Source organism: Mesorhizobium sp. WSM4840 (assembly GCF_055811755.1).
The window spans coordinates 150,837-207,025 of the sequence record NZ_JBVVQD010000002.1 but is presented as its reverse complement, the minus strand read 5'-3'; the positions used below and the strand labels follow the sequence as shown (position 1 = coordinate 207,025).

55 protein-coding genes, 1 other RNA gene and 1 pseudogene are annotated in these 56,189 nt (G+C 62.5%); 50 read left to right on the top strand and 7 right to left on the bottom strand.

Features of this window, described 5'->3' with window-relative positions; translation table 11 throughout:
• Positions 1–122 precede the first annotated feature (122 nt).
• The 10 genes from AC0L3I_RS04465 to AC0L3I_RS04420 all read left to right on the top strand — a co-directional run bounded on the left by AC0L3I_RS04465 (position 123) and on the right by AC0L3I_RS04420 (position 9,053).
• Positions 123–1,553: a site-specific integrase gene (locus AC0L3I_RS04465; protein WP_473526242.1), complete on the top strand. Its 1,431-nt coding sequence runs from the start codon at positions 123–125 to the stop codon at positions 1,551–1,553.
• Entirely contained in the window at positions 1,553–2,104 is a 552-nt protein-coding gene (locus AC0L3I_RS04460) for a hypothetical protein (RefSeq protein ID WP_473526106.1), read from the top strand. Before AC0L3I_RS04465 ends, AC0L3I_RS04460 begins: the two co-directional genes overlap by 1 nt.
• A gap of 89 nt (positions 2,105–2,193) precedes the next feature.
• Entirely contained in the window at positions 2,194–2,460 is a 267-nt protein-coding gene (locus AC0L3I_RS04455; protein WP_473526105.1) for a helix-turn-helix transcriptional regulator, read from the top strand.
• Positions 2,460–2,747 (top strand): hypothetical protein, encoded by a 288-nt coding sequence (locus AC0L3I_RS04450; RefSeq protein WP_473526104.1) that lies wholly within the window; start codon positions 2,460–2,462, stop codon positions 2,745–2,747. Before AC0L3I_RS04455 ends, AC0L3I_RS04450 begins: the two co-directional genes overlap by 1 nt.
• Before the next feature lie 479 nt (positions 2,748–3,226).
• Positions 3,227–3,889 (top strand): hypothetical protein, encoded by a 663-nt coding sequence (locus AC0L3I_RS04445; protein WP_473526103.1) that lies wholly within the window; start codon positions 3,227–3,229, stop codon positions 3,887–3,889.
• Positions 3,886–5,145, top strand: coding sequence for a virulence-associated E family protein (locus AC0L3I_RS04440; protein ID WP_473526102.1), 1,260 nt, complete (start codon positions 3,886–3,888; stop codon positions 5,143–5,145). Before AC0L3I_RS04445 ends, AC0L3I_RS04440 begins: the two co-directional genes overlap by 4 nt.
• Before the next feature lie 465 nt (positions 5,146–5,610).
• Positions 5,611–6,009, top strand: coding sequence for a hypothetical protein (locus tag AC0L3I_RS04435; protein WP_473526101.1), 399 nt, complete (start codon positions 5,611–5,613; stop codon positions 6,007–6,009).
• Positions 6,006–7,562, top strand: a complete 1,557-nt coding sequence (locus AC0L3I_RS04430; RefSeq protein WP_473526100.1) for a terminase — start codon at positions 6,006–6,008, stop codon at positions 7,560–7,562. The genes AC0L3I_RS04435 and AC0L3I_RS04430 overlap by 4 nt, the downstream gene beginning before the upstream one ends.
• Before the next feature lie 174 nt (positions 7,563–7,736).
• Positions 7,737–8,459, top strand: a complete 723-nt coding sequence (locus AC0L3I_RS04425; RefSeq protein ID WP_473526099.1) for a hypothetical protein — start codon at positions 7,737–7,739, stop codon at positions 8,457–8,459.
• 63 nt (positions 8,460–8,522) lie between these two features.
• Positions 8,523–9,053: a YfbU family protein gene (locus tag AC0L3I_RS04420; protein WP_473526098.1), complete on the top strand. Its 531-nt coding sequence runs from the start codon at positions 8,523–8,525 to the stop codon at positions 9,051–9,053.
• 1,100 nt (positions 9,054–10,153) lie between these two features.
• Here the strand turns inward: AC0L3I_RS04420 and AC0L3I_RS04415 are convergent.
• A complete protein-coding gene (locus AC0L3I_RS04415; RefSeq protein ID WP_473483945.1) occupies positions 10,154–10,819 on the bottom strand; it encodes a c-type cytochrome in 666 nt (221 codons plus the stop codon).
• Positions 10,820–11,012: 193 nt separating this feature from the next.
• On the opposite strand from AC0L3I_RS04415, the gene AC0L3I_RS04410 reads away from it, so the two are divergent.
• From AC0L3I_RS04410 to AC0L3I_RS04395, 4 genes are all read left to right on the top strand, one after another.
• A complete protein-coding gene (locus tag AC0L3I_RS04410) occupies positions 11,013–11,741 on the top strand; it encodes a 3-deoxy-manno-octulosonate cytidylyltransferase (protein ID WP_473526097.1) in 729 nt (242 codons plus the stop codon).
• Positions 11,742–11,769: 28 nt separating this feature from the next.
• Positions 11,770–12,633 (top strand): prephenate dehydratase, encoded by an 864-nt coding sequence (locus AC0L3I_RS04405; protein WP_473483939.1) that lies wholly within the window; start codon positions 11,770–11,772, stop codon positions 12,631–12,633.
• Between the two features lie 63 nt (positions 12,634–12,696).
• On the top strand, positions 12,697–13,497 hold the full coding sequence (locus AC0L3I_RS04400) for an alpha/beta hydrolase (protein WP_473526096.1): 801 nt from the start codon (positions 12,697–12,699) through the stop codon (positions 13,495–13,497).
• Between the two features lie 146 nt (positions 13,498–13,643).
• Entirely contained in the window at positions 13,644–14,297 is a 654-nt protein-coding gene (locus AC0L3I_RS04395; RefSeq protein WP_473526095.1) for a glutathione S-transferase family protein, read from the top strand.
• Positions 14,298–14,350: 53 nt separating this feature from the next.
• On the opposite strand, the gene AC0L3I_RS04390 is transcribed toward AC0L3I_RS04395, so the two are convergent.
• Genes AC0L3I_RS04390 through AC0L3I_RS04380 form a run of 3 tightly spaced genes read right to left on the bottom strand, consistent with a single transcriptional unit; the run spans position 14,351 to position 16,058 of the window.
• Complete coding sequence (locus tag AC0L3I_RS04390) at positions 14,351–14,644, bottom strand: Dabb family protein (RefSeq protein WP_473483933.1); 294 nt, start codon at positions 14,642–14,644, stop codon at positions 14,351–14,353.
• Positions 14,645–14,662: 18 nt separating this feature from the next.
• Positions 14,663–15,604 (bottom strand): NAD(+) diphosphatase, encoded by a 942-nt coding sequence (gene nudC, locus AC0L3I_RS04385; protein ID WP_473526094.1) that lies wholly within the window; start codon positions 15,602–15,604, stop codon positions 14,663–14,665.
• 34 nt (positions 15,605–15,638) lie between these two features.
• Positions 15,639–16,058: an HIT domain-containing protein gene (locus AC0L3I_RS04380; protein ID WP_123146493.1), complete on the bottom strand. Its 420-nt coding sequence runs from the start codon at positions 16,056–16,058 to the stop codon at positions 15,639–15,641.
• 250 nt (positions 16,059–16,308) lie between these two features.
• Here AC0L3I_RS04380 and ffs point away from each other — a divergent pair.
• The 12 genes from ffs to AC0L3I_RS04320 all read left to right on the top strand — a co-directional run bounded on the left by ffs (position 16,309) and on the right by AC0L3I_RS04320 (position 29,118).
• Positions 16,309–16,405, top strand: an RNA gene (gene ffs / locus AC0L3I_RS04375) — signal recognition particle sRNA small type.
• A gap of 105 nt (positions 16,406–16,510) precedes the next feature.
• Entirely contained in the window at positions 16,511–18,358 is a 1,848-nt protein-coding gene (locus AC0L3I_RS04370; RefSeq protein WP_473483928.1) for a DNA polymerase III subunit gamma/tau, read from the top strand.
• Between the two features lie 83 nt (positions 18,359–18,441).
• Positions 18,442–18,765 carry a YbaB/EbfC family nucleoid-associated protein gene (locus tag AC0L3I_RS04365; RefSeq protein ID WP_473526093.1) on the top strand — a complete coding sequence of 108 codons (324 nt, stop codon included), beginning with the start codon at positions 18,442–18,444 and terminating at the stop codon, positions 18,763–18,765.
• A gap of 261 nt (positions 18,766–19,026) precedes the next feature.
• The gene (locus AC0L3I_RS04360) at positions 19,027–19,917 is read left to right on the top strand and encodes a cell wall hydrolase (RefSeq protein ID WP_473526092.1); all 891 of its coding nucleotides are present in this window, start codon (positions 19,027–19,029) and stop codon (positions 19,915–19,917) included.
• An 83-nt stretch (positions 19,918–20,000) separates the two neighbouring features.
• On the top strand, positions 20,001–20,606 hold the full coding sequence (recR, locus tag AC0L3I_RS04355; RefSeq protein WP_473483924.1) for a recombination mediator RecR: 606 nt from the start codon (positions 20,001–20,003) through the stop codon (positions 20,604–20,606).
• 169 nt (positions 20,607–20,775) lie between these two features.
• Positions 20,776–22,053, top strand: a complete 1,278-nt coding sequence (locus AC0L3I_RS04350) for a lytic murein transglycosylase (protein WP_473483921.1) — start codon at positions 20,776–20,778, stop codon at positions 22,051–22,053.
• 224 nt (positions 22,054–22,277) lie between these two features.
• Positions 22,278–23,921: an ABC transporter substrate-binding protein gene (locus tag AC0L3I_RS04345; protein WP_473483918.1), complete on the top strand. Its 1,644-nt coding sequence runs from the start codon at positions 22,278–22,280 to the stop codon at positions 23,919–23,921.
• Between the two features lie 18 nt (positions 23,922–23,939).
• Positions 23,940–25,007, top strand: coding sequence for an ABC transporter permease (locus AC0L3I_RS04340; RefSeq protein WP_473526091.1), 1,068 nt, complete (start codon positions 23,940–23,942; stop codon positions 25,005–25,007).
• Complete coding sequence (nikC, locus tag AC0L3I_RS04335) at positions 25,004–25,924, top strand: nickel transporter permease (protein ID WP_473483912.1); 921 nt, start codon at positions 25,004–25,006, stop codon at positions 25,922–25,924. The genes AC0L3I_RS04340 and nikC overlap by 4 nt, the downstream gene beginning before the upstream one ends.
• The gene (locus AC0L3I_RS04330; RefSeq protein ID WP_473526090.1) at positions 25,921–26,769 is read left to right on the top strand and encodes an ABC transporter ATP-binding protein; all 849 of its coding nucleotides are present in this window, start codon (positions 25,921–25,923) and stop codon (positions 26,767–26,769) included. Before nikC ends, AC0L3I_RS04330 begins: the two co-directional genes overlap by 4 nt.
• Positions 26,766–27,512, top strand: a complete 747-nt coding sequence (locus tag AC0L3I_RS04325) for an ABC transporter ATP-binding protein (RefSeq protein ID WP_473526089.1) — start codon at positions 26,766–26,768, stop codon at positions 27,510–27,512. Before AC0L3I_RS04330 ends, AC0L3I_RS04325 begins: the two co-directional genes overlap by 4 nt.
• Before the next feature lie 328 nt (positions 27,513–27,840).
• Positions 27,841–29,118, top strand: a complete 1,278-nt coding sequence (locus tag AC0L3I_RS04320; protein ID WP_473483903.1) for a 4-aminobutyrate--2-oxoglutarate transaminase — start codon at positions 27,841–27,843, stop codon at positions 29,116–29,118.
• A gap of 158 nt (positions 29,119–29,276) precedes the next feature.
• On the opposite strand, the gene AC0L3I_RS04315 is transcribed toward AC0L3I_RS04320, so the two are convergent.
• On the bottom strand, positions 29,277–30,530 hold the full coding sequence (locus tag AC0L3I_RS04315) for an NAD(P)/FAD-dependent oxidoreductase (protein ID WP_123146503.1): 1,254 nt from the start codon (positions 30,528–30,530) through the stop codon (positions 29,277–29,279).
• Between the two features lie 455 nt (positions 30,531–30,985).
• On the opposite strand from AC0L3I_RS04315, the gene AC0L3I_RS04310 reads away from it, so the two are divergent.
• From AC0L3I_RS04310 to AC0L3I_RS04245, 14 genes are all read left to right on the top strand, one after another.
• The gene (locus AC0L3I_RS04310) at positions 30,986–32,275 is read left to right on the top strand and encodes an imelysin family protein (protein WP_473526241.1); all 1,290 of its coding nucleotides are present in this window, start codon (positions 30,986–30,988) and stop codon (positions 32,273–32,275) included.
• A gap of 132 nt (positions 32,276–32,407) precedes the next feature.
• The gene (locus tag AC0L3I_RS04305; protein ID WP_473483897.1) at positions 32,408–32,719 is read left to right on the top strand and encodes a (2Fe-2S)-binding protein; all 312 of its coding nucleotides are present in this window, start codon (positions 32,408–32,410) and stop codon (positions 32,717–32,719) included.
• Positions 32,685–33,170, top strand: coding sequence for a bacterioferritin (gene bfr / locus AC0L3I_RS04300; protein WP_077377191.1), 486 nt, complete (start codon positions 32,685–32,687; stop codon positions 33,168–33,170). The genes AC0L3I_RS04305 and bfr overlap by 35 nt, the downstream gene beginning before the upstream one ends.
• A 12-nt stretch (positions 33,171–33,182) precedes the next feature.
• Positions 33,183–34,790: a di-heme oxidoreductase family protein gene (locus AC0L3I_RS04295; RefSeq protein ID WP_473526088.1), complete on the top strand. Its 1,608-nt coding sequence runs from the start codon at positions 33,183–33,185 to the stop codon at positions 34,788–34,790.
• Positions 34,790–35,869 carry an imelysin family protein gene (locus AC0L3I_RS04290; protein WP_473526087.1) on the top strand — a complete coding sequence of 360 codons (1,080 nt, stop codon included), beginning with the start codon at positions 34,790–34,792 and terminating at the stop codon, positions 35,867–35,869. Before AC0L3I_RS04295 ends, AC0L3I_RS04290 begins: the two co-directional genes overlap by 1 nt.
• A gap of 443 nt (positions 35,870–36,312) precedes the next feature.
• On the top strand, positions 36,313–37,419 hold the full coding sequence (locus tag AC0L3I_RS04285; protein WP_473483888.1) for a DUF1513 domain-containing protein: 1,107 nt from the start codon (positions 36,313–36,315) through the stop codon (positions 37,417–37,419).
• A 181-nt stretch (positions 37,420–37,600) separates the two neighbouring features.
• The gene (gene tsaB / locus AC0L3I_RS04280) at positions 37,601–38,290 is read left to right on the top strand and encodes a tRNA (adenosine(37)-N6)-threonylcarbamoyltransferase complex dimerization subunit type 1 TsaB (RefSeq protein WP_473526086.1); all 690 of its coding nucleotides are present in this window, start codon (positions 37,601–37,603) and stop codon (positions 38,288–38,290) included.
• Positions 38,290–38,784: a ribosomal protein S18-alanine N-acetyltransferase gene (rimI, locus tag AC0L3I_RS04275; protein ID WP_095493615.1), complete on the top strand. Its 495-nt coding sequence runs from the start codon at positions 38,290–38,292 to the stop codon at positions 38,782–38,784. Before tsaB ends, rimI begins: the two co-directional genes overlap by 1 nt.
• Before the next feature lie 145 nt (positions 38,785–38,929).
• Complete coding sequence (olsA, locus tag AC0L3I_RS04270) at positions 38,930–39,730, top strand: lyso-ornithine lipid O-acyltransferase (RefSeq protein ID WP_473526085.1); 801 nt, start codon at positions 38,930–38,932, stop codon at positions 39,728–39,730.
• A gap of 227 nt (positions 39,731–39,957) precedes the next feature.
• Positions 39,958–41,379, top strand: coding sequence for a tRNA (N6-isopentenyl adenosine(37)-C2)-methylthiotransferase MiaB (miaB, locus tag AC0L3I_RS04265; RefSeq protein ID WP_473483878.1), 1,422 nt, complete (start codon positions 39,958–39,960; stop codon positions 41,377–41,379).
• 83 nt (positions 41,380–41,462) lie between these two features.
• On the top strand, positions 41,463–42,455 hold the full coding sequence (locus AC0L3I_RS04260; RefSeq protein ID WP_287305617.1) for a PhoH family protein: 993 nt from the start codon (positions 41,463–41,465) through the stop codon (positions 42,453–42,455).
• Positions 42,456–42,467: 12 nt separating this feature from the next.
• Positions 42,468–42,974 carry an rRNA maturation RNase YbeY gene (gene ybeY / locus AC0L3I_RS04255; protein ID WP_473526084.1) on the top strand — a complete coding sequence of 169 codons (507 nt, stop codon included), beginning with the start codon at positions 42,468–42,470 and terminating at the stop codon, positions 42,972–42,974.
• A gap of 27 nt (positions 42,975–43,001) precedes the next feature.
• Complete coding sequence (locus AC0L3I_RS04250) at positions 43,002–44,075, top strand: hemolysin family protein (protein ID WP_258120613.1); 1,074 nt, start codon at positions 43,002–43,004, stop codon at positions 44,073–44,075.
• 17 nt (positions 44,076–44,092) lie between these two features.
• A complete protein-coding gene (locus tag AC0L3I_RS04245; protein ID WP_473526240.1) occupies positions 44,093–44,554 on the top strand; it encodes a VOC family protein in 462 nt (153 codons plus the stop codon).
• 279 nt (positions 44,555–44,833) lie between these two features.
• Here AC0L3I_RS04245 and AC0L3I_RS04240 read toward each other — a convergent pair whose 3' ends face one another.
• Complete coding sequence (locus AC0L3I_RS04240; protein ID WP_473526083.1) at positions 44,834–46,252, bottom strand: FAD-binding oxidoreductase; 1,419 nt, start codon at positions 46,250–46,252, stop codon at positions 44,834–44,836.
• 174 nt (positions 46,253–46,426) lie between these two features.
• Here AC0L3I_RS04240 and AC0L3I_RS04235 point away from each other — a divergent pair, with 174 nt between their 5' ends.
• The 6 genes from AC0L3I_RS04235 (at position 46,427) to trmB (ending at position 51,980) form a co-directional block, all read left to right on the top strand.
• On the top strand, positions 46,427–47,125 hold the full coding sequence (locus tag AC0L3I_RS04235) for a winged helix-turn-helix transcriptional regulator (protein WP_473526082.1): 699 nt from the start codon (positions 46,427–46,429) through the stop codon (positions 47,123–47,125).
• 138 nt (positions 47,126–47,263) lie between these two features.
• On the top strand, positions 47,264–47,416 hold the full coding sequence (locus AC0L3I_RS04230) for a hypothetical protein (protein WP_473526081.1): 153 nt from the start codon (positions 47,264–47,266) through the stop codon (positions 47,414–47,416).
• 39 nt (positions 47,417–47,455) lie between these two features.
• The gene (lnt, locus tag AC0L3I_RS04225) at positions 47,456–49,048 is read left to right on the top strand and encodes an apolipoprotein N-acyltransferase (protein ID WP_473526080.1); all 1,593 of its coding nucleotides are present in this window, start codon (positions 47,456–47,458) and stop codon (positions 49,046–49,048) included.
• 137 nt (positions 49,049–49,185) lie between these two features.
• Positions 49,186–49,605: a helix-turn-helix domain-containing protein gene (locus AC0L3I_RS04220; protein ID WP_123146516.1), complete on the top strand. Its 420-nt coding sequence runs from the start codon at positions 49,186–49,188 to the stop codon at positions 49,603–49,605.
• A 372-nt stretch (positions 49,606–49,977) separates the two neighbouring features.
• Positions 49,978–51,267 (top strand): methionine adenosyltransferase, encoded by a 1,290-nt coding sequence (gene metK, locus AC0L3I_RS04215; protein WP_473526079.1) that lies wholly within the window; start codon positions 49,978–49,980, stop codon positions 51,265–51,267.
• A gap of 11 nt (positions 51,268–51,278) precedes the next feature.
• On the top strand, positions 51,279–51,980 hold the full coding sequence (gene trmB / locus AC0L3I_RS04210; protein ID WP_473483857.1) for a tRNA (guanine(46)-N(7))-methyltransferase TrmB: 702 nt from the start codon (positions 51,279–51,281) through the stop codon (positions 51,978–51,980).
• Between the two features lie 81 nt (positions 51,981–52,061).
• On the opposite strand, the gene AC0L3I_RS04205 is transcribed toward trmB, so the two are convergent.
• Positions 52,062–52,226 (bottom strand): hypothetical protein, encoded by a 165-nt coding sequence (locus tag AC0L3I_RS04205; protein WP_473483854.1) that lies wholly within the window; start codon positions 52,224–52,226, stop codon positions 52,062–52,064.
• A 286-nt stretch (positions 52,227–52,512) separates the two neighbouring features.
• Between AC0L3I_RS04205 and rimP the strand changes: the two genes are divergently transcribed.
• From rimP to AC0L3I_RS04185, 4 genes and pseudogenes are all read left to right on the top strand, one after another.
• Entirely contained in the window at positions 52,513–53,157 is a 645-nt protein-coding gene (gene rimP / locus AC0L3I_RS04200) for a ribosome maturation factor RimP (RefSeq protein ID WP_473483852.1), read from the top strand.
• 47 nt (positions 53,158–53,204) lie between these two features.
• Positions 53,205–54,800 carry a transcription termination factor NusA gene (nusA, locus tag AC0L3I_RS04195; RefSeq protein ID WP_473526078.1) on the top strand — a complete coding sequence of 532 codons (1,596 nt, stop codon included), beginning with the start codon at positions 53,205–53,207 and terminating at the stop codon, positions 54,798–54,800.
• A gap of 38 nt (positions 54,801–54,838) precedes the next feature.
• On the top strand, positions 54,839–55,489 hold the full coding sequence (locus tag AC0L3I_RS04190) for an RNA-binding protein (RefSeq protein ID WP_473483849.1): 651 nt from the start codon (positions 54,839–54,841) through the stop codon (positions 55,487–55,489).
• Positions 55,486–56,189 (top strand): annotated as a pseudogene (locus tag AC0L3I_RS04185) (IF-2-associated domain-containing protein); the annotation flags it as partial. The gene AC0L3I_RS04190 and the pseudogene AC0L3I_RS04185, both read left to right, overlap by 4 nt.

Genomic DNA, 56,189 nt, shown 5'->3' with positions numbered 1-56,189 from the left:
ATTCGCTGTGGCGGCTCTTCCTTTCCAACTCATGTTCACACTATATTGCTCGCTATCAGACGGTAACAGCCGATCGAAAACGGTGTCTGATTCGGTCCCTAGTTTTAGCGAGGTCTAATGTGATGAGTACTCGATTTAGCATCCCGAAAGCCAAAGATGGCCTGACAGTCAAATCGATCGCGGGCTTCAAGCCGCGTCCTGACGGCGGGTTCTATGAGGTCTCCGACAGTGGGGAGACCAAGGCTCTCCGCGTACGAGTGTCAGGGCGGGCGAAAGTCTTCTACATGAACGCGCGCTGGAAGAAGGGCGCCACGTCCGCGACCTCCCGCGCCATCGGGGAGTTTTCCGAAAGTGAGCGGCCTGGCTTCGTCTCCCTCGCCCAAGCCCGCGACAAGGTCCGCGAATGGGAAGCCCTCCGCCGCGCCGGCATAGACCCAGCGGAGAAGGCCGCTGAGGAGAAGGCAGCCCAAGAGCGTGCGGAAGCGAAGGCGGCGACGGACGCCATTGCCGCGCAAGCCGGAGTGTTCTCCGTCGTGGTCGAGGCCTACCTAGCCGATGCTGAGTTTCGGAAGCAGCGCCGGGCGATCGCGTCAGAGAGGGAAATTCGAACTGAATTGCTCGAACCGGAACGCAATCCATGGATGTCAAAACTAATGCCCGAAGTCGAAGATGAGGACGTGTTTGCGCTGGTCGCCGCGATCCGGGACCGCAAGCGCACCTATAGCTCCGGCCGGGAGAAGCTTGGTGCGCCTTACCAAGCCATCAACGTCTTCGACCATGTGAAGCGGATTTACGCTTGGGCGATGAATCCGGAGCGGCGGAAGAAGTTTGGTCTGAAATACAATCCGATCGTGCATTTGCAGAAGAAGGATTTCAAACTGAAGAAACATCCGCGTCAGAGGGTCCTTACCCCTGACGAAATCCGCGCTTTTTGGCTCGCGACTAAGGAGCTCGGATATCCTTATGGCCCGATGTACCGGCTCCTGCTCGCGACCGGCCAGCGGCTGAACGAGATCGCGCGATCATCTTGGCCGGAGTTTGATCTTCGGGAGAATGTCTTGGTTGTCCCTTCGGAGCGCTTCAAAAGCAAAGCCATCCACCGCGTTTCGCTGAGTGACCTCGCGTTGGAAGTCCTCGCGACCGTTCCACGCTTCGACAATGGTGGTCCCGGTTCCTTCCTCTTCTCCCTCAAGAAAGGCCGCATTCCAGCCCGCGCGTTCGGCACCACGAAAAAGAAGCTGGACGAATTGATGCTGGTGGAGCTGAAGAAGATTGCGGCCGAACGCGGCGATCCGGAACCGGCGTCCCTGACGCCATTCGTCAACCACGACCTGCGCCGAACGGTCCGCACCCAGCTAGCTGCCTTGAAAGTGCCGTCGGTCGTCGCGGAAATGGTGATTGGGCATGATGTGAAGGGGCTGGAGCGAGTGTACAATCAATATGAGTTTGAGAAGGAGAAGCGCGAGGCTCTCCAACTTTGGGCCGACCGGCTCCGGCTTATCGTTGATCCACCGTCCGCGCCGAACGTTGTGCCGATGAGGAGGGCATCTTAGTGGCACGAACTAAGGGGAAATGGATCGCTGGCAAGGAGCGTGTTAAGGCAGCAACCAAGCTCCTCGCTCCTGCCGACGACATGAAGGAGAAGTTTGAACTCGCCGTCTTGGACAGTAATCATGAGATTTGGTCCGAGGTTCAAGCGCGCCATGTCCACGCTATTCCGAAGGCAGCCGATCGGGAGAGGGCAGAGGACATCTCTGTCGCCACGAAGAGACTTTTAGACCTGCTCAACCCTGTTGATTTCGACTTCGGATCGCGGACCTTCAATTGGCTGGCGTCTCCGGTACCGGAATTGAAGGAGAAGTTGAAAGCTCTTCAGAAGCACGCCGATGCCATCGCCAAATCGACGCCCATACCCACTGGGAACGTCGACTCATCTCACAAGCTGCGTGCTGCAAAAGAAGCAATAAAGCTCATCGGCCGCTTTCCGCCTAAATGGCGCGTCACTGACGCCAAGCGCGCGGAACTCGCGGCCATCCTTATCGGAGAGCCGGAGGCGGATTTGCGACCATACATAACAAAAGCCAAGAAACAGGGGCAGAAATAGGGGGAGGTTCCTCGTTCCTTTTTCGACGATCCTCCGGATCAAAGCGATAGAGCGCGACTGCGCACGCTTTCGACCGAAGGAGAAACGACATGGAAGCAGCCACTTCGACCGACGCCATGGCGTCGGTTCAGCCTTCCGTCCCGAGCCTCGCGCCGGGACCGGGCGACGACATTCCCACCATTTCCCGCAGTGAACTTCCCGCATTGGGTTGTCGTTGGAAAGACACTCAACTTCGCGACCTCATCAAGGCCGGTAAATTCCCAGAACCGTATCGCCCATCGGAGCGGATGCGGCTCTGGTCGCCGCGCCAAATCCGCGAATTCCTCGAAAGCAAGAAGCCGGGGAACGCGGCCTGATGTCCGAGACTATCGCCAGCACCCCTGTGGGTCCCGACCATGTGACAGCAATCGCCGCTTGGCGCGCCACTTTTTGGGGTGCGCTATTCGCAGATGACATCGCCGCCGCGCAACGACGCTACCGGCTAACCGACGCCGACATGGCGGCCGCTCGCGAAAAGGCGTTGATCTTCCGCGAAGAGATGAAGGCCGGTCGCGAGCCGGCAGAAGTCACCGCCTTACAATTCACCCTAGCCGCGAGCCGAAGGCGCGCTGCGGCCGATGCACCACCGAGGGTCAAAAGATGAAGCCTGAGGAGGAAGGTTCGCGGCGTCTCGTCACGGCGGGATTCACAGTCGACGTCATATGGCCGTCTGACGGTGGGGAGCCGTCTTTTGTTTCGTCCGACGCAACCCTCTTTTTGAGGAGGCATCAGGGGCTCCGCAAGAAAATGGAGCTCGACCTCGCAAAGAAGTACGGTGTCCCATCAGTCTTCATAGAAAATATTCGAAAGCTACCGCCGTAAAAGAAAGACTGCCGGGACAGTGGATGCCACCCCGGCAGTGAATGGAATGTCTCTCTCGTTCCTGTGCGGTCTCACGCGGCTTGAATCTTATAGGGTCTACACAACCCCGTAAAGCTGCCGAGATCGTTAAACACAATTGAGGCCGCTGTATCAATTCATTCGTATCGAATCAAAGCACAGAGATTGGACCGCATCTCTTTAAACGGCCCCTGATAGATTTGAAAAGAAACTGAAGCCTCACTTTTCTCTTTGGAGACCAAAGTGAGCAGATACCCTGGAACTTCGTTCGGCTCTTATAACGTTGATGATGATGACGTCCCTAGATGGGGACCGAATACTGTATTTGAAGCTTCTTTCCCTTATACTGACGCTCTAGGGAACTTGGTTTTCTACAACGACAAAGGCGTCAATCCGGACGGCAGGAAGCCCTATCGGCCGCGCCGACCCAACCTGGTCCGTTTTGGTGATCGCATTGAACCGGAAGACCGGTTCGACAACTACTTCAACCTTCAAGGCGTTCCTCGCCCGCTGCCAATCTACAACCTCGTCCAGATCGCGGACCCGGCGCGATTGGCGGAGGTCGTATGGATCACCGAAGGCGAAAAGGATGTTGAGACGTTAAAGCGCCAAGGCCTTCTTGCTACCAGCAATTATGGCGGTGCCTTGAAGTGGAACGCCGCGTACTCGGAAAGCCTTGCCGGTCGGAATTGCATCATCTTGCCTGACAACGATCCACGCGGCCGCCAACATGCTATGCGCGTCATCAAGACCCTCCACAATAAAGCATCGCGGCTAAGGCTGCTATGCCTCCCTGGCTTGCCCCACAAAGGGGACGTCTCCGACTGGTTCGATGCCGGTAACACGGTCGATGAATTGTTGCGTCTCGCTGACGCCGTAGCGATCGAAATTAGGAGCGCATCATGACCAACGCTCCCACACTCGCGGTAAATGCGAACGGCAAACCCCTCCCAACGCAATCGAACATCCGCATCGCGCTGAACATGCTTGGTATCGAGGTCCGGCTAGATCGCAATGCTGGACGGATGCTTGTTGAAGGGCTTGACGGCTTTGGCCCGTACCTCGACGATATCGCCATGCGGCAGCTCTGGCTTCAAACCGAAGAGCAGCTGAATTTAAAAGTCTCGAAAGAGTATTTTTGGGACGTTGTTTCGAACATGGCGGTGGTCAATAGCTTCCACCCCATTCGAACCTACCTCGACGGCTTGCGGTGGGATGACAACGAGCGGATCGAAACCTGGCTGATCGACAATGCCGGAGCCCCAGACACTCCCTTCGTTCGCGCAGTGTCTAAGATCGTTCTTATTGCTGCCGTGCGCCGTATCCGGAAGCCAGGTGTTAAGTTCGACCAGATGCTGGTTCTCGAAAGCCCTCAGGGCAAAAATAAGTCATCGGCATTGGCCATTATGGCCGTCCGCGAAGATTGGTTCACCGATGATCTGCCACTAGGCGCTGATTCAAAGCAGGTGATCGAACGGCTCTCCGGTCATTGGATCGTCGAGGCGGCAGAATTGAAGGGCATGAAGCGAGGAGAAGTCGAACACATCAAGTCCTTCCTCTCCCGGCAACGCGACAAGGCGCGGCTCGCATATGGCCGGTTGACCACAGAGGTTCCCCGACAATCGATCATCATCGGCACGACGAACAACAAGAAGTACCTCCGCGACCAAACCGGCAACCGCCGCTTCTGGCCCGTGGAGGTCGCGACGTTCGATCTGGATGCGATGCGCCGGGATCGCGACCAGCTTTGGGCGGAGGCTGCTGAACGCGAGGCGAAGGGCGAGAGCATCGAGCTAGACCCAGTGCTGTGGGGCGATGCCGCGTTGGAACAGGAAGATCGGCAGATTGACGAGCCTTACATTGGCGTCATCGGAACTGTGCTTGGCGAGTTGGAAGGAAAGATCAAGTCCGAAGACGTTTGGACCATTCTCGGCATCCCCAACGGGCAGCGCCACCAAGAGCACAATGCGCGGCTTGGTGAGGCGATGCAGGTCTTGGGTTGGAAGCGGATGAAGGTCCGGTTTGGAGGTCGAAATCCCGAATGGGGATATGTGAAGGGCAATTCGGCTTGGGTGGGCCGAATATGGGTTCAACGCCATCCTGACGATGGTTCCGTGTCTGCGAGGCATGGTGGCGAGGGAGAAGACGAGGCTCCAATGTAGCGTTCCCGGCTGGGCCGGGACGGGACTAGGGGACAGGGACGGCTGAAACCCATGCAGGGCATGAGGTTGATGGTCGGCGTCCCCCTAGTCCTTCGTAAAAGTGTGTCCGCCTATACTACCCCGCGCGCTTACCTATATCTTTGAGAGAGAGAGAGGACGATAAGGGACGTAAAGGGAAGCCTTGTTTTGCTTGGGCTTCCGCGTTCCTTCCTGCGGGACGCTTGGACAGGACGGCCGGAGGGACGGCTGTTGCCTCGTCGCTGTGAAAACCAAGCCCCAAAGAAACGCCACTTCAGCCGAATTTTCCTGCGCCGGCCGTCTCCTGCCGCAATCCGCGCGGCTAACCGGTTAGGAACCGGTAGTTTTTGGGCCATCTTTCCCTTATAAATCAATGGCTTGCGGTGGCATAATTCCTGTCCACACAGGCTTTAGACAACGCTGCATACACCGAAAGGCTGGGAAAACTTGACCGGGACTAGAGCCGCGCCACATGATCCGAAGACTAAGGGACGATCCGGGGTCACCAACGGGAACAAGACATTCGTCGCGGCCGATGGTCGAACCGTATGGGCCAAGCGCTTCCGCGATCTTGTCTCCGATCACGCCTCCGATCTTGGCGGCTCCGAGAACCTGAGCCAATCCCAGAAGGCTCTCGTGCGTCGCGCCGCCGCTCTCGGCATCGAACTGGAGAGGATGGAGGGCGACCTAGCCGAAGGCCGCCCAGTGGACCTCGACCTCTTCGGCCGGCTCTCTGGGCACCAGCGCCGTATCCTCGAAACACTCGGCATCGAGCGCAAGACCAAGGATGTGACACCCGACCTCCGAACCTATCTCGCCAGCAGACGTAAGGCCGCCCGCACATGATGCTCGATGCCAACATAGACGAAGCCTTGAGCGACCGACATCTGCTCGGAGGCGCGCTTGGCGCGGACCTCTCCTCATGGGCGAATTGGCGTGTTGTTCTCAAGGCCTCCTTCGGCCTTCCTCTGTCCGAGCCCGAACTGGACACATTCGAACTCCTAGCCGGTCCCGGCCGCTCTCCTCCAACCTCCCGCGTCTCCGAATTGTGGTGTGTCGCGGGCAGGCGTTCGGGCAAGTCACGTGTTGCCGCCTTGATCGCTAGCTTCATCGCCGCGTTCGAAGATCACTCGGCCCGGCTCGCTCCCGGCGAGGTCGGATATGTCCTGATCCTCTCCCCAACCCGCGACCAGTCGAAGGTCATCGCCGGTTACGTCGCCGGCTTCTTCTCCTCCTCGCCGGTCCTGCGCCAGCTAGTCCTCAGCGCCAACACCGAGGAAATTGTACTGCACGGCAACATCGTCATTTCGGTTCATCCGAATTCCTTTCGGACGGTTCGCGGCCGAACGCTGTTGGCCTGCGTCTTCGACGAGAGCGCTTTTTGGCGTGACGAATCATCGGCTCTGCCGGACGTGGAAACATATCGCGCGGTTGTGCCGGCCTTGGCGACAACGAAAGGCCTCCTTGTCGGGATCAGCAGCCCATATCGAAAAATTGGCCTTCTCGCTCAAAAGCACCGCGATCACTACAATGTCGACGGCGACATTCTGGTCATTCAGGCACCGACTAAAGAACTGAATCCGACGATCGATCAGGGCATCATCGACCGGGCGAGGAAGGACGATCCGGAAGCGGCGCTGGCCGAATGGGATGGGCATTTTCGAACCGACATCTCCAGCCTTCTAGGCGACAAAGTCATTGACGATGCGATCGATCCCGCACGGCCGATCGAACTGCCGCCTCGCGCCGGCATCGAATATGTCGCATTCACGGATGCCAGCGCCGGCAAGCATGACGCATTTACGGTGGCGATCGGCCATGTTGAAGATGAGGTCTTCGTCCTCGATGTCCTCCGGGCGAAACAGCCCTCCCGCGAACGGTCTTTCGATCCGGCGATTGTTGCCGGCGAATACGCGCTGTTGGCGAAGTCATATGATTGCCTGCACATTACCGGCGACGCCTATGCGGGCCGATGGGTTTCCGACGCCTTCGAGAAGGCCGGGTTGCCCTATCGCCAGAGCGCCCTCAACAAGAGCCAGCTTTACCTAGAGATGGCGCCGGCGTTCGCTCGCGGCACACTGACCATTCCCGACGATCCGGCGCTGATCCGCGAATTGAGAATGCTCGAAAGGCGCACCTCTCGAAGCGGCAAGGATGCGGTCGACCATCCGCAGAATGGTAGCGACGATCGGGCGAACGCGCTGGCGGGGTGCCTGTTCGAAGCTACGCTTCAGCCGGAAGCTCCCATGATGGCGTTCGGAACATACGGTGGCGGCGGTTGCAACGCCGTCAACTTCGGCCCGCAGCACGAGCAAGCACCAGAAATCGGCTCCGATACGTTCTCCGGCATGGACTATGTCGCGGAGCAGCGCAGACTAGGAAGATGGATCCATGACTGATGATCGCATTCCCACTCGGCATCGCATCGGTCCTGACGCAAAACAGGGACTGATAGCGGAAGGTCGGACACTCTCCGGCGTCGAGCGGTATGAATCGCCGTATCCGATCGGGCGGAAAAACGCAGGGCAGGACGCCTATCTCAACATCCTTTTGAAACTCTCGGAGCCCAAGCCATGAGCAGGAAAACGCCACTTCGCCCGCCACTTTTGAATGCCGACATCGCACGCGGTAATGTGACCAATCCGGACATGCCGGAGCTCGTCGTAGTGTTCGCTGCCTTGGGTCAACTTTCCGGGCTCTGGGACGGGTTGGACGCCACGCGATCCGCCGTCGACCCGACGATGACCCGCGAAGCGGCGGCACTCAAATACAAAGCCGGCTTCGAGAAAGCCACGACCCTCGCCACCGCAGCCGTTCGCTCTGCTGGCATGAAACTTTTGGAGGCAAAGGAGAAGCTCCGACATGAAGCGCGCGGCAAGGCTGGCCTCCTCGCCACTTATCCCGACAGCCGGGAAATCAGGGATGTGCTTCGTGGCATGAGCCAAACCGACCGCGACGCCGCAATCACTGCTGCCCTGTCGAGGGGCGATCATGCGGTCATCGCTTCACTTCAGGCGCATGATCTTCTTGTCGGCGAAACTAGTCGGCCGCTCAAGTCGATCATTCATCAATTTGTCGAGGAGCGCGCGCCGGACGAAATGGCGAAAATCGAAGACCTCAACAATGTCGAGGAACACTTGCGCTTTGCGTATGAGCAGTTCGCAAAATCGGTCCAAGAGATGCGCGACATCCAAGGCGAGCGCGACGGCGAACAGGGTAACAAGGCCGCGCGCGAAGCCGAAGCTAAGTTAGGCCTCGCGCTACAAGCGGCCGCCGCGCCGGTGGCGACTTCATGACTTGAGTTGTCGCCATTCCAGTATATAGGTCTGGTCTGATTTAATCCTTCAGGGAGGCGACTTATGAAAATATCTGACGGTGAAAGACTGATTCTTTGGATGCTGTGCGACATCTACAAGCACAACAAGATCAACGGCGAGATCGACCCAGAATTGGTATCGAGCGCGCTCGCTGGAGGCCATCTCTGGTCGCTTGAAAGGAAGTATTCCGGCGTCTTCGATAAGCATGAGGACGATGAAGGGAACGTGCGAGAAGTGCTAAATGTTCTCGACATGTGGGACTTCATCGAAGGCGCGTATGACCGGCTGAGTGTTGAAGACAAGGGACGGGTTGAGACGGAAGCAGCACCATTCGGCAAGGACCCGAAATTCGCTGGATACGACGGTAACAACGAGAGCGAGCTTATGAGCATCGCGCGGGTATACGTCGAAGACCTAGGTTTGTTCCCTCGCTTCAAGGGCCGTGACTTCAACTCGCACATGCCGAAGGCGGGCAACTACGCCAGCATGTATCGGATTTTCGAACCGATGCGCAGGACCATCGAGATGGGCGTTATGTCAGCGGACCAAATCATCCAGCTTGTAAAGCGCTGAAACCCTCCCGCTCCCCAGCCTCCGCCTGCGTAGGACGCGCGCGGAGGCTTTTCCGCACCCGATATCCTGGCCGCGACCTCGCACACGTCCCTAGGGCTTCCCTGCAAAATGAAGAAGGCCGCCCCTCAAAGGCGGCCTTCGAAGTTATAGCGAGGCCACCAACAAAGTGACGACCGTTATGACGAACCGGGCGCTAACCCGAATTCTGATTCCCTTCCCATAGAGGATGATTATGTCCATGGGGGCTCCTCAAGAGAGCCGGACGCGCTCCAGCGTGTTACCGGGTCGCAGTTCGAATTGCAGGGAGGATTAATTTCTGAGCAACCTTTCTGCAAGCGTCACAGCGCGGATAGCAGCCTTAGCGGCTAACGGCGACTGTGTACGCGGCGACAACAGGCTCAGAACCGGCTTAATGTCTCATGATTCGAGAGTTTGTACAATCGACACAATTTTTTGGTAGTGTCTCAGTTTGAAATTTGCGGAAACGCCTAATTCGTTTGGCCGAGATGTGCAAACGCCTATCGCCGACGCTTTGGTCGATGGATGACCTTTGCGAGAAGATGGACGCCGTTGCACTGAAGCCCGGCCAGCGTGGTCCTTACAAAAAGGCCATTGCGGCCTAAAAGTCAGACGATGTTGGGCCTTCTGAGACTTTGACGAGCCGGCGGCTTGGGTTCGACGTTCAGCACTTCCACAGGGGCGGCTGAATTCTCATTCATGGGCGTTTCGTGCGGCCACGGCGACATGGTCAACAGCTTCGGTAACAGCCCATCGCCACGTTTCGCGGCATGGACATGAAGCGCGCGTAACAGGGAAAACATGGAGCGACCTCGTTTGTTAGGGTCACCCAATCTCACCTCAACCAACAGCCATCGCCACCCGTTTCCTGCTAACAGGCGCGCTGGGTATAAATTTCAAACTGAGACACTACCAATTTTTTTGAAGGTGTATTGATCGGTCCCTAACTCACCAGTCTTGGATGAGGTGCAAATCTCCGGTTCAAGGAATTCAACACCTTAGAGCGTTTTCGGAGCCGGTCGGCCATTAAAAAAGCCGGGCTGAACCCGGCTTTTTCAAGGAATGTTTCGATTACAATTGCGTTATTGCGCCGGAGCTGGTGCGGGAGCAGCAGGCGCCGCAGGGGCGGCCGGTGCTTCACCCTCTGCCGGCTTGGCCGGCGCCGCGCCTTCGGCCGGTGCGGCTGCTGAAGCGCCAGCCGTCGGCAGCGGCTTCGGACTGTCCGACAGCGTGCGCAGATAGGCGATGACGTTGGCGCGGTCCTCGTCCTTCGGCAGGCCGGCGAAGCCCATCGCCGTGCCCTTCACGAACTTCTTCGGCGAGAGGAGGAAGTGATTGATGTTGTCGTAGGTCCACTTCTCGGCGCCGCCCTTGGAAAACTCCTTCATGCCGGCCGAATAGGCGAAGCCCGCATGCTCGGCGACGGGACGGTCGATGAGATCCCAGAGGTCGGGGCCGACCTTGTTCGGTCCGCCCTTTTCGCCGGTGTGGCAGGCCTGGCACTTCTTGAACACGGCGGCGCCCGCCTCGACATTGGCGTTGGCCAGAAGGTCGGCGATCGGCTTGGCTTCTGCAGCGGGGGCTGCCGGGCCGCCCTCGGCAGGCTCCTCGGTCGCCTCGATGGCAAAGCCGGGTTTTTCCGGTGTGGGGGAGGCGAACAGCGCATCGGATATGATGCCGATCGAGAAGACGACGAACACGGTTCCGAGCAGGCCGCCGATCAGCTTGTTGATTTCGAAAGAGTCCATACGCCCCAGGCTCCCTTTTCCGGCGGACCGATCTGTCCACTCTGTCCGTCGGTAATCGTGAACCACCCCGCGGGGCGGTCAAATCGGGCGGAAACTAGGTCTTTTGCTCTGGCGTTGCAACACCTATAAGGGCGCTGCCAGTGAGACCTTTTGCCACTTTTCCCTTCCTCTTTTTCGGACGCTTCATCACCCGATGTCCACGCTCATTCTCATCCCGGCCCGCATGGCCTCGACCCGCCTGCCGGGCAAGCCGCTGGCCGACATCGCCGGCGTCCCGATGATTGTCCATGTCGCCCGCCGCGCCGCCGAAGCCGGGCTCGGCCGGGTGGTGGTCGCCACCGATACTGAAAGCGTGGCGGAGGCGGTGCGCGCGCACGGGTTCGAGGCGGTGATGACGCGGGTGGGCCACGAATCGGGCTCAGACCGCATCTTCGAGGCGCTGGCCACGCTGGATCCCGGGCGCAAGGTCGAAACGATCGTCAACGTGCAAGGCGACCTGCCCACCATCGATCCGGCCATCATCAATGCCGCGCTGAGGCCTTTTGAGGATGCGACAGTCGACATCGCCACGCTCGGCATCGAGATCGTCCGCGACGAGGAAAAAACCAATCCGAATGTCGTCAAGATCGTCGGCTCGCCGCTGTCTGAGACACGGCTGCGGGCGCTCTACTTCACCCGCGCCACCGCGCCCTGGGGCGAGGGGCCGCTCTATCACCACATCGGCCTCTATGCCTATCGTCGCTCAGCACTCGAACGCTTCGTCGCGCTGCAGCCGTCGCCGCTGGAACGGCGCGAGAAGCTCGAGCAGTTGCGGGCGCTCGAGGCCGGCATGCGCATCGATGCCGAGATCGTGCATTCGGCGCCGTTCGGCGTCGACACGCCGGACGATCTCGAACGCGCCAGAACCATCCTTTCAACCTGAGACATCTGGTCAACCTGAGACATTTGGCATGCCTGAAAAAACCAACAGAATAGCCTTCCAGGGCGAGCCGGGCGCCAATTCCGACACCGCCTGCCGCAACATGTTCCCTGATATGGAGCCGTTGCCGTGCCCGACCTTCGAGGATGCTTTCAATGCGGTCGAGACCGGCAAGGCCGACCTCGCCATGATCCCGATCGAGAACACGATTGCCGGGCGCGTCGCCGACATCCACCACCTCCTGCCGGAATCGAAGCTGCACATCGTCGGCGAATATTTCCTGCCGATCCATTTCCAGCTGATGGTTCTGCCCGGCGTCAGGCGCGACGAGGTCAGGACCGTGCACAGTCACATCCATGCGCTCGGCCAGTGCCGCAAATATATCCGCAAGAACGGCTGGAAGCCGGTGGTCGCCGGCGACACGGCGGGCGCCGCCAAGCTGGTCGCCGAGCTGAAGGACCGCACCATGGCGGCGCTGGCGCCGGCGCTGGCCTCGACGCTCTACGGGCTCGACATCATCGAGGAGAATGTCGAGGATACCGACAGCAACGTCACCCGCTTCGTCGTGCTGACCAGGAACAGGCAGTGGGCAGAACGCCCTTCCGCCGACGCCAGGATGATGACGACGTTCATCTTCCGCGTCCGCAACGTGCCGGCCGCGCTCTACAAGGCGATGGGCGGTTTTGCCACCAACGGCATCAACATGACCAAGCTGGAGAGCTATCAGCTCGGCGCATTCACGGCGACCCTGTTCTACGCCGATATCGAGGGCCATCCCGACGATCCGCTGGTAAAACTGGCGCTCGACGAGCTTGCCTTCTTCTCGCGCGAAATGCGGATTCTGGGCGTCTATCCGGCCAGCCAGTCGCGCGAGCAATGGAAGGTGGCGGACTAGCTCCCCTGCGGCGTCCGGTCCTAGCGCCTTGCCAGCTGACGAGCGTCGGGCGACATTCCTGCGATGTGGCTTCTGAAACTGACGCTCGCAATCGCTGGATTGTATGCGGTCTTTGTCGCCGTCGTGTATGTGCTTCAGTCCTGGCTGATCTTTCCGGCCGGCCTTGCGGCGTTCGGACCCGACCTGCCGGCCGGGGCACGCCATGTCGAGCTGGCGACGGAGGATGGCGAGCGCGTCGTTCTGGTACGCCTGCCGGCAAGACAGGCGGCCGAGCCACGCCCGCTCCTGCTGGGATTCGCCGGCAATGCCTGGAACGCCGACGCACTTGCCCTGATGCTGCACCAGCTATTCCCCGAACATGAGGTCGCTGCGCTGCATTATCGCGGCTATGCGCCGAGCGGCGGAAGCCCGTCGGCCTCCGCCCTGTTCGAGGACGCCCGACGCGCCCATGACCACTTGGCCACCGGTGCCAAAGCCGGCATCGTCGCCATCGGCCTTAGCGTCGGCGCTGCGGTCGCGGTCGATCTGGCGACGGCCCGGCCTCTGCGCGGCATCGTCATGGTTACGCCCTTCGATTCGCTGAAAGAACTCGCCGCTCACCACTATGCCTGGCTGCCGGTGCGCCTCTTGCTGCGGCACCGCATGGAGACGGCAGAAGCTCTGCGCGACCTCGACGTGCCCACGGCGGTCATCGTCGCCGAGAACGACAACATCGTTCCTGCGGCCCGTTCGGCACCTCTGCGCGAGGCTGCCCGTGATCTGCGCAGCCACATCGCCATAGCGGCTGGCCACAACGACCTCTATGGCCATCCCGACTTCGCCGGAGCGCTACGCGCCTCCGTTGCGGCGGTCACGCGCGATTGACGAGCAGTTCCCAGATGTCGGAATTCCGGATCGACATTCGTCCTTTGGTTGCCACGATCGAAGAAGGGAGACGACGAGATGAGGAAACCGATCTCAATCGACGACGCCACGCACGATGGCGTCATGCAATCATCCGGGGCCCTCCAATGACCCCCACCATCACCGCCTTTGAACGGTCGCCCGATCGTGGCAGGGGGCTGGCGCGTGACATGCGCGTTCGCTGGGCGCTTGAAGAAGTCGGCCAGCCCTACAACGTTCGTCTTGTTTCGTTCAAAGCGATGAACGAACCCGCGCATCTCGCGCTTCATCCTTTCGGGCAGATTCCGACCTATGACGAAGGCGATCTCGCCCTGTTCGAGTCGGGGGCGATCGTGTTCCATATCGCTGAGCGCCATGGTGGCCTGCTGCCAGACGATGCGAATGCCCGGGCGCGCGCAATCTCATGGATGTTTGCCGCGCTAAACACCGTGGAGCCGCCGATCCTTGAACGCCAAACCGCCGTGCTCCTGGAGCGCGACGAGACCTGGCACGAACAGCGCCTGCCTATGGTCGAGGATCGCATCCGTGACCGGCTGGGCGAACTTTCCGGTCGCCTTGGCGATGCCGACTGGCTCGATGGCGCGTTCAGCGCGGGGGACCTGATGATGGTGCACGTGCTGCTAAGGTTGAGCGGGTCGGGTATACTGGACGAATATCCGAACCTCTCCGCCTATGTCGCCCGCGGCGAAGCCCGGCCGGCCTACAAGCGTGCTTTCGCCGCTCAACTGGCGGTTTTCACTGGCAAGTCACCGACCGGCTGATAAAGGTCCGCAATGGGTCGAACTTGCTCGTTCAGAATGATTGAACTCTGATCCTAGCTCAGCGGCGCGTAGTCGATCTCGAGAAATGCCTCGACCTCCGGGATCCAGCGGTCGCGGACAAAGGCGACGTGGTCGGGATGGTCGTTATAGCCTGAATAGGCGGCCTGGTCGGCGAACTCCATCGAGAAGCCGAAACGAAAATCGTTCTTCGGGCTGACCTGACGCAGCTGCTCGAACTTTTCGACGCCCGGTATCGCCGCCAGTATTTTCGCGTCGACGAGGAATTTTGCCTCCTCGGCCGAGCTGTCTTTGTGCTTCAGTCTGAATACCACTGTGTGACGGATCATTTTGCTCCCCCGTAGGTTCTATGCGCTGTCTGCCCAGGCGCGGATGAGATTATAGGCGATCGCCCCTTTCGGCGGGGTGACCAGGCCGCCCGGATGCTCGCGGGCCAGCATCCACAGCACCTCGTCGCGAAAGAACCAGCGGCAGTCTTCCAGTTCGTTGATGTCGGCCTGGATGTCGTCGTTGAGCGGCTCGCCGAAACAGCCGATCATCAGCGAATAGGGAAACGGCCAGGGCTGGCTGGCGTGATAGACGACGCGGCCAAGCCTGATGCCTGCCTCCTCCAGCGTTTCGCGGCGCACCGCCGCCTCGATCGTCTCGCCCGGTTCGATGAAGCCGGCAAGCGCCGAATACATGCCCGGCGCGAAATGCCGGCCGCGGCCTAATAGGCATTTTTCACGCGTCGCCGTCAGCATGATCGCCACCGGGTCGGTGCGCGGAAAATGCTCGGTGGCGCAGGCCGCGCAAAGCCGCTTGTAGCCGCCGGCCCGCATTTCGGCTTCAGCGCCGCATTTGCTGCAGAAGCGGTGGCTGGCATGCCAGGCGAGCAATGCAGCACCTTGCGCCATCGCGCCGGCGGCCGCTTCGTCGATCAGCCCCTGCATATAGACCGAGCGATAGTCGATGGCCTTGATCGTCTCCGGCAGTTGTTCGGGATCGAGCCCGGCCGGCACCGCGAGCACCGGGCCGCTGTCGGAAAAACCGAGCAGGACGCCATGGTCGAGCGACGCCCGGAGCGGCCGGCTTTCCTCGGCGCCGAACCAGGGGTCGAAGTCACCATCGCTGAGCTTCAGGTAGAGCCGCCCGCCATGCATCAGCAAAAGCCTGGCCGAGGGATCGGCGAGCGCCTTTTCGACGGAATCGTCGGCGCGGTTTTCCGATTGCCGGTCGATCATGTTGCCGGCGAAGCCGACGAATTGGCTCGGCTCACGCAAGGGCGCGTCAAACAGGCGGAAGCTCATGGGGACTCAACTTCAGGATGGACACGGGACAGGCTTATAGCGCCGCCTTTATCTGTTGCGCAAACCGGCGAAGGTCCGACCGCTGGTAGGGCTCGCGCATGCCGTGCCCCCACACCGGGCCCGGCCAGCCGGGATCCCCCTCCGAGCGCGCGATGACATGGACATGCAACTGGCGGACGATGTTGCCAAGTGCGCCGCTGTTTATCTTGGTGCAGCCGGTCACGCTTTTCAGCGCCTGCGCCACCATGTTGGTCTCGAAGGTCAGCATCGCCTGGTCGAGCGGCGTCAAATCATGGATTTCCTCCGCGCCCGGCCGCTGCGGCACCAGGAGCAGCCACGGCCAGCGGCGGTCGTTCATCACCCGCAACTCGCACAAGCCGAGCCACATCAACTGCTCGCTGTCCGCCTCCAGACGAGCATCCAGCGTGAATCCGGCCTCGAGGCCCGGCGACATCGGCGTTTCCTTCACTTTTGTCGTGTTTTTTAGACTTTTGAACGCTAGAGCGGCTGCCGGTGGCCCGCAAGAGGCGGCAAGCGAATCGTTGCTTTGTGACGGCAGTTATGCTACTGGTTTGGGCATGGTGCTGATTTGCGCCAATAACCCGCCCCGAGGCGGGTTTTTTTGTTTCAGCTTTCGACGCCACTCCCGGCTGATTGATCCTGCGCCCTTGCATTTCATCGCCGAATTGCCGATATGGAAAGCGGGAGGTTGGTGGTGGACGGTCCACTCGCCAACCGGGTCAGGTCCGGAAGGAAGCAGCCCTAACGAGCCCGGAACGGGTCATTGTTCCAGCCTCCCACCTCTTCGCCTTTCTCCCGCGACATTGACGGCGCTAAGCCCTGCGGGCGAAACTATGCGCAGGAATCGGCCGCCTGCAGGCGCGGCCCTTGGAGCTTTACGGGCGAATGAGCGAAGCCGGAAATTCGGGAACGGAAAAGGCCGCCGCCTATCGCGTTCTGGCGCGCAAATACCGTCCTGCAAATTTCTCCGAACTGATCGGCCAGGAGCCGATGGTCCGCACCCTCACCAACGCCTTCGCCACCGGCCGGATAGCCCAGGCCTGGATGCTGACCGGCGTGCGCGGTGTCGGCAAGACGACGACGGCGCGCATCCTGGCGCGGGCGCTCAACTACAGGACCGCTGCCGTCGACCAGCCTTCGGTCGATCTTGCGGTGCTGGGCGAGCATTGCCAGGCGATCATGGAAGGCCGCCATGTCGATGTCATTGAGATGGACGCCGCCTCGCACACTGGCATCGACGACATCAGAGACATCATCGAGCGCGTGCGTTACGCGCCGGTATCTGCGCGCTACAAGGTCTACATCATCGACGAAGTGCACATGCTCTCGACCCAGGCCTTCAACGGCCTGCTGAAGACGCTGGAGGAGCCGCCGCCGCACGTCAAATTCATCTTCGCCACCACCGAAATCCGCAAAGTTCCGATCACCGTTTTGTCGCGCTGCCAGCGCTTCGACCTCAGGCGTATCGATGCCGGCACGCTGGTCGCGCATCTCTCCTCGATCGCCGCTAGGGAAGGCATTGCCGTCGACGACGACGCGCTGGCCATGATCGCCCGCGCGGCCGAAGGCTCTGCGCGCGATTCGCTGTCCATTCTCGACCAGGCGATCGCCCATGGCAGCGGCGCGGTCAGCGCCGAAGCGGTGCGCGCCATGCTCGGGCTCGCCGACCGCGCCCGCATCGTCGACCTGTTCGAATATGTGATGAAGGGCGACGTGGCGGCCGCACTGGCCGAATTCCGCAACCAGTACGACACCGGCGCCGATCCGGCCGCGGTGCTGACCGACCTTGCCGAGTTCAACCACCTCGTCACCCGGTTGCGCTTCGTGCCGACCGCGCTCGAGGACGCCTCGCTTTCCGAGGACGAGCGACGACGCGGCGCCGATTTCGCCAAGGCGCTGTCGGTCAGGGTGCTGTCGCGGACCTGGCAGATGCTGTTGAAAGGCATTCCCGAGGTGCAGTCCTCCAACCGGCCGGTCAGTGCCGCCGAAATGGTGCTGATCCGGCTGGCGCATGCCGCCGGCCTGCCGACACTGGACGAGGCGCTGAAATCGCTGGAGGGCGGAGCGTCGATGCCGGGTGGAGCGCCACGCTTGAATGGTGCGCCGGCAAGCTCTGGACCGGCAAGTCCCGGCCCAGCAAATTCTGGCCCCGCAAATCCCAGCAACGGCGGCGCCAGCGCCGTGGCGCAGACGCGGATGCCAGCGGCCAATGGCGGCGCGCAGACGATGCGGCTGGTCGAACCCGAGCCGATGCCTGCGGCTTTCGTTCCGGCGCCGGAGCCGGTCGCGGATGCGCCGGTGCCGGTGCCGGTGAAGTCGCTGGCTGACATCGTCGCCCTTGCCGACGCCCAGCGCGACATGGCCTTCAAGGTGCTGGTGAAGCGCTGCGTGCGCCTGGTGCGCATCGAGCCGGGCCGCATCGACGTCAGCTTGACCGATGACGCGCCGAAGATGCTGCTCAACGATCTGACCGCCAAATTGCGCGCCTGGACCGGCCGCAGCTGGCTGGTCTCGCTGTCAAAGGAAGAGGGCGGCCAGACGCTGGCCGAGATGGAATCGACCAAACGCGAAAACGCGCTCCTCGATGCCAGGAGCGACCCGACCGTCGCCGCCATCCTGGCGCGTTTTCCCGGCGCCAAGATCATCGACGTGCGCATTCCCGACGCACCGGAAGCCGATGCGGTGGAGGCCGAGGTTCCGATCGAGCCGGCCACAGACGACGACGAAACCTAAGCATGATCCCGAAAAGTGGGAGCCGGTTTTCGGAGAAGATTATGCTCAAACAAGAAACCAGATCAATCGTAGAGGACCACGCGATGAAAGATCTTCTCGGCCTGATGGGCAAGGCGAAAGAAATGCAGGCCAAGTTCCAGGCCATGCAGGACGAGATCGGCACGTTGGAAGCCACCGGACAGGCCGGCGGCGGCCTGGTCAGCGTGACGCTGACCGGCAAATTCGAGATGAAGTCCCTGAAAATCGACCCGTCGCTGTTCAAGGAGGACGAGGTCGAGATTCTGGAGGATCTGCTTCTCGCCGCCCACAATGACGCCAGGGCCAAGGTCGAGCAGATGATGCAGGAAAAGACCCAAGCATTGACCGCAGGACTGCCGATACCGCCGGGAATGAAGCTGCCGTTCTAAGGTGTGTTGATAGCTATGCCGGTCGACTGAGCCCATTGCTCCAGCCTTGGGGAAGCCCCTCCTGTGGAGATCCTAAGATAGGATCCATGCCGTTATAGTGGCCATGGAGTGCCATGCCGCGATCCGGCGGTCGCTTGCTCCACCGGTGTGTCCATTCGGCAACTCCGCACACTTAATAACGCTTTAGCCATCTTTTTGCCTGAAAGTGTCTCATTCTTGCCGCAACCAGGGGCGGGCTGGCGACAAAATGAGGGGATATCTTTGAGCGCGACCCGATGGAAGACGCCGTTGCTGCTCGGCGTCATCACCTCTCCGCTGTTTTTGGCCGCCTGCAGTCAGACCACGCACGGCCTGTCCGTGGCCAGCCTGACCGATGCCGTCAGGTCCCGGCCCTACAGCCACACAGCGAAGGACAAGGAGTGCCTCCAGCGCGCGATGTTCTTCGAATCCAACCGGTCGAGCCGTGACGGCATGATTGCTGTCGGCACGGTGGTCATGAACCGGCTGCGCTCCGGCAAGCACGGCAACACCATCTGTGAGGTAGTCGGCGAGCGTGGCCAGTTCGCGCCGGGCGTGATGACACGGCGGATGAATTCGAAGGCGATGCCCGATGTCGAGGAAGCCGCCGAGGCGGTGCTCAAGGGCGAGCGCAAGGCCAAGCTGAAGAACTCGATGTTCTTTCACACCGCCGGCCTGCGTTTCCCCTACAAGAACATGCACTACACCATGGTCGCCGGCGGCAACGCCTTCTACGAAAAGCGCGGCCGGAACTGGAAACCGTTGCCGGACGAGCCCACGGTCGCCATGGCACAGTCCGCACCGCGGAATTCGGCGCGCGCCGCACCGGTGACGCTCGTGGCCTCCGCGGCGCCGGCCGCCAAGGCAGAATTCGCCAAGGCAACCTACGTGACCGCAATCGCATCGCAACCGGCAAAGGCGACGCCAGAGAAGACGACGCCAGAGAAGACGACGCTTGTGGCGATGCAAGAGCCGGACGCGGCCCGTTTCGGCGGCACCGCCGGTGCGCGACCGGTCACGTCATTCCCGGCGGCGCCGGCCGAGCCGACGATGTCGTTTGAATCGACGCCCGAGAACACCGACGCCATCGGCGCGATGATCGCCGGCCAGGGCAGGCCGCTGGAAGCCTACTGACGGCAGCAGCATCCTTACGCGTTGAACAGGCCACTCGCCGCAGGAGTGTTCCAAAGCGTGCGGAAAAATCATAAACCGATGCGATGTCGAAGCGAATCGCCGGTCCCGAGATCGAACGCCTGATCCAGCTTCTGGCCAAGGTGCCGGGGCTCGGGCCCCGTTCGGCAAGGCGGGCAGCGCTTCACCTCATCAAGAAGAAGGAGCAGTTGCTGTCGCCGCTGGCCGCCGCCATGAGCGAGGCGGTCGACAAGGTGCGCATCTGCTCGACCTGCGGCAATGTCGATACGTCCGATCCCTGCATGATCTGCACCGATCCGCGCCGCGACGCCGGCACGCTCATCGTCGTCGAGGATGTGGCCGATCTGTGGGCGCTGGAGCGGGCGGCCGCCATGAATGTCCGCTATCACGTGCTCGGCGGCTCGCTGTCGCCGCTTGACGGCATCGGCCCCGAGCAGCTCAACATCCGCTCGCTGGTCGACCGCGTCGCCTGTGGCGAGGTCAAGGAGGTGATCCTTGCCGTCAACGCCACGGTCGAGGGCCAGACCACCGCGCATTATCTCACCGATCAATTGTCCGGCTTCGATATCAAAGTAACGCGGCTGGCGCATGGCGTCCCGGTCGGCGGCGAACTCGACTATCTCGACGAAGGCACGCTGGCCGCCGCGCTGCGCTCGCGAACGGCGTTTTGAGGAAGGGGGGCCTATTGAGATGATTGCATTCCGTCGCGCCCCCCTCTGTCCTGCCGGACATCTCTCCCACAAGGGGGGAGATCGGCTGTCATCGAAGGCTTCGCCTATCTCCAGCGTTGAAGAGAACGCGCTGTCATCAAAGCTGCCAATCTCCCCCCAAGTGGGGGAGATGTCCGGCAGGACAGAGGGGGGCGCGACGGAATGGCAACCTTTCAGATTGGTCCTGCTCTCGCTCTTTGCAGCCCTTGTTGGCCTCCTCTTCGCCACCCCCGCTTCCGCCGCAAAAATCGACGACCAGTTCCACGCCTGGCTCAGCAGCGATCTCTGGCCTGAAGCCAGCGCCAAAGGCATCTCCAGAAAAACCTTCGACGCCGCCTTCGACGGTGTCAAACCGAATCTCAAACTGCCCGGCCTGGTGATGCCGGGCAAAAAGGCGAAGACGCCGCAAAAACAGCATCAGGCAGAGTTCGGTTCGCCCGGCGCCTATTTCGCCGAAAAGACGGTTCGCGCCGTGACCGCCGGTGGCCGCACGCGCAAGGCGGCCAATGCCAGGACGATCGCCGCGATCGAGAAGCGCTACAGCGTGCCGGGCGAGGTTCTGCTGGCGATCTGGGGTCGCGAGACCGGCTTTGGCGCGGCGAAGATGCCTTACGACGCTTTCGAAGTGCTGGGCACCAAGGCGTTCATGGCGACTAGGAAGGATTTCTTCCGCACCGAGCTTATGGCGGCGCTCGAAATCATCGAGCGTGGGCTGGCACCGGTCGGCGCGATGAAGTCGTCATGGGCAGGCGCGCTCGGCCAGCCGCAGTTCATGCCAAGTTCGTTCCTCAGACATGCCGTCGACTTCGATGGCGACGGCCGGGCCGACATCTGGAACTCGGTGCCGGATACGCTGGCCTCGATCGCCAATTATCTTGTCAACTATGGCTGGGTGAAGGGCCGCGGCTGGGGCTTCGAGGTGACGGTCCCGGAAGCGGTCTCCTGTTCGCTCGAAGGGCCGGATCAGGGCAAGAGGATTTCCGAGTGGGCTGATATGGGCATCGAACGTGCCACGGCAAAGCCGTTTCCGGCGCGCGAGTTGAAGGCCGAAGGCTTTCTTTTGATGCCGGCCGGGCGCAGCGGTCCGGCCTTCATCGTCACGCCCAATTTCTACGTGCTTAAGCAATACAACACCAGCGATCTCTACGCCCTGTTCATCGGCCACGGCGCTGACCGCATCGTGAATGGCGACAGCAATTTTTCGGGGCGCTGGGGCGCGGTTGGCGGGCTCCACAGGTCGGATATCGCCGCCCTGCAGCGGGCGCTGGAGGCCGAGGGCTACGACGTCGGCAGCGCCGACGGCCTGCCCGGTTTCAAGACACGCCGGTCGATCGGCAAATGGCAGGCCAGGAAAGGTCGCGCCGCCACCTGTTTTCCCGACGCCGACCTGATCACCGCGTTGAAATAGCTGCGCTCCGGGTTGTTGCTTCCGGCGGTGGTGGCTGCCTGATCTGGTCCAACAAACAGCTTTGCAAATGCTCGTTGCCGCGCCTGAAACCGCCGGATATGGTGAGGCCGAACTGGATAAAAATCACCAAGACGACCGGTTCAGGGTCACCGTTCGATTTGGCAAGTAAATGCCAAAACCCTGAGCCGGGAACTCAGGTCAACAAAAACAGGGAACAGTTACAAATGATGATGGAAAAGTTTGCTCTACGCTCCCGCATCTTGCTCGCCGGCGCAGCCATGTCCGCGTTGCTTCTGGCCGGTGCGCCTGCCCTTGCCGTCACGCCGGCCGACACGCTGGTCGAGGGTTTCGCGATCGACGACATCATCTCGATGGATCCGGGCGAGGCGTTCGAGCTGTCGACCGCAGAGGTCACTGGCAACACTTACGATCTTCTTGTCCGCCTCGATCTCAGCGATACGTCCAAGGTCAAGGGCGATCTCGCCGAAAGCTGGACTGTCTCCGACGACGGCCTGACCTACACCTTCAAGCTCAAGCCCGGCCTGAAATTTGCCTCGGGCAACCCGATCACCGCGGCGGACGTCGCCTATTCGTTCGAGCGCGCCATCAAGCTCGACAAGAGCCCAGCCTTCATCATCGGCCAGTTCGGCATCAATGGCGACAACGTCACCGAGAAGGCCAAGGCTGTCGATGACACGACGTTCCAGTTCACCGTCGACAAGACCTATGCGCCGAGCTTCGTCCTGAACTGTCTGTCGGCAACCGTCGCCTCGGTCGTCGACGCCAAGCTGGTCAAGGAACATGTCGCCGCGGTGACGCCGAGTGCCGACTACAAATACGACAATGACTTCGGCAATGCCTGGCTGAAGACCGGCTATGCCGGCTCCGGCGCCTTCAAGCTGCGCGAATGGCGGGCCAACGAGGTCGTCGTGATGGAGCGCAACGACAATTATCACGGCGAAAAGGCCAAGCTTGCCCGCGTCATCTACCGCAACATGAAGGAAAGCTCGGGCCAGCGCCTGGCGCTGGAGGCCGGCGACATCGACGTTGCCCGCAATCTCGAGCCGAACGACCTCGACGCCATCGCCAAGAATGCCGATCTCACCACCACCAGCGCGCCGAAGGGCACGGTCTTTTACATCAGCCTCAACCAGAAGAATCCGAACCTCGCCAAGCCCGAGGTTCGCCAGGCCTTCAAATATCTTGTCGACTATGATGCCTTGAGCTCGACTATCCTCAAGGGCATCGGCGAGATCCACCAGACCTTCCTGCCGAAAGGCGTGCTTGGCGAGCTAGACGAGAATCCGTTCACCTTCGATCTCGCCAAGGCCAAGGAACTGCTTGCCAAGGCCGGCTTGGCCGACGGCTTCAGCGTCACCATGGACGTACGCAACACCCAGCCGGTGACCGGCATGGCGGAATCGTTCCAGCAGACGCTGGGACAGGCCGGCATCAAGCTGGAGATCATTCCCGGCGACGGCAAGCAGACGCTGACCAAATACCGCGCCCGCAACCACGACATCTATATCGGCCAGTGGGGTCAGGACTACTTCGATCCGAACTCCAATGCCCAGACCTTCGCCAGCAACTCCGACAATTCGGATGAAGGCAAGACCAAGACGCTGGCCTGGCGCAACGCCTGGGATATTCCGGAGTTGACCAAGCAGACGGAAGCGGCGTTGCTCGAGAAGGATGCTGCCAAGCGCGCCGCAATGTACCAGGACCTGCAGAAGAAGGTCCTCGAAACCAGTCCTTTCATCATCATCCACCAGCAGCTGGAAGTGGCCGGCCTGCGCAAGAACCTCAAGGGCTTTGAGCTCGGCCCGAGCTTCGACACCAACTTCGTCGGCCAGATCTCCAAGGAGTGATGCCGGCGGACGCGCCGCATGAGCACGGTTGATAGCGAAGCGATGGCAGGGCGCGACAGCGCCCGTGCCGTCGCTGTCGCGTCGGCGATCGCCCGCTTCCTGGTCATCGCGATAACCACCTATCTCGGTCTTCTCGCGGTGACCTTCTTCATCGGCCGGGTGATCCCCATCGATCCGGTGCTGGCGGTGCTCGGCGACCGAGCGCCGGCCAACGTCGTCGAGCGGACGCGCCGCGAGATGGGTCTCGACCTGCCGCTGATCGAGCAGTTCTACATCTATGTGAAGAATGCCCTGAACGGCAATTTCGGCACCTCGGTGCTGACCACCAACCCGGTGATGACCGACATTCGCCGCGCCTTTCCGGCGACGATCGAGCTGGCGACGCTGGGAACGCTGATCGGTGCATTGCTTGGCGTGCCGCTCGGCGTGCTGGCTGCGGTGCGGCGCGGCAGCATCATCGACCAGATCGTGCGGATCATCGGCCTGGTCGGCTATTCCGTGCCGATCTTTTGGCTGGGACTGCTGGCGCTCGTGCTGTTCTATGCCAGGCTGCAATGGGTGGCTTTTCCCGGCCGTCTCGACATCGTCTACGAATATACCTTCACGCCGATCACCGGCTTTTATCTCTTGGATGCGCTGTGGCAGCGGCAGTGGGATGTGTTTCGCGATGCCTTCCGCCACATCATCCTGCCGGCCTCGCTGCTTGGCTATTTCTCGCTCGCCTACATCAGCCGGATGACGCGATCGTTCATGCTGAACGAGCTTGCCCAGGAATATATCGTGGCGGCGCGCGCCAAGGGCCTGTCGGAAACACGCATCATCTGGGGCCACGCGCTGCGCAACGCGGCGGTGCCGATGGTCACCGTGATTGCGCTCTCCTATGCCGGCCTGCTCGAAGGCTCGGTGCTGACCGAGACCGTGTTTTCATGGCCGGGCATCGGCCTCTACATCACCAATTCCCTGCAGAACGCCGACATGAACGCGGTGCTCGGCGGCACCATCATCATCGGCTCGGTTTTCATCGGCATCAATCTCCTGTCCGACCTGCTCTACCGGGTGCTCGACCCAAGGACCAAGGTACGATGAGCGCAGAAGCGATACAAAGCCGTCGCGACTGGCTGCTCAGCGAGCGGCCGGCTTCGCGCATGCAGGCAAGGCTCGGCCGTGCCTATGTGGCGTGGCGGCGCTTTTCCGCCAACCGGCTGGCGTTTCTCGGCCTGCTCATCATCATCGCTTTGCTGGTGGTCGCCGCCTTTGCCGATGTGCTGGCGCCCTATTCGCCAACATTCGGCGACCTCAAGGGCTCGCGGCTGCTGGCGCCAAGTGCCGAGCACTGGTTCGGCACCGACGACCTCGGCCGCGACATCCTTTCGCGCGTCATCTTCGGCTCGCGCTGGACGCTTTACGTCGTCATTCTCGTCGCCATCATCGCCGCCCCTATCGGCCTGCTGGTCGGCACCGTCGCCGGCTATGCCGGCGGCTGGATCGATGCGATCCTGATGCGCATCACCGACATCTTTCTGGCGTTTCCGAAGCTGATCCTGGCGCTGGCATTCGTCGCGGCACTCGGCCCCGGCATCGAGAATGCGGTGCTCGCCATCGCCGTCACCTCCTGGCCGCCTTACGCGCGAATTGCCCGTGCCGAAACGCTCACCGTGCGCAATTCGGATTACATCAAGGCGGTGCAATTGATGGGTGCTTCGCCGTTCCGCATCGTGCTGCGCCACATCATGCCGCTCTGCATCTCGTCGCTGATCGTCAGGGTGACGCTCGACATGGCCGGTATCATCCTGACCGCCGCCGGTCTCGGCTTCCTCGGCCTCGGCGCGCAACCGCCACTGCCGGAATGGGGCGCGATGATCGCTTCGGGCCGCCGCTTCGTGCTCGACCAATGGTGGGTGGCCGGTGCACCGGGCTTTGCCATCCTCATCGTCAGCCTGGGCTTCAACCTGCTCGGCGACGGCCTGCGCGACGCGCTCGACCCCCGAAGCGGCGACCAATGAACGGCGACCCAACGAGCACCCTGCTGGAGGTCGACGATCTGCGCGTCACCTTCCCGACGCGCACCGGCCGGATCGAGGCGGTGCGCGGCGTTTCCTTTTCGCTCGGCCGCGAACGGCTCGGCATCGTCGGCGAGAGCGGTTCCGGCAAGTCGCAGACCGGCCGCGCCATCATGGGCCTGACCCCGCCGCAGGCCGAGGTCACCGCCAGGAAACTTGCTTTCGACGGCATCGACCTGCTCGCGGCCTCGCCCCGCGACCGCCGGGCGCTGCGCGGCAAGCGCATCGCCATGATCCTGCAGGATCCGAAATATTCGCTCGACCCGGTGATGAGCATCGGCCGACAGATCGTCGAGACGCTGCGCACGCATGAGAAGGTCGGCCAGGCGGAGGCCCGCGACCGCGCGCTCGCCATGCTGGAGGCGGTGCAGATCCGCGATCCGGCCCGTGTCTTCGACCTGCATCCGCATGAGGTGTCGGGCGGCATGGGCCAGCGCGCCATGATCGCCATGATGCTGATCGCCGGGCCTGAAATGATGATCGCCGACGAGCCGACCTCGGCGCTCGATGTCACCGTGCAGCTCGACGTGCTCGGCATCCTCGACCGGCTGGTCAGCGAGCGCGGCATGGGGCTGATCTTCATCTCGCACGATCTGCGCCTGGTCTCGTCCTTCTGCGACCGGGTGATCGTCATGTATGCCGGCAAGGTGGTCGAGCAGCTCAAGGCATCGGAACTCGGCCGCGCCCAGCATCCGTATACGCGCGGCCTGCTCAACTGCATGCCCAAGATCGGCGCCGACCGTCACCCGCTGCCGGTGCTCGACCGCAGGCCGGAGTGGGCGGCATGACATCAGCGCTTTCCGTCGACAGGCTGGAGGTGATCTTCGACCGGTTTCGCGCGCTGAAGGGCGTCAGCCTCGAAGTGCAATCCGGCGAAACCTTCGGCCTGGTCGGCGAATCCGGCTCCGGCAAATCCACGCTGCTGCGGGCGATCGCCGGTCTCGCGCCGGCCGCTTCGGGCAGCATCACCGTCAACGGCAAAAAACTCGGTGCGCGCCGCGACAAGGCCTTTTATCGCGAAGTGCAGATGGTCTTCCAGGACCCTTACGGCTCGCTGCATCCGCGCCAGACCGTCGACCGCCTGCTGCAGGAGCCGCTCGCCATCCACGGCTTTGCCGATAGTGAGAAGCGCATCCAGCGGGCGCTGGATGAGGTTGGCCTTGGAACCGGCTTCCGCTTCCGTTATTCGCATCAATTGTCGGGCGGCCAGCGCCAGCGCGTGGCGATTGCGCGTGCCCTGATCCTCGAACCGTCGATCCTGCTGCTCGACGAGCCGACCTCGGCACTCGACGCCTCCGTGCAGGCCGAGGTGCTCAACCTGCTGGAGGAGATCCGGCGGCGGCGCAAGCTGACCTTCCTGATGGTCAGCCACGACCTCGCCATCATCACCCATATGTGCGAGCGGCTGATGGTGATGCAGAACGGCGAGGCGGTCGAGCACCTCACCGCGAACGACCTCGTCGAGCGCCGCGTCAGCAAGGATTATACGCGCAATTTGCTCAGGGCCAGCGAGGGGTTTGTCAGGGCTTAGAGTATCTTTTATTCCATATGTCGCATTCCTTCGCGCCCCCCTCTGGCCTGCCGGCCATCTCCCCCACGGGTGGGGAGATTGGCCGCCACCACTGATTTCGCCAATCGCGAACGTTGTAGAAGGAGCGCCGTCGACGAAGCTGCCGATCTCCCCCCTTGTGGGGGAGATGGCCGGCAGGCCAGAGGGGGGCGCGAAGGAACACGACCTTAACGGCGGCAGGCCCAACGAGCCGGCGACGGTGCCAACTTGAGGAAAACGTGAAATAAGGTCAGAACAATTCCCGGCAGTCATCCAAACGAGAACGGGCGCCGGCCCGGCGAGGGACATCATGAAGAATTCAGCCATTTCCGAACGCAAGAACCAGTCGATTTCACGCGGCGTCGGCGTGACCACGCAAATCTATGCCGACCGCGCCGAAAATTCGGAAATCTGGGATGTCGAAGGCCGCCGCTACATCGATTTCTCCTCGGGCATCGCCGTCGTCAACACCGGCCACCGCCACCCCAAGGTGATCGAGGCGGTCAAGGCGCAGCTCGACCGCTTCACCCACACCTGCCACCAGGTGGTGCCTTATGAGAGCTATGTCAGGCTGGCCGAACGGCTGAACGGCATGCTGCCGGGCAAATTCGACAAGAAGACGATCTTCGTCACCACCGGCGCCGAGGCGGTGGAGAACGCCGTCAAGATCGCCCGCAATGCCACCGGCCGGCCGGCGGTCATCGCCTTCGCCGGCGGCTTCCATGGCCGCACCTTCATGGGCATGGCGCTGACCGGCAAGGTCGTGCCCTACAAGGTCGGCTTCGGCGCCATGCCGGCCGATGTCTTCCACGCGCCGTTCCCGGTGGCGCTGCACGGGATCTCGGTCGCCGATTCGCTGGCCGCGCTCGACCGGCTGTTCAAGGCCGATGTCGATCCGGCCCGCGTCGCCGCCATCATCGTCGAGCCGGTGCAGGGCGAGGGCGGATTTTACGAGGCGCCGCGTGAGTTTATGACGGCGCTGCGCAAGATCTGCGACCAGCATGGCATGCTGTTGATCGCCGACGAGGTGCAGACCGGCTTTGCCCGCACCGGAAAGATGTTCGCCATGGATCACCACGAAGTGGCGCCCGACATCACCACAATGGCCAAGAGCCTGGCCGGCGGCTTCCCGCTGGCGGCGGTCACCGGCCGCGCCGAGATCATGGATGCGCCGAACCCAGGCGGGCTCGGCGGCACCTATGGCGGTAGCCCGATCGGCGTCGCCGCGGCGCATGCCGTGCTCGACGTGATCGAAGAGGAAAAGCTCTGCGACCGCGCCAACACGCTGGGCAACAGGCTAAAGCAGCGTTTGCAATCGATCCGCGACGACACGCCCGAGATCGTCGATATCAGAGGCCCCGGCTTCATGAACGCTGTCGAGTTCAACGACGTGAAGAAGGGCTTGCCGTCGGCCGAGACCGCCAATGCAGTCCGGCTGAAGGCGCTCGACAAGGGCCTGATCCTGCTCACCTGCGGCGTCTATGGCAACGTCATCCGTTTCCTGGCGCCGATCACCATCCAGGACGAAGTCATGAACGAAGCGCTCGACATCCTGGAAAGCTCGATCCGCGAGGTCCGCGCCGCCTGACCCTCGTCTGCTCCGGGATGTGATGAGATTCAGGTCAGGCCGCGCCGAGAATGGTGGGTTCCGAGAACCGGAACGGAGCGTACTTTCGGGTACGTGAGTACCGGAAGCGCAGGAAACCGCCGTTCGCAGGCCGGCATCACCTGAATATCAACATATCCTTATTCAGCGGCGCGGACGGGCTCTTCCTGCTGGAAGGCGGCGAGCGCCGCCTTCAGTCCGTCCGGCCCCGTCGCAACTGTCTGCGGCATCGGCGAGAAGCCGGCGCCGAGCATCTTGCGGCCAAGCATATGGTCGCCCGGCCGATTGACCGATTCGATGCCGAGCAGACGATTTCCAGCATAGTGATAGATGGAGAATCTGTTCTCGTTGACATCGCCCAGCACGACATGGCTGTCGCCGCCCGAAATCAGGCCGACCATCTGCAGCTTCATGTCGCCGATGTCGGACCAGAACCATGGCACCGCCGCAAAGGCGTCCGCATGGCCGACGATGGTGCGGGCGGCAAGACGTGCCTGGTCGGTGGCATTCTGCACCGATTCCAGCCGCACATCGCCGCCGGTGAGCCAGTGCCGGTAGGAGGCGGCGTCGCCGATGGCGAGGATTTCGGGCACCGACGTGCGCATCTGCTGGTCGACGCTGATGCCGTTGGCGATAGCGATGCCTGCGGCTTGCGCCAGTTCGACATTCGGAACGACGCCGATGCCGACGATGACCATCTGCGCCGGCAGGCGCTCGCCGCTTGAGGTGACCGCGGCCGCGACACGGCCGCTCTCACCTTCGAGCCGCGCAATCGTGGTGCCGGTAAGGATGCGGACACCGGTCGCTTCCAGCCGCTGTCGTACATGGCGCGCGATGACCGGCGCCACTGCCCGGCCGAGCAGTCGGTCGACCGCCTCGACTACCGTGACCTTGCGGCCGGCCGCTTTGAGCGTTGCGGCGATCTCCAGTCCGATGAAGCCGCCGCCGAGGATGACGACATCCTCGCTCCGTGCGCTCAATTCACGGATCAGCCGCGCGTCGGCGAGCGAGCGCAGCGACACAACGCCTGAAAAATCCGAACCCGGCAGCGGCAGGATGCGCGGCCGCGAACCGGTCGCCAGGATGAGCCGGTCGAACGGCAGCACGCCACCCCCTGATATCTCCAGCCTGCGGCCGCCGGCATCGATGCGCTCGATTCGAATGCCCGGCCGGTAGTCGATCGCGCTGCCGGTATAAAACGCCTCACCGCGCAGCGGCTGCGGTTTGGCCTCTTGATCCTTGATGAAGGTCTTCGACAGCGGCGGCTTGTGGTAGGGCAGTTCGTGCTCGTCACTGACGAGGATCACGGGTCCGTCGTACCCGTCCTCGCGCAGGCTGGCGGCCGCTTGCACGCCCGCATGACCCGCACCGACAATGACCACACCGTTTTTCATCGCAGCCCCAATTCCTTAATCCAAGTCTAGGACGTCTCGCCAAGTGGCGATTGTCTGGCGCCGCCGCAAGACCGCCTTTGCGGGTCGCACCCGGAATGGCGGTCCGTCAATAGTGCCGTTTAACGACGACACGGTAAAATACGGCTAAAGTTGACACTTGCAGTTTAGAATAATTCTAAACTGTTGTTTCGATTGGCTTTTCTCTCTGAAATTGGTTGACTTCCGGTGCCTTCATCGCTTTATGGAAGCTTGCGCGTCAAGCGCATCCCTTTGATGTCTGGGCCTTGAACCCTTTCGATTGGAGGCATTTCGATGTCTTTCTTCCGCAAACCGCGCTATGCCGCGGCCTGTTTCTCGCCCAATGGCAGGGACCTGCCTTGGCGCCGATTGCCTGCCGACGCGCCTTTGGCGCCGGCATTTCACTGAATTCCGAGGAGATGACAATCATGAGAGCGATGATCACGGCACAATATGGCAGGCTCGCCGCGATCGGCGCTACGGCGGCATTGACGGCGGCGATATTCGTGTTGCCGGCCAAGGCTGGAACCGATGCCAAGGCGGTCATCAAGACGTATTCCGACATTGCGCTCGCCAAGTATCAGGATTCGCTGACCGCGGCGCAGGCGCTCGACAAGGCCGTTGAGGCGCTGCTCGCCAAGCCTTCGGCGGAAACGCTGACTGCCGCCCGCGAGGCCTGGAAGGCGTCGCGCGTTCCCTATCAGCAGACCGAAGTGTACCGCTTCGGCAATGCCATCGTCGACGACTGGGAAGGCAAGGTGAATGCCTGGCCGCTGGACGAGGGGCTGATCGACTATGTCGCCGAGAACTACGGCACCGAGTCGGACGCGAATGCGCTCTACACCGCCAATGTGATCGCCAACAAGTCGATCGAGGTCGACGGCAAGAAGATCGACGCCACCAATCTGACGCCGGAGTTCCTCTCCGGCACTCTGCAGGAGGCCGGCGGCATCGAGGCCAATGTGGCGACCGGCTATCACGCCATCGAATTCCTGCTGTGGGGCCAGGACCTGCACGGCACCGGCCCGGGCGCCGGCGAGCGGCCCTATACGGACTACGATCTCGCCAACTGCACCGGCGGCAATTGCGATCGTCGCGCGCAGTACCTGAAGTCGGCGAGCGACCTTCTGGTTTCCGATCTGCAGGATATGGTCAACGATTGGAAGGAGGGCGGCGGCGCCCGCAAGAACCTTGTCGATGGCGAGTTGAAAGCCGGCATCTCGACCATCCTTACCGGCATGGGCTCGCTGTCCTATGGCGAACTCGCCGGCGAGCGCATGAAACTCGGCCTGCTGCTGCACGATCCGGAAGAGGAGCATGACTGCTTCTCCGACAACACCTACGATTCCCATCTCTATGATGCCGTTGGCATTCGCGCCGCCTATCGTGGCAGCTACACGCGCCTTGACGGTACCGTCGTCGAAGGCCCTTCGGTATCCGACATGGTCAAGGAGGCCGATCCGGCGATCGACAAGGAACTGTCGGACAAGCTGGACGTCACCGTTGCCAAGATGGAGGCCATCAAGGCGCGGGCGGTTGCCGGCGAGGCCTATGACCAGCAGATCGGCGAAGGCAATACGGAAGGCAACGCCACCGTGCAGGCGGCGATCGATGCGCTGGTCGACCAGACCAAATCGATCGAACGCGCGGCTGGCACCCTGAAACTCAATGCCATCGCGTTCGAGGGCTCCGACAGCCTCGATGCGCCAGACAAAGTGTTCCAGTAAGGCGTCAAGGGCCTTGAGTACGATCCCGAACCGAAGGTCCGTATAAAGAAAATTGGAAATCGGTTTTCGGTTCGATTGAGAAGATAAGCCACACGGCGCCGAGCAAGTGCCGTCAGCCATACAGAGCAAATAATGCTGATCTGCCATTGCAACATCATCACCGAAAAGGAGATTGAGCTGACGATCGTCGGGCTGCTGGATCAGGATCCCTGGCAGCTTATCGTGCCGGCGAAGATCTATCATGCCATGCAGAAGCGTGGTCGCTGTTGCGGCTGCTTCCCAAATGTGGTCGAAACGATCATTCGGGTAACCGAAAATTACCACACCCGCTCGGAGGCGAGCGGCGTGGATGTCGTTTCACACCTGGATCGCGTCAGAGGCCTGCGCGTCCAATACGGGAGCAGAACCCATGAAAGGCGAACAGCAGATCATAGAGCGGCTTAACGAGGCTCTGTTTCTGGAACTTGGAGCGGTCAATCAGTACTGGGTGCATTTCCGGCTGCTGGAAGACTGGGGCTACGCCAAGCTGGCGAAGAAGGAACGCGCGGAATCGATCGAGGAGATGCACCATGCCGACCGGCTCGTGGCCCGCATCATCTTCCTTGAAGGCCATCCGAACCTGCAGTCGGTAGCACCGCTGCGCATCGGACAGAATGTCAAGGAAGTGCTCGAATCCGATCTTGCCGGCGAATATGACGCGCGCACTGCGTACAAGCGTTCGCGCGAGATTTGCGAAGAAGCAGGCGACTACGTGACGATGAAGCTGTTCGAGGATCTGCTGTCCGACGAGGAAGGTCACATCGACTTCCTCGAGACGCAACTCGACCTGCTCGCCTCGATCGGCGAGGAAAAATACGGCCAGCTCAACGCCGCATCGGCCGACGAGGCGGATTAGGGACATGCAGGAATGCGGCGCCCATTAGATTTCTTGCGCCGCTTGCGGCGGGCCGAGGATTACGGCCTGCCGTCCCAGCAAAACCCGCGATACAGCTGGCTTCGCGGGCTTTCGCTTGCCGTAGTGGTCGCGCTTACGGCCTCGGCGCTGGCCGGCGCGCCCGAACCGGCGGGCCTCGCCACCAGCCGTACCGATCTGACGCCGAAGGATCTGGCGCGCGTCATCGCAATAACCAGGCCGACCAAGGATTTTTCCGAGCCCGAGCAGTTCGAGCCGATGCAGGGCGGCGCCGGCACGTCGCGAAAAGGTGCCAACAAGGACGCCTTCTCGCAATCTTCGGCCAATATCACCTTCGAAGAACAGGGCACCTTCAAGCTCGGCAACGCCCTTTTCCGCAAGAACTGGGTATCGTCGCCCTCGTCGACGCAGGCATCGGACGGGCTTGGGCCGCTGTTCAACGAGCGGGCTTGCCAGAATTGCCATCTGAAGGACGGCCGCGGTCATCCGCCGGAAGCCGGCAGCGGTACCACCTCGATGTTCCTGCGGCTGGCGCGGCAGGCGAGCACCGAGGAGGAGAAGGCGGCGCTGGCCGCCCGCAAGGTGCTTAACTTCCCCGATCCGGTCTATGGCTCGCAATTGCAGGACCTGGCCGTTCCGGGCCTTCGGGGCGAAGGCAGGATGCGTGTCGGCTATCAGGAGCAGAAAGTCACGCTGCCGGACGGTACCGTGGTTTCGCTGCGCAAGCCGAGCTATTCGGTTGATGATCTTGCCAACGGGCCGCTCGATCCGCAGACCACGCTTTCGCCGCGCATGACGCCGCCGATGATCGGCCTCGGCCTGGTCGAGCAGATCGCGCCGGCGGACATTCTCGCCCATGCCGATCCGGACGATCGGAATAGTGACGGCATCTCCGGCAGGCCCAGCATCGTGCGCGACGGCCAAAGCGGCGAACTGACGCTCGGCCGCTTCGGCTGGAAGGCGCAGACGCCATCGATCCGCCAGCAAGCGGCGGACGCATTCGCCGGTGACATCGGCATTTCGACGCCGGAAGTGCCGAACCACTGGGGCGATTGCACCGCGGCCGAAAAGGCATGTCTTGCCATGCCCAACGGCACACAGGAGCGCCTCGGCCCGGTCGAGGCGCCGCCGCCGGTGATAGACCTCGTCACCTTCTATTCGCAAAATCTCGCCGTGCCGGCGCGGCGCGATCTCGACAAACCAGATGTGCTGGCCGGCAAGAAGCTGTTCTACGACATGGGCTGCATTTCCTGTCATACGCCGAAATTCGTCACCCGTCGCGGCTCGCCCAACAAGGCGCAGGCCTTCCAGTTGATCTGGCCCTATTCCGATTTTCTGCTGCACGACATGGGGCCGGGCCTCGCCGACGGGCAAGCGGTGGGCGAGGCTACCGGCAGCGAATGGCGCACGCCGCCGCTGTGGGGCATCGGTCTTACCCGGACCGTCAACGGCAACAGCTTCTTCCTGCATGACGGGCGCGCGCGCACCCTGACCGAGGCGATCCTGTGGCATGGCGGCGAGGGGCAAAAGGCGCGCGACGGCTTTGCCGCCGCCGATGCGGCCGATCGCGACGCACTGGTCAAATTCCTGGAGTCGTTCTGATGTCGAAGCGTCTTGCGCTTGCTCTGGTTCTCCCGCTGGTCCTCGGCGGCGCACTGCCGGCGTCCGCAGCGGTCAAGGCTTCCGACGTGATCCAGCGGGCGATCGACGGCTTTGTCCGCCCGGCCTATGCGCGCCTGCATGATCATGCGGACGGCCTGACCAAGGCAATGCGCACGCTTTGCGACGTGCCCTCGCAGGACCATCTCGATGCAGCGCGCGCCGAGTTCTCCGGCACCGTGGATGCCTGGTCGATCGTCGAGATCATCCGCATCGGGCCTATCACGCAGAACAACCGGCTGGAGCGCATGCTGTTCTGGCCGGACCGCAAGAGCATCGGCCTGAGGCAGGTGCAGGCGGCGCTGGCCAGTAAGGACCGGACCGCCGCCGATCCGGTCCAGCTGGCGACAAAGAGCGTCGCCATGCAAGGGCTCGGCGCGCTGGAATTCGTGCTTTACGGCGATGGCGCCGAGCGGCTCGCCGGCAAGGACGATCCCTATCGTTGCGCTTACGGCGCGGCCGTCGCCGGCAACATAGAAACGATTGCCGCCGACGTCAGCAACGCCTGGAACAAGCCCGATGGTTTTGCCACCCTTTGGGCCAATCCGGGACCGCAAAACGCACTCTTCCGCGACGGCACGGAAGCGGTGACCGAACTGGTCGGCGTCTTCATCAACCAACTGGAGATGGTCCGTGACGTGCGCCTGAAGGGTTTTCTGGGGAGTAGCCCGCAGGCCGACAAGCCCAGACAGGCGATCTACTGGCGTTCGCAAAATACCGCGCGTTCGCTGACCGGCAATCTTGCAGGCATGGACGCGCTGTTCCAGGCCTCGCAACTGGGCGACGCGCTGTCGCCCGACGCGCACTGGATGGCGGAGTCGATCCACATCCAGCTCGTCAACGGGGCCGCGGACGCCACGGCCATCAGAGGTCCGATTGACAAGGCACTCGCCGATCCGGCGCTGCGCCAGAAGCTCGACCACTTCTCGCTGGTGACATCCAGCCTGTCGACCCTGATCGGCACCAGGCTGACCACTGAATTCGGCCTGACCGCTGGCTTCTCGTCACTCGACGGGGATTGAGCATGATCTCGAAACGGCGTCGACTTTTGGGGCGAGTTACTCGGCGAGGAAGTTTTGACAGGCCGGACGCGCTTGCGTTGACGGATCGCACACTTTGGAGATTGGCCGAAACGCCCATCGCTTCGTCATCCTGGGGCGGAGCAAGGAGCGCAGCGACGCGGCGCAGACCCCAGGATCCATGCCATGACCTCAGAGCGTTGCTTAGGTGCAGAATTCTGCTCCGCCGTACTCTTCGGCTGAGATTACGGCATGGATCCTTGGGTCTCCGCGACGGAGCTTCGCTCCTGCTCCGCCCAAGGATGACGAAGTTGGGGAGGCTTCGGCCAATCCCGAACGCCTGCGATGATCCATTCAAACGATCGATGGATGCTGGGCGCCAAGAAGCCCTCCGATCTGTCAAAATCACCGTGTCGAGGAATGAGACCGTGTCCGAGGACCGTCTCTTGAAAACTCCTTTGATCGATCGTCGTGATTTCCTCAGGGCCGCAGGCGTTGGCTTTGTTGCTGCGATGGCGCCTTCGGCATTGGCAAAGACGCTTGCCGCCGACGCCGTCTTCGCCACCGCGTTCGTCAAGCGCGACGGCAGCTATGGCGCGGCCATCCTGTCCGAAGCCGGCAAGGTCCTGCACGCTATCGACCTGCCCGCCCGCGGTCATGACGTCACCTTCGATCCGGTGTCGAAACGCTCCGTGGTCTTTGCCAGGCAGCCCGGCACCTTCGCGGTGGTCTTCGACCACACGGGCCGCGACGAGCCGCTGACCATTGCCAGCGTAAGTGGACGGCATTTCTTCGGCCATGGCGTGTTTTCGACCGACGGTGCGCTGCTCTACGCCACCGAGAACGATTTCGACAATGCCGCCGGCGTGGTCGGTGTCTACGACGCGCGTGCGAGATTCAAGCGGGTTGGTGAGTTCCCGACCTATGGCATGGGCCCGCACGAGCTTCTGCTGCTGGGCGACGGCAGGACGATTGCCGTCGCCAATGGCGGCATCGAGACGCATCCGGATTATGGCCGCGCCGAGCTCAACATCGCGACGATGAAGCCTTCCTATGTGCTGGTCGACCGCCTCACCGGCGACCTCATCGAAAAGCACGAACTGCCGCCGGAGCTGCACCAGCTGTCGATCCGTCACATGGATGCCGACCGATCCGGCACGGTCTGGTTCGGCTGCCAGCACAGAGGGCCGGGCACCGATCGTCCGCTGCTGGTCGGCCGCGCCGCGCGCGGCAAGGATCTGCAACTGCTCGACATGCCGCAGGACGTGCTGTCCGGCTTCAGGAACTATATAGGCTCGGTCGCTGCCAACCCTGCTGCCGGTACCGTCGCCGTGTCCTCGCCGGAAGGCAACTCGCTTGCCGTCATCGATGCGGCCAGCGGCCGGATCGTCGCCACCAGCGCGCTGGCCGAGGTCTGCGGCGTGGCGCCCGACGGGGCGAGCTTCATGGCGACGACAGGCACCGGCGAAATCGTCGAAGCGGGCGGCGCAATAAGGTCCGAACTGGACTATGTCTGGGACAATCACATGCTGCGCATCGAGCAGGCCGGATAAGTGCGTCCGGCACCGGTTCCCAAACGGCTACGCTCGCTGGAGGGTACCGCCTTCGGGCGAGATCGAAGCGAAGCCACCAAACGAATTATGCATTATCCCCTTGCGGGGACGAGCCATGGCAGGCACAGGGAAATTGTTTTTCGAACCCTGTGCCCAAGCGGGTGCTCCAACCGGCCGCCTCATGAAGCTGCTTGCCATCGACTGCGCCGCCAATCTCTGCGCCGCCTGTGTCTACGACGCGGCGGTCGGGAAGGAGCTCGGCCGTTCGGTGTTCGATCTCGGCAAGGGCCATGCCGAGCATTTGATGGCCGTGATCGAGGAGGCGTTGAAGGCGGCCGGGACCGACTATGCCGGCCTCGGCGCCATCGCTGTCTCCACCGGTCCGGGCTCCTTCACCGGCCTGCGCGTCGGTGTCTCGGCGGCGCGGGGCCTGGCGCTGGCGCTGAAAATTCCGGCAATCGGGGTGACGACGCTGGAAGCGCTGGCTGCGCAGGCGAAAGAGACATCTCCCGGCCGCGCCGTGCTGGTCGCGCTCGACGCCGGCCGCGAGGAAATCCATGCAGCACTTTACGACGAAGCATCCGTTTTGATTTACGGTCCCGCGGTGACCACGCTTTCGCAAGCCGCCGCCATGGCGGTGGATAGGTCTCCGGTTATGGCCGGCACGGCGACATCGCAAATTGCCGCTTCGGTCGGGCGCGCCTTCGACATCGGCCCGACAAGTGCCACTGCGGATATCGCAATCTATGCCCGGCTGGCCGCTACCAAGGGTGAAGGCGAAAAGCCGAAACCGCTTTATTTGCGCGGGGCGGACGCCAAGCCGCAGGCCGGGTTTATCCTGTCCAGGAAGAAAGCCGGGAAGAAAAACTGATGCGCATTCCTTTCCTCCAGCCGCGCCGCAGGGACTTTGCGCTCGAGCCGCTGACGATTGCCGACAGCGCGGCCATGTCGGTGCTGCATCGCGAGGATTTCGTCCGGCCGTGGACCGACGACGAATTCGCCGCACTGCTCGAGCAGGACACGGTGTTCGGCTATGCCGCGCGCGAGACCGGACAGGGTGCCAAGCCGCCGGTCGGTTTCGTGCTGGCGCGCCTGGCGGCCGGCGAAGGCGAGGTCCTGACTGTCGCGGTGGCGCGCTCCCATCGCCGCCAGGGCCTTGGCTGGCAACTGATGGATGCCGTTCTGCGCGAACTGCATGCGCAACGCGCCGAGGCGCTTTTCCTCGAGGTCGACGAGACCAACGTCGCCGCGATCGCGCTGTATCGGCGGCTGGGATTCCGCGAGGTCGGCAAACGTGCCAACTATTACAGATCGCCCGAGCACGGCCCGACCGGGGCGCTTGTCATGCGCCGCGATCTTCGGTAGCGCATCAGCCCGCAAATCGGAACCGATTTTCGGAAAGCACGATGCGTAGATTCAGATGCGCAGAATCAAAAATGCTAGAGAGCACTTTGTGCGTACAATTGGACGCACGTCGCTCTAGCCATAGGTGGGGCAGGGCCAAGAGCGGATGATCGGAAAAATCAGGATTTTCCTGGCGCTGGGCCTCGTTGTCGCCGGCTCGTTGATCCTCGTGCCGCTGCAGATCCTGTCGATGAAGACCGGGCTCTGGCGCGAGACGTTCATCCTGAAGATCTGGCACCGGCTCATCATCCGGGCGCTGGGCATGCGCATCCATGTCAAGGGGACCTTGTCCAGCCAACGCCCGCTATTGGTTGCGTCGAACCACATCTCCTGGACCGACATCATGGTGCTGGGGTCGATGGTCGACGTGACGTTCATCGCCAGGGCCGACATGGCCGGCTGGCCATTGATCGGCATGTTGTCGAAGCTGCAGCGCACCGTCTTCATCGAGCGCGAGCGCAAGCGTTCGTCGGGCGACCAGGCGAGCGAGATCGCCAACCGCATGGCCAAGGGCGACGCCATGGTGCTGTTTGCCGAAGGTTCGACCGGCGACGGCAACATGATCTTGCCGTTCAAGAGCACGCTGTTCGGGGCCGCCTCGATGGCGATTTCGGAAGGGGCGGCCGAAAGGGTCTTCATCCAGCCGGTGGCGATCGTCTATACGCGCCTGCACGGCGTGCCGCTCGGCCGCAGGCACCGGCCGATTGCCGCCTGGATCGGTGACGAGGATTTGATGCCGCATCTCAAGATCCTCATGGCAGAGGGCGGGCTCGATGTCGAAGTGCATTTCGGCGAGCCGGTTGCCTTTTCCAAGGGCTCCAACCGCAAGGAAACGGCAAGGCTGATGGAGAGTCGGGTGCGCGATATGGTGCAGGCGACGCTCGCCGATCCGCACCCGAGCCGGTAGGCGCCGGAAAAGCTCCAGCGCAAATTCAAGTGCACCAGCATCCTTTGCGCGTCCAAGAGGACGCGCGGTGCTGGAGCATTTTGCAGCCAAGTGGAATCACTTGGCGTCGCACAAATGCGGCTAAAACAAACAGATAGAGCGGGATGCCCCCGTTCAATCCAAATGCACCCCGCTCTACGGGCAGAATCGTCTGTTTTTTGTCGGGGAAAGGCGTTAGAAGCCGCCAGATGGAATTAAATACGATAGAACGGGACGACATTGATACTGCCGCCGAAAGTGCGGTCGTACCGTCTGCCGCAAGCAGGAAGGTCTTCGTCAAGACCTATGGCTGCCAGATGAACGTCTACGATTCGCAGCGCATGACCGACGCGCTGGCCGCCGACGGCTATGTGGCGACGGACGCCATCGCCGATGCCGATCTGGTGCTGCTCAACACCTGCCATATCCGCGAGAAAGCCGCCGAAAAGGTCTATTCCGAACTCGGCCGCATTCGTGAGATGAAGGCCGAACGGGCTCGGGCCGGCCGCGAGATGCTGGTCGGTGTCGCCGGCTGCGTGGCGCAGGCCGAGGGCTCCGAGATCATCCGCCGCTCGCCGGCCGTCGATCTGGTCATCGGCCCCCAGACCTATCACAGGCTGCCGCATGTGCTGGCACGGGTGCGCGGCGGCGAAAAGATCGTCGAGACCGACTATGCCATCGAGGACAAATTCGAGCATCTGCCGCAGCCGAAACGCGCCGAGATCATCAGGCGCGGCGTCACGGCGTTTTTGACCGTGCAGGAGGGCTGCGACAAGTTCTGCACCTTCTGCGTCGTGCCCTATACCAGAGGCTCGGAAGTGTCGCGGCCGGTGGCGCAGATCGTCGCCGAGGCCGAGCGGCTGGCGCAAGCCGGCGTGCGCGAGGTGACGCTGCTTGGCCAGAACGTCAATGCCTGGCATGGCGAGGGCGAAGCCAAAGGGGGCAAGACCGAGGAATGGGGTCTTGGCCGCCTGCTGTTCCGGCTGGCCGAGATTCCCGGGCTGGCGCGGTTGCGCTATACCACCAGCCACCCGCGCGACATGGACGACGAATTGATCGCCGCCCACCGTGATTTGCCGGCGCTGATGCCCTATCTGCATTTGCCTGTGCAATCCGGCTCCGACCGCACACTCAAGGCGATGAACCGCAGGCATACGGCAAAGGACTATCTGACGCTGCTCGACCGGATCCGCGCCGCGCGGAGCGATATAGCGCTTTCGGGCGATTTCATCGTCGGCTTTCCCGGCGAGACGGAGGCGGATTTCGAGGCGACGATGGACCTTGTCCGCCAGGTGAACTATGCCTCGGCCTTCTCGTTCAAATATTCGCCGCGCCCCGGCACGCCGGGCGCAGAAATGGCCGATCATGTGCCGGAAGCCGTCAAGGACGAGCGCCTGCAGCGGCTGCAGGCGCTGCTGCTGAAGCAGCAGCAGGATTTCGGCGCGAGCCTGGTCGGCAGCACCATCGATACGCTGATCGAGAAGCCGGGCCGCCAGGCCGGCCAGAAGGTCGGCCGCTCGCCGTGGCTGCAGCCGGTTATTGTTGATGAAATGTCCGGCGAAATCGGTGAGATTATCCAGGTACGAATCACGAAGACGGGTTACAACAGCCTGTTCGCCGAATTGGCCTGAAGGTCTCGGCAGATGAGGAGAGACGGTTGAGCGCTGCGGAAGTGAAGAACCTGCCCCAGAACCTACCATCGGGGGCTTCGGATATGGCGCACATCGTTCTGACTTTCGACAACAACAAGCTTGCCAGCGCCCTTTATGGCCAGTTCGACGAAAATCTGGCCAGGCTTGAGCAGAAGCTTGGCGTCGATATCCGCTCGCGAGGCAACCAGCTGACCATCAAGGGCTCCGCCTCGGCCGCCGAGCAGGCGCGCCGCGCCCTGGATAATCTCTACGGCATTCTCCAGAAAGGCGCTGACATCGGCCAATCGGACGTCGACGGCGCCGTGCGCATGGCGATCGCCGCCGACGACCAGCTGACGCTGCCGACGCTGGAGCGCAAGGGCAAGGTGTCCGCCGCCCAGATATCGACGCGCAAGAAGACGATCTATGCCCGTTCGCTCAACCAGGACGCCTATATGCGCGCGCTGGAACGGTCCGAACTCGTGTTCGGCATCGGCCCGGCTGGCACGGGAAAAACCTTCCTAGCGGTGGCGCATGCGGCGATGCTGCTCGAACGCGGCATGGTCGAGCGCATCGTGCTGTCGCGGCCGGCCGTCGAGGCCGGCGAGCGGCTCGGCTTCCTGCCCGGCGACATGAAGGAGAAGGTCGATCCCTATCTGCGGCCGCTCTACGACGCGCTTTACGAGATGATGCCGGCCGACAAGGTCGAGCGGGCGATAGCCGCCGAGGTGATCGAGATCGCGCCGCTGGCCTTCATGCGCGGCCGCACGCTGGCGCACTCCGCCGTCATCCTCGACGAGGCGCAGAACACCACGCCGATGCAGATGAAGATGTTCCTGACCCGTCTCGGCGAGAATTCACGCATGATCGTCACCGGCGATCCGACCCAGATCGACCTGCCGCAAAACACCAAATCCGGTCTGGTCGAGGCGCTCAGGATCCTCGACGGCGTCACCGGCATGGTGACGGTACGCTTCAACGAAGGCGACGTCGTCAGGCATCCGCTGGTCGCCGAGATCGTCAAGGCCTACGACCGCGACGGCAAGCTGGCCCGGGGCCTGGGCGCCGAAGGCTGAAGATGCGGCCTTATGGCTGAGGACAAAAAGTCTGTAGGCGGGGACCTTCCGGTTCCCGTCGACATCGATATAGCGGTCGAAGCGGGCGACTGGCCCGATGAGGCCGCGCTGACGCGGCTGGTCGATCGAGCCGTTGCCGCTGCGTTTGCCGAAACCGGCGCGGCCGCCCGTTCCGAGCTCAGCATCGTCTTTTCTGACGATGCCCATATCCGCAGCCTCAATGCCGGCTGGCGCGGCAAGGACAAACCGACCAACGTCTTGTCTTTCCCGGCTTTTCCGCTCGCGAAAGGCGGTCCGCTGCCCCCCATGCTGGGCGACATCGTGCTGGCCGCCGAAACGGTCGCGCGGGAAGCTGCACTGGAAGACAAGCCTGTCGAGAACCATATCATCCATCTCGTCATCCACGGCCTGCTGCATTTGCTGGGCTACGATCACGAGACCGACGCCGAGGCCGAGGAAATGGAAGCCGTCGAACGCGCAGCACTTGCGAGGCTTGCCATTCCCGATCCCTACGCGTAACTAAAAAGATCAAATGACCGGACGACGATGAACGACAAACCAGAGACTGCCGCCCGCCCAGACGCCGGCAGTGCGACCAAGCCATCCGAACAGACGGAAGAGGGCTCTAGTCCGAGTACCACGACCGGCAGCTTCGCCAGCGAGCCATCGCCTGCCGGTCCTTCCCTGTTCGATCGCGTGCTCGGCCTGTTCAGGCAACGCAACGGCACCAGCCTGCGCGAGGAGATCGCCGACGCGCTTGCCGAAACGGCGAGCGATCCCGGATCCTTCTCGCCCGGCGAGCGGGCCATGCTCAACAACATCCTGCGCCTGCGCGAGGTGCGCGTCGAGGACGTCATGGTGCCGCGCGCCGATATCGAGGCGGTCGAGATCACGACGAACCTGGGCGATCTTCTGGGACTGTTCGAGCAGTCCGGCCATTCCCGCATGCCGGTCTATTCGGAAACGCTCGATGACCCGCGCGGCATGGTCCACATCCGCGACGTGCTCGCTCACATCACCAAGATCGCCCGCGTCAGGAAGGGCAGGACGACCAGGAAAGCCGCCGCCACCACGCTTCTCGATCTTGCCAAGGTCGATCTCGCGCGCACCATCGGCGACCTGAACCTGATCCGCCCGGTGCTTTTCGTGCCGCCGTCGATGCTCGCCTCCGATCTCATGGGGCGGATGCAGGCGATGCGCACCCAGATGGCGCTGGTCATCGATGAATATGGCGGCACTGATGGTCTGGCCTCGCTCGAGGATATCGTCGAGATGGTGGTCGGCGACATCGAGGACGAGCATGACGAGGACGAACCGATGATCACCCAGACCGGCGAGGGCGTGTTCGTCGTCGACGGCAAGGCCGAGATCGACGAAGTCACCAAGATGATCGGCGAGGATTTCGCCGCCGGCGAGCATGGCGAATATGTCGACACGATCGGCGGCATGATCTTCAACACGCTTGGCCGTGTTCCGGCCCGCGGCGAAGTGGTGCAGGCCATACCTGGTTTCGAATTCCTTGTGCTCGACGCCGATCCACGCCGCGTCAAGCGCGTGCGCATCGTGGAGACCCAAAAGGGCGAGCGCCGCCGGCGCGCGGTGCGCGCCGAGCAGGCTTGAAAGACGCCGCTCGCCCGATGACGGTCGACGATCCGTTCAAGCACTCAACCTTGGGCTCCGGCATATTCTACAAGAATCCGCGCGCCGCATTGATCTGGCTTGAAAAGGCTTTCGGATTCGAGCCAAGCATGGTGGTCAGCGACGCTGATGGCAGGCTCGTCCATTCCGAGATGCGGTTCGGTGACGGCTATATCATCGTCGATGCCGAATGGGCCGACCATGTCGCCAGCCCCGCGTCGGTCGCCGGCAAGAACACGCAGTCGGTCTATGTGCGCCTCAAGGACGGCATTGATGCCCACTGCGATCGTGCAAGGGCGGCGGGAGCCGAGATCGTCCAGGAGCCTGCTGACCAGTTCTACGGTGAACGGCAGTGCGATCCTGAAGGTCACGTCTGGACCTTTTCCCAGACCGTACGCTCCGTTCCACGCGAGGAGGCTGAGCGGCTGGGCGATCTACAGATCGAAGGCTGGCACCAATAGCGTCTCGTTACCCAACAATCAATGGTGGCTCCCGACCAGCCGGAGAAACCCCCTTCGCGCAGCCTTCGATATTCAACATTGTAGTCGTGCATCAGCGCATAATCTTCGATTCCGCAAATTTCCGCTACGGTTGGTGAACGGAAGTTCCCACGGCTGTGCTCAATTGGGAAGATGCGCCGATACCGGTCATTCACGGCCGCGCAGCCCCTAGCGCCCGGTTATGCACTCGCCCAGGCGCCTCCGGCAGCGTCGCACCCATCCAACACCACCCCAAATTTATCAAGTATCGCCCGCGCCGTCGGAACCGCTCACACCGGCACTCAGCCCCGGGCGGATGTTCTGGTTATGGTGGAAGACGTTGTCGGGGTCGTACGAGGACTTCACGTCAGCCAGCCGGTCAAAGACGGAGTCGCCGTACGCCTCTCGGACCCGGCCCGGGTCTTCGTCGCCGCCGAGGAAATTGACGTAGACGCCTTCGCGGAAGCGGCCAAGAGCGGCGAGGAACCCCCTCGTCCAGGCCGTCTCTCGGTCGCCGAAGTCCTCGCCGGGCCGCCACGCAGCGTGGACGATGATCGCGTGCGACGCTTGCCGGTTCCCGAACGCCGTCGCGCCCTCGGCCACTCGGCTCACCGCCCCCTTCAGATGGAACATTGCCACATACGACCGTGGCGACGAGCAGGAGAATGCGTGCCCGGCGATCACGTCGATGAGGTCGTCGCGGAGCGCGGGGAGGTGGGTGGCCTTCCAGTAGTAGTTCCAACCGTGGAGGACGGTCGAGTCGAGCGCGCTCTGGAATACCACGTACGGCTTGGGCCCGGCCAGATCGAGGAGGGGAGTCCGAAATGTGCGGAGCGGGCGGAGCGCCTTCTCACCGTCCTCGATCGGCCCGGCGTAGCACGCGCCCACCATCACCACCGGGCGCCAGTGCAGTTCCTCGGGAATGACCGATAGAGGCGGCACGGTGCAGAATTTTACGACCGTGCCGAGCTCGTCGGGAGCGTCGCGGATGAAGTCGCGGTAGAAACGGAGGACCTCCCCGGCGTCGCTCGCGTCCCAGAGGATAGGCCCGGCCAGAACCGTGGGCCCGACGGGGTGGAGGCGGAACTCGAACGAGGTGACCACGCCGAAGTTGCCGCCGCCGCCGCGCAACGCCCAGAACAGATCGGGGTGCTCGTCCTCGGACGCCCGCAGCCGCTCGCCGTCGGCCGTCACGACGTCGGCGGCGAGGAGGTTGTCGACCGCGAGGCCATGCTTGCGCATCAGCCAGCCGATGCCACCGCCGAGGGTGAGCCCGGCGACTCCGGTATGGCTAACGATTCCGCCGGTGGTGGCCAGGCCGTGCGCCTGCGTCTCGCGGTCGACGTCGCCCCACAGCGCGCCACCCTGCACCCACGCCCTGCGGCCGGCGGGATCGACTCGCACGCCCCGCATCGCCGAGAGGTCGATGACGATCCCGTCGTCGCAAACGGCGGTGCCCGCCACGCCGTGACCTCCGCCCCGTATGGCGATCTCCAGATTGTGGTCGCGAGCGAAACGCACTGCCGCGACCACGTCGGCGGTTCCGATGCATCGGGCGATCAGATGCGGGCGCCGGTCAATGGCGCCGTTCCAGATTGCACGGGCGACATCGTAGTCGGCGTGGCTGGCATTGATCAGCCGGCCTTGGAACCCGTCGATTTCCACGACGGTTGGCTGCATGCTCCCGTGGTGGGCTTCTGCGTACGTTGTTGTCGTCATAGGTGTCGTCATCGTGTCCTCCTCTCGTCGAGAGAGGCCACATCGGACCACGGCGGGCCGCTGCCGTATAGTCAACAATCTGGACTCCACAATCGGAGGCGGATGCGCAACACTGCTGTTGTGAGGACGTCCGTCATGAGGACATACGGCCAGTACTGCCCCATCGCCCGTGGCGCCGAGATTTTCGCCGAGCGCTGGACGCCGCTGATCATCCGCAACCTGCACCTTGGCTGCGGAACCTTCAGCGAGATCCTGGAGGGCGCGCCCGGACTCTCCCGTACCCTGCTCTCAGAGCGGCTCAAGCAGCTCGAATGGGTCGGTGTCGTCGAGTCGAATCCCAAGCCAGACGGGCGCGGGCGCCACTACGAGCTCACGTCGGCGGGCCACGACCTCTTCACGGTCTGCCAGTCGCTCGGCGAGTGGGGCGCGCATTGGCTCGAGATCGCCCCCCAGCACCTAGACCCCTTTGTGGCCCTGTGGTCGATGTGCAAGGCGCTCCGCCGGGACCGGCTCCCGGATCGACGCGTCGTCATCCGCTTCGACTTCACCGGCCGCCCACACCGGGAGCGCTATTGGCTACTCATCGAGCTCGGAGACACAGAGATCTGCAAGACTTACCCTGGCTTCGACGAGGACCTCTACATCACGGCGGAAGCCGAAGCTTTCGTCAAATGGCACGCCGGCCAGCTCAGTTGGTCCCAAGCCACCCGCGAGGACCGAATCCAGCTCGACGGCGACCTGTCGCTCGCAAGAGCCTTCCCGACCTGGAACGCCCGCAGCATGTTCGCCCACATCATGCCGGTCTCCCGCACCGTCACGAGTCATGCAGGTTGACATTCCGGATGCGGCCTCCCGATGCGGCACCGCACCGCCGGCGTGTGACGTGAACAAACTCCCATACCTCACATGCTATCCGGAATGGAAAGCCGCCGGATTGCCGATCGTCTGATATTCACATAACTCGAAGCACTGATGCCGAAAGCGGGCGTATTACCAAGGTCCGAAGACATCCAGTGTTTTGCCATTGGCTCGACGATTGCGAATGACAGCAACGGTTCGATTGCCGAAATTCAATCCGGCACGCAGGCTGAAGCGTGGCCGTTTGGAACGTGGACCGCAGCCTGATAAATCTTCTGCCGTGATTCGAACGACTCGGAAGCATTGATGAAGCGCCTGGCCGGCCGGATAATTCTGCTATGGGGTTGGCGTCGCGCCCTTGTGGCGTTTCTTGCCGGGGCGCTGGCGGTTCTTGCCCAGGCGCCTTACGATTTCTTCGCCGTCGGTTTCGTTTCGTTTCCGCTGCTGGTCTGGCTTCTCGACGGTGCGACCGGCGAAGCTTCCGATGGTTGGTTCCGGCGTTTGCGGCCGGCTTTCGCCATCGGCTGGTGGTTCGGCTTCGGCTATTTTCTCGCCGGCCTGTGGTGGATCGGCTCGGCACTTCTGGTCGAGGCCGACAGTTTCGCCTGGGCGCTGCCCTTCGCAGTGGTCGGAATTCCGCTGGCGCTCGCCTTTTTCTACGGCTTCGCAACAGCGGTTGCCCGGCTGCTGTGGAGCAACGACATCGGCCGCATCGCCGCTCTTGCCTTCGGCTTCGGCCTGGCGGAATGGCTGCGCGATTTTCTGTTCACCGGGTTCCCGTGGAATGCCGTCGGCTACGCGGCGATGCCGGTGCCCTTGCTTATGCAGAGCGTGTCGGTGACCGGCATGGTCGGCATGAACGCGCTGGCGGTCTTCGTCTTTGCACTGCCGGCCCTGCTTGCGGCGGGCCGGCATGTCCGCCTGGGAGCTGCACTGCTTGCCGTTCTCGTCGCGGCCCATGTCGGCTTCGGCTATGTCAGGCTTGCTGCCAAGGTCGAGCCCGCAACCCGCGCAATCGACGTCCGCATCGTGCAGCCGGCTGTCGACCTCAGCGAGAAGTGGGACGCTTCGGTGCCCGACCGGATCTTCGCCATGCTGATGGGGCTTTCGGCCGAGGCGCCGCAGGCCGGCCATGACAAGCCGCAATTGATCCTGTGGCCGGAAACCTCCGTGCCGTTTTTTTTCGCCGAACGTCCCGATGCGCTGACCGCTCTGGGAGAGATGCTTGGCGACGGCCAGATGCTGATCGCCGGCGTCGTCCGGGAGGAGGGCGGCTCGGCAGCAGATGCCGACAGGCGGTACTACAATTCGGTGGTGGCGATCGACGACAAGGGTGAAATCGCAGATGCTGTCGACAAGGTTCATCTGGTGCCCTTTGGCGAATATCTGCCTTTTGCCGACCTGCTTGGCCGCTTAGGACTCAAACAGCTCGTCGCCGGGCCGACGACCTACGCGGCCGGCAATGAGCGGCATCCGATCACGCTGTCCGGTGGCATCCGCATGCTTCCGTTCATTTGCTATGAAGTCATCTTTCCCGATCTGGTGGCGATTGACGCTACGTCAGCTGAGCTTATTGTGAATGTCACGAACGACGCGTGGTTCGGTGACACGCCGGGTCCATACCAGCATTTCAGGCAGGCGCAGGTTCGTGCTGTGGAGAACGGGGTGCCCTTGTTGCGTGCAGCCAATAACGGCATCTCCGCTGTCGTCGATCCGCGCGGGCGCATCCTCGATGCACTGGCGATCGACGCACGCGGAGCCGTCGATGTCCATGTTCCGATTTCCAATCAAGCCATCGTTTCTTCCAGCCAAAGACGCATTAACGGACTGCTGATCTTGTTGCTGTTTGCCCTGGCCGCTTTCACATTGAATGTAAGGCAAAAGCTACGGGCGAATTGACAGTCGACACATTAGAAACTCATACTGTAACGGCCTGAAATTTCTCGAAGTCGGTACGTCGTTGTGTTGGGGCACTGGCCGCCGGCTTCGTTTGGGCAGAAAAACACAAAAAGCCGGAAAAATTCGGCGAGGAAAAAATGGCAGAAGAAAACAAGAAGAAGCCGAATCCTATCGACATCCATGTCGGAAGTCGCATCAGGCTTCGTCGCAATATGTTGGGAATGAGTCAGGAGAAGCTGGGCGAGAACCTCGGCATAACGTTTCAGCAGATACAGAAATACGAAAAGGGGACCAATCGCGTTGGCGCCAGCCGGTTGCAGGCAATCGCCTCGATACTCGGCGTTCCCGTCGCTTTCTTTTTCGAGGACGCGCCGGGCCAGGAGACCGTGGGCAACCGCGGATTTGCCGAGGATGCATCAATGGCTTTTGCCGTCGAATTCTGCGGCACTCCTGAAGGTCTTCAACTCAACCGGGCCTTCGTCAAGATCGCCGACGTGAAGATACGTCGCAAGATCATCGAGCTTGTGAAGGCCCTTTCCACCGACGAAGTCGATTGATTTGGGCCGACTGAGTTGGCGACCCTTGAAAAGCCGGAAATGGCGAGGCCGTCATAGCGGGGCAGGCAAATTCTCGCGATCTCGCGCATCGTGGAATTTACATCCCATAGGCATGCCGGAGAGCGGATCGATTTTGCTCGACGCCCATGCTCAAATTCTTTTTCATCAACGTGTTGAAGCTAAGCACGTGTTGGAGCTAAGGCACGCTGGCGGCATCCTGCCGCCGGTCACAGCCGGTCGCAGTTGGTATAAGATAATAGCGCGATTTTTACACCAGAATGACCGCACCGCTTGACGAGCGCCGCCCGGCACAGCTAACACGTGGCGCGCCAATCGGCAGCGTGCCGATATTTTTTTCAAGAGGGGACACCCGTGACGCGGCAAAACTATCTATTCACCTCGGAATCCGTTGCCGAGGGTCATCCCGACAAGGTTTGTGATCGTATCTCCGACGAGATCGTCGATCTGGTCTATCGCGAGGCCAGAAAGACCGGCATGGACCCTTGGAAGGTCCGCGTCGCCTGCGAAACGTTGGCAACCACGAATCGCGTCGTCATCGCCGGCGAGGTGCGCGTCCCCGAGACGCTGCTCAAGAAAGACAAGGCCGGCAACATCCTGATGGATGCCGCCGGTCATCCGCTCGTCAATCCAGCGAAATTCAAGTCGGCCGCCCGCAAGGCGATCCGCGAAATCGGCTATGAACAGGCCGGTTTCCACTGGAAGACGGCAAAGATCGAGGTTCTGCTGCACGGCCAGTCGCCGGATATCGGCCAGGGCGTCGACAATGCCTCCGACCGGCAAGGCGAGGAAGGGGCCGGCGACCAGGGCATCATGTTCGGCTATGCCTGCCGCGAGACGCCGGATCTGATGCCGGCACCAATCTACTACAGCCACAAGATCCTCGAATTGCTGGCCGCCGCGCGCCATGAGGGCAACGGCGATGCCGGCCGGCTCGGGCCGGACGCCAAGAGCCAGGTCACCGTCCGCTATGTCGACGGCAAGGCGGCGGAAGTGACGCAAATCGTGCTGTCCACCCAGCATCTCGACGCCAGCTGGGATTCGAAGAAGGTCCGCAACGTCGTCGAACCCTATATCCGCGAGGCGCTGGGCGAGTTGAAGATCGCCGACAGCTGCAACTGGTACATCAACCCGACGGGCAAATTCGTCATCGGCGGGCCAGACGGCGACGCCGGCCTGACCGGGCGCAAGATCATCGTCGACACTTACGGCGGTGCTGCACCCCATGGCGGCGGTGCTTTTTCCGGCAAGGACACCACCAAGGTCGACCGTTCCGCAGCCTATGCGGCACGCTACCTCGCCAAGAACGTGGTGGCCGCCAAGCTCGCCGATCGCTGCACCATTCAGCTTTCCTATGCCATTGGCGTCGCCCAGCCGCTGTCGGTCTATGTCGACCTGCACGGCACCGGCAAGGTCGATGAGGCAAAGCTCGAGCAGGCGCTGCGCACCGTGATGGACCTGTCGCCGTCCGGCATCCGCCGTCACCTCGATCTCAACAAGCCGATTTACGCCAAGACGTCGTCTTATGGCCATTTCGGCCGCAAGGCCGGCCGCGACGGGTCCTTCTCCTGGGAAAAGACCGACCTCGCCAAGGCGCTCAAGGATGCACTCGCCGAAGCGTCCGCCGAAGCAGTCGCGGCCTAGCCGCGGCGTCCATGGATCCGAAAGACCGGCCAAGCCGTGCGACCGAAGCATTTTTCGGTCGCCGGCGCGGCAAGACCATCCGTCCGCAGCAGGCAGCGGCACTGGAAAGCGGCTTCAGCACCTACCGGCTCGATCTGACGGCTGGACCGCCGGCCGAATTGCGCAGCCTGTTCGAAGCCGATGTCCGCGCCATTCATCTCGAAATTGGTTTCGGCGGAGGCGAGCACCTGCTGCATCGGGCGACGGCGGCTCCTGAGACCGGTTTTGTCGGCGTCGAGCCTTTCGTCAACGGCATGGCCAAGCTGATGATGGCGGTCAGGGAACGGCCGCTTGCCAATCTTCGGGTCTATGACGACGACGCCACACGCCTGCTCGACTGGCTCCCGCAAGCCTCGCTCGACGGCATCGACCTGCTCTATCCCGATCCCTGGCCGAAGAAGAAACACTGGAAGCGCCGCTTCGTCAGTCCGGTCAATCTCGACCGTTTCGCGCGCGTGCTGAAGTCAGGCGGAAAATTCCGCTTTGCGTCCGATATCGACAGCTATGTGAACTGGACGCTGCTGCACTGCCGGGCACATGATGCGTTTGCGTGGCAGGCTGAAGAGGCAGCCGACTGGCAGCGGCCCTATGAGGGTTGGCCGGGTACCCGCTACGAGGCCAAGGCCATTCGCGAAGGCCGGCGGCCGGCCTATCTCACCTTCGTCCGAAGATAGGCATATTTCGTTAAGCATCGCGCATCGCGCGCTTTGCCTTCGACGAGGACCAAAGATGTCCTCGCCCTGCGGTCGCCGGTCTTAGAAGCGGCCGATCTTGTGGAAGGCGGCCGGATCCATGCCGAGATTGCGCAGATCGTGCGCGCGCGGCTTGCGGCCGGCTTCGACGGCGTGCGAAGCGGCGACGGCGCTGCCGAACACGGTGAAGAAATCGCCGATGGCCGAGAAAACCTTGCGGTTGGTCATGATTATGCCCTTTCGCCTGCTGCTATGCGTGATTGGATTTGTGCAGCGCAACATAGATAGGCGCGTATTGCCTGATATCACAGGGACGTCGCCGCATGGCCGCCATGCGCCCTGTGCAAGGCTGCCGCCGCCGGCAGTTTCGCCCGGCCCTGCATACGGACTTGAAACGACGGCCGCGATCGTCTATATCAAGCTCAAATTCTTGGTCGGTATGGCGAAGAGTGGGTCCACCCGGTCCCGCTCTTTTTTGTTACCTTCCGACCGCCAATGAAGCCACAGGAATCGAATGACGGCAACGGCAACCGACGGCGACGACCGCATCATCCGCGAAAGCGGCATCGATGCGCGCATCGCGCTGATCGTGCAGCCGGTGCTGCGTGCCATCGGCTTCCGCCTTGTCAGGGTGCATCTGACAGGCCAGAACGGGCTGACGCTGCAGATCATGGCCGAGCGCGAGGACGGCACCATGACCGTCGAGGATTGCGAAGAGGTCAGCCGGGCGGTGTCGCCTGCGCTCGATGTCGATGATCCGATCGAAAAGGCATATCATCTCGAAGTGTCGTCGCCGGGTATCGACCGGCCGCTGGTCCGTAAGTCGGATTTCGCGACCTGGACGGGTCATCTGGTGAAGATGGAAACCTCGGTCCTTGTCGCCGACCGCAAGCGCTTCAAGGGCAAGATCGCCGAGAGCGACGCGGACGGCGTGCTGATCGAGCGCGACAAGGCGGCCTATGGCGAACAGCCGACGGTGCGTGTGCCCTACGATGCGATTGCCGAAGCACGGCTGATCCTGACCGACGACCTTATCCGCGACGCACTGTCGAAGGACAACAGGGCGCGCAAGGAAGCTAAGAAGCGCCGCGGCGAACCCGAAGACGCGCCAGAGGGCGTAGAAGCGGGCGCGGAAGATGAAACCGAACAGGAAATGTGATTGGGCTGCCGGGCGCAAGGCTCGGCAACAAGCTCGGGAGAAAAACGATGGTTGTAAGCGCCAACAGGCTTGAACTGCTGCAGATCGCCGATGCGGTCGCGCGTGAAAAGTCGATCGACAAGTCGATCGTCATCGCCGCCATGGCCGATGCGATCCAGAAGGCGGCGCGCTCGCGCTATGGCCAGGAAACCAACATCCGTGCCGACATCAATCCGAATACCGGCGAGATGAAGCTGCAGCGGCTGATGGAGGTGGTCGAGAAGGTCGACGACTATGCGACGCAGATCGCCATTTCCTCGGCGCGCGAGCGCAATCCCGACGCCCAGCTCGGCGACTTCATTGCCGAACAGCTGCCGCCGATGGATTTCGGCCGCATCGCCGCCCAGTCGGCCAAGCAGGTCATCGTGCAGAAGGTGCGCGAGGCCGAGCGTGATCGCCAGTATGACGAGTACAAGGACCGCATCGGCGAGATCGTCAACGGCACCGTCAAGCGCGTTGAATACGGCAATGTCATCGTCGATCTCGGCCGCGGCGAGGCGATCATCCGCCGCGACGAGCTGATCCCGCGCGAAAACTACAAATATGGCGATCGCGTCCGCGCCTATGTCTATGACGTGCGCCGCGAGCAGCGCGGTCCGCAGATATTCCTGTCGCGCACCCATCCGCAGTTCATGGCGAAGCTGTTCACCATGGAAGTGCCGGAAATCTACGACGGCATCATCGAGATCAAGTCGGTCGCCCGCGATCCGGGTTCGCGCGCCAAGATCGCCGTCATCTCGCGTGACAGTTCCATCGATCCGGTCGGCGCCTGCGTCGGCATGCGCGGCAGCCGCGTTCAGGCAGTGGTCGGCGAATTGCAGGGCGAGAAGATCGACATCATTCCGTGGTCGCCTTCGGCCGCTTCCTTCATCGTCAACGCGCTGCAGCCGGCGGAAGTCGCCAAGGTCGTGCTCGACGAGGACGCCGAACGCATCGAGGTCGTGGTGCCGGACGACCAGCTGTCGCTGGCCATCGGCCGCCGCGGCCAGAACGTCCGGCTCGCCTCGCAGCTCACCGGCTGGGATATCGACATCCTGACCGAGCAGGAAGAGAGCGAGCGCCGCCAGAAGGAGTTCGTCGAACGCTCGGCTCTGTTCATGGATGCGCTCAACGTCGACGAGATGGTCGGCCAGGTGCTCGCCTCCGAAGGCTTCACCAGCGTCGAGGAAGTCGCCTATGTCGATGCTGACGAGATCGCGTCGATCGACGGCTTCGACGAGGACACCGCCTCGGAAATCCAGGCCCGCGCCCGCGAGTATCTGGAGAAGATCGAAGCCGAGCATGACGAGAAGCGCAGGGCTCTGGGCGTCAAGGACGAGCTGCGTGAGATTCCCGGCGTGACCACCGCCATGATGGTGACACTCGGCGAGGACGGCGTGAAGACGATCGAGGATTTCGCCGGCTATGCGGCCGATGACCTGACCGGCTGGAAGGAACGCAAGGACGGCGAGACGAAGGTGTTCCCCGGCGTGCTCGCCAGTCACGGCGTGTCGCGTGCCGATGCCGAGCAGATGGTTCTGGCCGCCCGCCTCAAGGCCGGCTGGATCACCGAAGACGAGCTTGCAGCCGAAGACGTGACGGCTGACGAAGCCGTTGGTGCGTGAGGTGAAACCGCATCGCACACAACCCGCCCTTGGACGAGATGAACGATCGCACTTGCATCGTCACGCGCAGACAAGCCGAACCGGATGAACTGATCCGTTTCGTCGTCGGCCCGGATTCGGCCGTCGTTCCGGATATCAAGAAAAACCTGCCCGGCCGCGGTTGCTGGGTGACCGCCGACCGCCTACATATCGACAAGGCGGCAGCGAAGAACCTGTTCGCTCGCGCCTTCAAGGCGCAGGTGACCGTGCCGACAGATCTCGGCGGCATGGTCGACGGGCTGCTTTCCAGATCCGCTCTGGGCATGCTCGGTCTTGCCCGCAAGGCAGGCGCGATCGCGCTCGGCGCCACCAAGGTCGAGAGCGCGGTGCGTGGTGGGCTGGCGCTTTTCGTGTTGCATGCGACCGAGGCGTCAGATGACGGCGTCCGCAAGATCAGCCAGGCGCGACGGGCAACCGTCCGCCTTGGCGGCCCCGCCATCCCTGCCTACAAACTTTTCTCCGAGGCCGAGTTGAGCTTGGCATTGGGGGGTACAAATGTGATACATGCTGCCGTTCTCGCGGGAGACGCGGGCAGGGCGGTCCAGAAGCGCATGGTTGCGCTCGACCGATATCGGGGCGGTTCCCCGGACGATCTGGCAATGCTTGCGGCCGTTGCTGACGAAGATGATGCCGCAGAGGATATGGAATGAACGATACGAAATCGGGCGACGACAAGACGTTGAGTGTTACGCCGAAGAAGACTTTGACGCTGAAGCGCCCCGGTACGGAACAGGGCACCGTGCGCCAGAGCTTCTCGCATGGCCGCACCAAGGCGGTCGTGGTCGAGACCAAGAAGCGCAAGTTCTCGCTGCCCGGTGACAAGCCGGAGCCGGCCGCTGCCCCGTCCGTCTTCACGCCGAAGCCGCCGGTCGCGGCAGCGCCCGTTGTGCAGGAGGCGCCCAAGGCGCCGCCGCCTCTGCCGCCGGTCGAACGCGGCGGCATGGTGCTGAACGAATTGTCGCGCAACGAGATGGAGGCGCGCCGCCGGGCCCTTGAGGGCTCGAAGGTGCGCGACGTTGAGGATCGCCAGCGCGCCATCGACGAGGCCAAGCGCCGCGCCGAGGATGAAGAGCGCCGCCGTCGCGAGCGCGAGGAATCCGCGCGCCGCCAGGCCGAGGAAGAAGCCCGGCTGCAGGCCGAAGCGGAGTCCCGCCGGCGTGCCGAGGAAGAGGCGCGCCGCCGCGCGCCGCTGGCTGCCGAACTGGCGACGGTCGACGACGAGGACGTCAAGCCGAAGCGCACCCGCGCCGGGGCGCCCGGGGGCCCGCCCGGGACCCCCGAAGTGGGGCGGGCCGCCAAACCGCCCCAGGGCGGATAAAATAGCCGCCCCCGCAAACAGACGCAGAAATA

Coding starts and splice junctions, on each gene's coding strand:
- AC0L3I_RS04465 (WP_473526242.1), top strand. CDS start 123: ATGAGTACTCGATTTAGCATCCCGAAAGCCAAAGATGGCCTGACAGTC.
- AC0L3I_RS04455 (WP_473526105.1), top strand. CDS start 2,194: ATGGAAGCAGCCACTTCGACCGACGCCATGGCGTCGGTTCAGCCTTCC.
- AC0L3I_RS04450 (WP_473526104.1), top strand. CDS start 2,460: ATGTCCGAGACTATCGCCAGCACCCCTGTGGGTCCCGACCATGTGACA.
- AC0L3I_RS04440 (WP_473526102.1), top strand. CDS start 3,886: ATGACCAACGCTCCCACACTCGCGGTAAATGCGAACGGCAAACCCCTC.
- AC0L3I_RS04430 (WP_473526100.1), top strand. CDS start 6,006: ATGATGCTCGATGCCAACATAGACGAAGCCTTGAGCGACCGACATCTG.
- AC0L3I_RS04425 (WP_473526099.1), top strand. CDS start 7,737: ATGAGCAGGAAAACGCCACTTCGCCCGCCACTTTTGAATGCCGACATC.
- AC0L3I_RS04420 (WP_473526098.1), top strand. CDS start 8,523: ATGAAAATATCTGACGGTGAAAGACTGATTCTTTGGATGCTGTGCGAC.
- AC0L3I_RS04415 (WP_473483945.1), bottom strand. CDS start 10,819: ATGGACTCTTTCGAAATCAACAAGCTGATCGGCGGCCTGCTCGGAACC.
- AC0L3I_RS04410 (WP_473526097.1), top strand. CDS start 11,013: ATGTCCACGCTCATTCTCATCCCGGCCCGCATGGCCTCGACCCGCCTG.
- AC0L3I_RS04405 (WP_473483939.1), top strand. CDS start 11,770: ATGCCTGAAAAAACCAACAGAATAGCCTTCCAGGGCGAGCCGGGCGCC.
- AC0L3I_RS04400 (WP_473526096.1), top strand. CDS start 12,697: ATGTGGCTTCTGAAACTGACGCTCGCAATCGCTGGATTGTATGCGGTC.
- AC0L3I_RS04395 (WP_473526095.1), top strand. CDS start 13,644: ATGACCCCCACCATCACCGCCTTTGAACGGTCGCCCGATCGTGGCAGG.
- AC0L3I_RS04390 (WP_473483933.1), bottom strand. CDS start 14,644: ATGATCCGTCACACAGTGGTATTCAGACTGAAGCACAAAGACAGCTCG.
- nudC (WP_473526094.1), bottom strand. CDS start 15,604: ATGAGCTTCCGCCTGTTTGACGCGCCCTTGCGTGAGCCGAGCCAATTC.
- AC0L3I_RS04380 (WP_123146493.1), bottom strand. CDS start 16,058: ATGTCGCCGGGCCTCGAGGCCGGATTCACGCTGGATGCTCGTCTGGAG.
- AC0L3I_RS04370 (WP_473483928.1), top strand. CDS start 16,511: ATGAGCGAAGCCGGAAATTCGGGAACGGAAAAGGCCGCCGCCTATCGC.
- AC0L3I_RS04365 (WP_473526093.1), top strand. CDS start 18,442: ATGAAAGATCTTCTCGGCCTGATGGGCAAGGCGAAAGAAATGCAGGCC.
- recR (WP_473483924.1), top strand. CDS start 20,001: ATGTCGAAGCGAATCGCCGGTCCCGAGATCGAACGCCTGATCCAGCTT.
- AC0L3I_RS04350 (WP_473483921.1), top strand. CDS start 20,776: ATGTCCGGCAGGACAGAGGGGGGCGCGACGGAATGGCAACCTTTCAGA.
- AC0L3I_RS04345 (WP_473483918.1), top strand. CDS start 22,278: ATGATGATGGAAAAGTTTGCTCTACGCTCCCGCATCTTGCTCGCCGGC.
- AC0L3I_RS04340 (WP_473526091.1), top strand. CDS start 23,940: ATGAGCACGGTTGATAGCGAAGCGATGGCAGGGCGCGACAGCGCCCGT.
- nikC (WP_473483912.1), top strand. CDS start 25,004: ATGAGCGCAGAAGCGATACAAAGCCGTCGCGACTGGCTGCTCAGCGAG.
- AC0L3I_RS04330 (WP_473526090.1), top strand. CDS start 25,921: ATGAACGGCGACCCAACGAGCACCCTGCTGGAGGTCGACGATCTGCGC.
- AC0L3I_RS04325 (WP_473526089.1), top strand. CDS start 26,766: ATGACATCAGCGCTTTCCGTCGACAGGCTGGAGGTGATCTTCGACCGG.
- AC0L3I_RS04320 (WP_473483903.1), top strand. CDS start 27,841: ATGAAGAATTCAGCCATTTCCGAACGCAAGAACCAGTCGATTTCACGC.
- AC0L3I_RS04315 (WP_123146503.1), bottom strand. CDS start 30,530: ATGAAAAACGGTGTGGTCATTGTCGGTGCGGGTCATGCGGGCGTGCAA.
- AC0L3I_RS04310 (WP_473526241.1), top strand. CDS start 30,986: ATGATCACGGCACAATATGGCAGGCTCGCCGCGATCGGCGCTACGGCG.
- AC0L3I_RS04305 (WP_473483897.1), top strand. CDS start 32,408: ATGCTGATCTGCCATTGCAACATCATCACCGAAAAGGAGATTGAGCTG.
- bfr (WP_077377191.1), top strand. CDS start 32,685: ATGAAAGGCGAACAGCAGATCATAGAGCGGCTTAACGAGGCTCTGTTT.
- AC0L3I_RS04295 (WP_473526088.1), top strand. CDS start 33,183: ATGCGGCGCCCATTAGATTTCTTGCGCCGCTTGCGGCGGGCCGAGGAT.
- AC0L3I_RS04290 (WP_473526087.1), top strand. CDS start 34,790: ATGTCGAAGCGTCTTGCGCTTGCTCTGGTTCTCCCGCTGGTCCTCGGC.
- tsaB (WP_473526086.1), top strand. CDS start 37,601: ATGAAGCTGCTTGCCATCGACTGCGCCGCCAATCTCTGCGCCGCCTGT.
- rimI (WP_095493615.1), top strand. CDS start 38,290: ATGCGCATTCCTTTCCTCCAGCCGCGCCGCAGGGACTTTGCGCTCGAG.
- olsA (WP_473526085.1), top strand. CDS start 38,930: ATGATCGGAAAAATCAGGATTTTCCTGGCGCTGGGCCTCGTTGTCGCC.
- miaB (WP_473483878.1), top strand. CDS start 39,958: ATGGAATTAAATACGATAGAACGGGACGACATTGATACTGCCGCCGAA.
- AC0L3I_RS04260 (WP_287305617.1), top strand. CDS start 41,463: ATGGCGCACATCGTTCTGACTTTCGACAACAACAAGCTTGCCAGCGCC.
- ybeY (WP_473526084.1), top strand. CDS start 42,468: ATGGCTGAGGACAAAAAGTCTGTAGGCGGGGACCTTCCGGTTCCCGTC.
- AC0L3I_RS04250 (WP_258120613.1), top strand. CDS start 43,002: ATGAACGACAAACCAGAGACTGCCGCCCGCCCAGACGCCGGCAGTGCG.
- AC0L3I_RS04245 (WP_473526240.1), top strand. CDS start 44,093: ATGACGGTCGACGATCCGTTCAAGCACTCAACCTTGGGCTCCGGCATA.
- AC0L3I_RS04240 (WP_473526083.1), bottom strand. CDS start 46,252: ATGCAGCCAACCGTCGTGGAAATCGACGGGTTCCAAGGCCGGCTGATC.
- AC0L3I_RS04235 (WP_473526082.1), top strand. CDS start 46,427: ATGAGGACATACGGCCAGTACTGCCCCATCGCCCGTGGCGCCGAGATT.
- AC0L3I_RS04230 (WP_473526081.1), top strand. CDS start 47,264: ATGCCGAAAGCGGGCGTATTACCAAGGTCCGAAGACATCCAGTGTTTT.
- lnt (WP_473526080.1), top strand. CDS start 47,456: ATGAAGCGCCTGGCCGGCCGGATAATTCTGCTATGGGGTTGGCGTCGC.
- AC0L3I_RS04220 (WP_123146516.1), top strand. CDS start 49,186: ATGGCAGAAGAAAACAAGAAGAAGCCGAATCCTATCGACATCCATGTC.
- trmB (WP_473483857.1), top strand. CDS start 51,279: ATGGATCCGAAAGACCGGCCAAGCCGTGCGACCGAAGCATTTTTCGGT.
- AC0L3I_RS04205 (WP_473483854.1), bottom strand. CDS start 52,226: ATGACCAACCGCAAGGTTTTCTCGGCCATCGGCGATTTCTTCACCGTG.
- rimP (WP_473483852.1), top strand. CDS start 52,513: ATGACGGCAACGGCAACCGACGGCGACGACCGCATCATCCGCGAAAGC.
- nusA (WP_473526078.1), top strand. CDS start 53,205: ATGGTTGTAAGCGCCAACAGGCTTGAACTGCTGCAGATCGCCGATGCG.
- AC0L3I_RS04190 (WP_473483849.1), top strand. CDS start 54,839: ATGAACGATCGCACTTGCATCGTCACGCGCAGACAAGCCGAACCGGAT.